Here is a 48,982-nt window from a genome sequence, read left to right as displayed (position 1 = left end):
ACAAACAACATTCTACGCTGTCTCCTAGTGGGCCAGTCTTTTTATTTGATGTTCCACTTCAATTGTAAATTCAAGTACAGAAAATACCCCAGTGGAACTGGTCAGTCCTGTGTCGGTCCAACTGCCACCAGTACTGGAATACAATTTGTAAGTTGGCTTAAAGGAAATCGTGCCAAGAGAAATTGCGCTTGTTGCAGCGTTCGTCAGTGCCTGGCCAAACGCCTCAGAAATCGCGGTTGACACTGTCCCAATTAAGATTGCATTCTGCCCAATGGCAACATTCTGGCTGGAAGGTTCCTGATCCCAGCCGGTAGAGATTTGAACGCCTAGGATACTGAGTCCAGCCCCACTCTTGGTGGTGTAGCCGGCCATCGCTTCGGAAACCGCAGCGGTAGCGGCGATACCTTCAACAGTTGGTACCTTGCCAGTGACTTGGCCAATTGCCGAAGCCAAGTTTTTCCCATCTTGTATACTGCTTACTGCCGTGGCGCCATTCAAAATCAGGACACTAACTTTACCGTCCCGACTCGTGATCTGCGCACCAGCGGTAAGAATGACCGTTGTGTTAACAGCGTTAGCTGAAACGTAACGGGCAATGTTAGCTAATACAGGTGCAGTCAAAGAAGCGTCATCAGTAACATTGATGGTTAACTGGCCATCTTTGACTGATGCGGTATCTTTTGCACCCAAACCAAGCTGCGTGCCCAAGGTTTGAGTGGTATCCGCAGTAGTTGCGGCTTTGACGGCAACAGAACTAGCGCTCGTTGCAGAAGTGGAGGTCGCAGTAGACGTTGAGGAGGAAGTTGATGACTGAGTTGATGATGATTCTGACTCAGTCGTTGATCCTGACTGCGAAGCACTTTCTGAAACTAGAGCTGATTCGGATGCCGATTGCGAAATGCTGACCGAGGTGCTCGTCGAAGCTTCGATGGACGCCGAAGCATCCGTCGAGGTCGTCTGAGATCCGGTCTGTGAGGATACTGGAATCGTGGCCGTATCCTGAGTGGCCAAAGTGTCTTGCTGATCAACTGTCTTAGCGACAGTTGGTGTGGTGGTATCCGCATTAACCGCGTGCGGTGCAATGAGTAAACCACCCAGTAAACCACTTAACGTTGCTGTCCCAGCAACAAGCCATCTTTTACCGGCCTTAAACATCTTAAAACGTACTTTACTATTGTTCCTAAAAATATCTCCGGAACTGCCAGTCTTTTTTCCCAACGGCATTACCTCCATATTGCAATATAACGTCTATTATTTATTGTAATCAGGGTGGCTTATATTTTTAGTTCAATAACTGAAAAATGGGTTTTATAATATGGATTAGCCATTTTATCCCTTGGTTGTACAACACCCATACACAATAAAAAAACAGGCCTTAAAAAACACGACCTGTCTTGTGAAATTTAATTTGTAATTTAATTAACTTTTTTGAATTTATTTTTGAATTATTTGAGAAGTTTTAATTTGTCACTTGGCAGGTCTGTTTTCTGTAATTCTTGATAAGCGATGACCGGCACTTGGACCTCTTGGACCGTCTTGATGTCATTTTTGAGAATGGCCTGTAAGTTGCCCCGAACTTCGTGATGCTCATCGAATGGATCTTCGACCATGGCCAGGATGTTGTGCGAGTTGGTTTGGCCCAGGGCATCCAGTTCAATCCCCATGTAGCTGATGGTGACGGTGTCATTCGGCTTGACGATGTTCGGCATTTCAGCTGTCACGAATTCACGCACACTGTTGTACTTGGCGGTGACTTCACGGGTCACGGGGTTTTCAATGGTGACAAAGTTGATGACGCCTTCGTACAAGTAATAACGTAGCACAGGCCGCTCTTGCATGTCGAGAAAGTCGATTTCCTGCATCTCGTTGTTGTAGTAGTAGATGTTGGTGTAATGCGAGCCATCCGTGGCGTATTCCTCAATGTAGTCCAAGGTGCCATCAGGGTTGAGGTATCGCACATCTTGAACAGCGCGCCGAGTATTCGGATACAGCGACACGTTGGCAATTTTATCGCCGTCGTACAAGACATTGAGATTGCCGTCTTCGTTCATCTCAATTTTGGCTCCGGTTGGGACAGGAATGCGGTCGAAGAACATGTAGTCGTCCTTCTTGTAGGTGCGGTTGCAAACCCGATCGATGAGGCTGACCCCTTTTAGCCCGGCTTGGTTCAAGATACCAGCAAAATTAGGCATGGCAGCCAACACAATGATCCGTTCATGATTTTTTTTGGCGCGGGCCACAACCTGATCCCAGGCCTCGGTCCCTGGCGTGATGGTATTCAGCAATTCATACTTCATTAGCGCAGACCCTCCATTAACTTCTGCCACTTACCGGCAATCACATGGTCTTGGAACTGATCCAGCGAAGCCGTGGTGTTTGCCACCAGCTTGCCGTAGTTTGCGGCTTGCAGGCGTTTGAAGCCTTCATGCAGCGTATCGACATCGTAGTCCATGTCATCGCGCTTGAAATCAGCTAAGAACCCATTTTCGCCATCATGCACCAGTTCAGTGGCGCCGAAGCGGGCCCGGTAAGTGACGATTGGTAGCGAAGCGTTCAAGGCTTCAATGTAGGTCAAGCCAAAACCTTCAGAGAACGAAGCAGACACGAAGATGTCGTATTGAGGATAGATTTCAGCCAAATTATCGGACAAGCCCTTCAGCTTGATGTAGTCGCCAGAGTTGGTTTCTTTAATGGCATCTTCCAGCTTCTTTTGTTCTTCGCCGCGCCCATAAATATCGAATTCAACGTTGACGCCGTCTTCATCATGCCACTTCGCCACGGCTTTAATGGCCAAATCCACATGTTTTTCTGCCGCCAATCGTGATGCGGTAATGACACGAATTGGATCCTGCATCTTGGCGCGCTCACGCGGCTTGATGCCGTCACGCACCCCACCGACGGGAATCGCCACCACTTTGTCGGCCACGTCAGGAAAATCGACTAGGATATCTTGGCGTTGCAATTCGGTGGCCACGACAATCCGATCACTACTTTGAATGTGGTCGAACATGTACTGATAATGGTTGTTCCACAGTGGATAGCGCTTGTCGTTGCGATCGCCCAAGGTATCGGCGTGAACCACGTAAACCAGTTTAGCTTCAGGGATTGGCTGATTCATCAAAGCTTCATCCACTTCTTCACCCCGGTCAATCAAGAAGGTTGACGGTGCACCATAGAGGTCATTCAGCCGGTTGAAGAAGAACCGGTACATCAACACCCGATTAGGGAAGAACAGGTGCTTGCCGTTGTAATCAAAAATGTGAATGTTGCGCACCAAGCGATTACGGTGCGGATCATCGACATATTCATACATGATGGCCCGTTTGCCCGTGGCTTCATTGAAGATTTCAGTACGCCCAGCGGAAACCATCAGGAGCTTGTTTTCTGGTTTGTGAATATCCGGATACTTCACCAGATGGTTGACGACGCGCAGCCCGGAGTCGAGCACTTCTTCCGACTTGCGGTGCGTGTCGGTGCCATCAATCACAATGTCCGCTTTTTTGGCGGTGATACGCTGCTTCAGCCCTGTCAGCGCATAGTCATCCCCCAAGGTGAAAAACTCCCAGATGTTAATAACCTGATCGTCCCGCAGTTCCCAGCGGTCCATCGCCTTGTGCAGCTCTGGAATCAAATCCAGAAAAATATAGCGGTACGGCAATTTCGCCTGATCAAACCGCTTTGCCCGGTAAAATTGCGCGTGTTCCACGCCGGAATTACCCATCCCCATTGCATCGTTAACAAAGAAATTCATTTATATGCCACCTTTTTCCGTACTTAGCCATTATCGGAGTGATTTGTTCGCCAGACCGGCTTGGAGCTGCTGCAGCCAACTCGCTGCTTGCGCTGTGCCGCGGCCGCTGGTGCGAATGCTAGCGCGACTGACGCGTGCTTGCCCATAGTGAGCCACAATCGGTTTCACTAGCGCTTGCAGGGCCGATTGACCCAGTTCAGGTGTCGCCAGCTCAGTCGGACTCAGCTTTAAATACACCTGATGTCGCGCCTGCGGCATGGGCAGTGCCTCAACGCCGATGCGCTGTCGCATCAAGACGATATCAAGTATACCGTCTTGATTGGATTTATCGCAGTCAATATTTGTAATTCTATCTGTCCTGGGCCAGCCGACCTGGGCGTTTTTTAACGCTGCAGCGGGCCCAATCAGCAGCGAGCGGAAGGTCAAATGCTCATTATTCAACGTAATTAAACTGAGCTGATAAGTCGCCGTCTGCTTCGGCAGGGTGAACTGGCCGTGCAACGCATCATGCAGATCATCGTCGATGCGTTGGCCTTGCCGATCATAATAATCAATGGCCAGCCCCACTGAGTTGGCCGGCGTTTGCTCCGCATCAATGAAAAATTGATACGTGGTGCCTGGAATAAGCAGCGGCAGCGGTACCGCTGGCGTGGCCTGTTGCTGCCACTGGCTGTCATGCCAAGCATGAATAATGCGGCTCGGCGACAACAGCGGGTTGCGGTACTGCACCACCCGCTGGGGCTGATAATCAATTAAGGAACCATAATCGAAGGTTTCGCCAGTGCCAGGTTCCCAGAATAAACTGTACAGGGCTGTCATTAGCTTCCTCCTTCCAGTTCAGGGCGGTCAAACTCATGGGCTAGAAAATGCCGCAGTTGCAACGTATACCACGCCACGATGGCCGGCGTGTCATCATTATGGCGCCCGCTGATGCCTTTATACAGGAAATGACCGTCAGGGAAGCGTTCTTTGATGCGATCATAGACATTTTTGAAGGCCCCGGTGTCAAAACCATCCTCGCGCATATAGGCAATGGCAAAGGTGGTTTGGCTGAAGTTGGCATGGTCGAATGGTTGCCACAGCCGCTGATTTAAGTGCTCACTGCTGGCGGTGCTTAAGTCGCCTTCATAGTAAAGTTGCACATCAAAGCTTGCCTCAAAATCGCCAGGTCTTAGAATTTTCCCCGCTTTGGCAATCGCGCCGAGGTTGGTCAGCGGCTTACCGGCGAATATCGCCCGCGGCGGCAACTGCGCACCGTAATAAAAGGCCGCGTAGGTGCCCATTGACATGCCGCCCATGGTCAACTGATCTGGGGTGAAATGCAGCCGCTTCAGGGTTTGCTTGATCAGATCCAGCACGGCTTGTTCAAAAGCAGGACTGCCAATATAAAAGCCGCCCCCCATTAACCGGGTATCGGTGATCAGCAGATGCGGTGCGCCTAGGCGACTCATCATTCCCCGCCCTTCAAAGCCATCATCCGAGCGGAACCCTGAGAAGAAGACATTCAGCGGCGGCTTCAAGTCGCCGGCGTCGAAGTAAGCAATGATGCCACCATAGCCACTAGCCGGATCAAGGAGCCGCACCGAGTTCAACAGCACTTCCCCATACCGCCCACGCGACCGGCGCACATGGAACTTGCCCAGTTTGACTTCACCGGTGCCGCGAATGTAGAAGCTCACGTTAAACCCCGTGGGCGCCTCTGCGAGCAGGTGATAGCCTTCATGGAGATGGTCGCCGGTGAGCTTAATGCGCTGGGTCGGCGCCCCTTCTGCCAGCAGGTCAATGGCCATCATCAGCTCGGCTTGTCCGGGCTGCTCGACGTATTCCAAGGTGAGATGGTCATCAAAATTGGCTGGCACGTACTGCGGATTCGGCAGCGCCGCCACCCGCACCCAATCAGGACTGGCGGCAGTAAAGACGCGATACGCCCCGCCTTCTTGCCGCAGCGGGCCGCGATAAGTCGGATCGAGCCGCAGGAACTGCGGCCCCATCCCGAAAGTGTGTTGGCCGTCGAAAAAGTCAACATTGAGATCATGGGCCAAGCCTTTGACGTCAGTGAAGTCGAAGAAAAACACATTTTTCAGGTTCAAAATCTCCAGTGCCGCATCTGGCAAGGCCACATGCACATCGCAGATGATTTGATTGGCCGGCAGCGCCCGCAGCCGTTCAGGCTGATCAAGCCAAGGTGAGGTCGCATCGAGCAAAATAATTGCCCGAAAATATCGCGGGTTAAACTGCCCGCTGGCCAAAAATAGTGGCTGGCCTGCTAGTGGTTGCCCGGTGTCATCTGGCAACCAATCATATTCAAAATCATCACTTAACGCGTCCCATAGCGGCAACGAACGGGCCGCCACATGTAAAACGTTGATGGTTGCCATTTAAATCACCTTTTTCCACTCGTTCATAATGTGGGTGGCTGTGTTGGCCTCCAGCAAAGCCGCATTGCCCACTTGCGCCGTATTCCAATGATGCAGCGTATCCAAGAAATAACTCAGCCCCGGCACGATTTGATCCGGCGTTGCTACCACAATGCCGGTTTGATGGTCCTCGATAAAATCGTTGGCGCGCCGCACCAGTTGCGGAATGGCATTGCTGATCGCCAGCATTTGCAAGCGCAGGTTGGTTAGCTTGCTGGTATCCAAGTACACACGCGCGGCACTCATCGCGGCCTCTTGATCCTCAGGCGGCAGCGGTGGGTTTAACACCACGCGCTGCTGCAAATTGTAAGCCGCACTGGCAGTCCCCCAACCGGCACTTTCCCGCAGACTCTTGCCAGCCTTGCGCTCAGCCGGGGTCAGTTCATTGGCCTGCTTTTTCTTGAGATAGGCCATCACGTTTTGATAATCCTCAGACTGTAGATCCACGCCTAGTTTGGTCTCGAGCCAATGGGCCACGACGCGCTGGCCGGCTTCCACCCGCGCGTCGTCATCAGCTTCAATCATCACCGTTTTGGCGCGGTTTTTCTGCAGCATGGTCAGCATCTGCTCCAACGTTTGCCGGAACTCGGCTTCATCGGCATCACCAACGAACCAGTAGGTCATCATCGTCGGTACCTCATTACTATGTCCAAGGCTCAACGTCGTCGGATAAGGCAAAATTGCCTGGGTTTGGTCTTGCCAGTCAGCGGCGTTTTGGAATTGCTGCAAAAACAGCCGCCGGTCTTCCTGGGTCGGTAGCACCACTTGGTCGGCGGCTTGAACGCCGAGGCGATCCACCACTTTCAGTTCAGTGTTGGCCGCCGCAAGGAAAATCACCTGCGGGAACAGCGTCAGCTGCCGGCGCAACGCCAGATTGGCTGGCGTCATCGTCGCCACCAGCGTCGGCTGGCGGCTAGCGGCCATCACCCAGCGGTCCATCACTTCCGCCAGCACCGCACTACGATCTGGATAGTGACTGAAGGCAAAACGACTCGCGACTTGCGGTGCCATGGTCACTGCGCCTTGACGGTCTTCGGTCATCACAAGCTGATCTTGAGCATCGAACCACTCACGCTTGACCAGCCCATTACCTTGTTCACGGTAGTCAACATACAGGCGATTGCCGCGGTCATCGTATTGCGCCACCCGGCGTGTGCCGGTCGGCTCATAATCCGTGATTTGCCAGACAAAGCCAAGCGGATGCAGCGAGACGGTTTTGGCCAGTCTCTCCCCATCAAAGTAATTCACGTTCGGCCAAGCATACACGGGGAGCAAATCTGCCGGCAGCGGCACTTCGGCCAACTGCAATGGCGTCCCGATTGGCTCGGGGATGCCTAGCAACTGGTCATATAAGCGCACCAGTGGCACGGTATCCAGTCCCACTTGGTGCAGCATGAACTGCAAATCCGGCGCGGCCTTGGCCGTCATCAGGGTAAAGGGCTGCTGATTAGCTTTGAACACTTGCGCCAGCTCCACCACCCGATTAAGGTCCGGATGCGCATCCGCGGCGTCTAAATCAACCATTAATGTCAGCATGCTGAACCTCCTTAGGGTTATTCATCGAAGAGTTGGTACTGGTTTTTGAGCCGCAGTGCTTGGAACTGCTGCACCACCGTCGAAATAATGGTGATCATGATAAACAGATTCCCAATCAGCAAGGTGTAATTGGAGACGCCTTTGACGTAAAGCCCGATGACCAATGGGATCAAGGCAATGACAAAGATGATGCTGTTGCCGATCACCGTCAGCCAGAGGAAGTGATGGGTCAAGAAGGCTTCCGTGTCATCGCCAGGCATCACGCCGGCAATGTAGTCGCCGCTTTCCTTCAAAGTTTTGGCTTGCTTGCTGGGTTGGAAGTTCACGAAGCCGAACACAAAGCCCAGCAGCACCAAAATCACCCCATACGTGATAATCCCCCGCCAGTTCAGGTAATCGGTCCAGGCGAGAATGCCTTGGCCAATCTTGGAGAAACGCAGGTTGGTGGCTTGCACCACCGTTTGCGGAATGGTGAAGACCATGGTCGAAAACATGAACGGCATCGAACCCGCCGTCAAAAACGGCAATGGTAAGTAAGGTTTAGAGAAGGCACTTTCGAGCATCGGCTTTTGCAGTTCAAAGCGAATTTCGCCGTAGTTCAGCGGCACGGCCACCAGCAGCACAATCACGCCCACGACGCAGGCCGTGGCAATGTGCTCCGGCGTCAGCGGATAAGGCGAGTGGCCCCAGCCGTTTTGGAGCATGTTCGGAATGTTTAAAATTAGCCCCGGCAAAATCAGCATCACCGTACTGCCGATTCCGTGATCGGCGTTGTACAGCGCCAGATAGACCACTAGCATCGCCCCAGCGGTCAAAATGAGCAGCGCCACTAGGAAGGAAAAATCATAGCTGCCGCCTGGTAGATAGAGCGGCGTCAGCGCCGAGCGACTCAGCCACAACATTTCAAAACCCTGCACCAGCGCTAACACTGCGGTGATGCCGTTTTGAATGAAGCCGGCGGTGCGCATGGACAGCTTATCCACAGCGGGAATGCCCAAGGAAGACAACGCCTGCCATAAGATCAGCGCCGTCATGTAAGGGCCGAGGCCCAGCGACATCAAGGTCGGGGCACCCAACGCGCCGCCAGTGGCATAGCTGAAGACCTTCAGAAACTGGAATTTGGCCAAAGCATCGGAAGCGGCCGTGAGATCATAACCGGGAATCGGAATTTGCTGACCCAGGGCCAAAATGGCCACCAGCATCATCGTGGTGAGGCAGCGTTTCAGTAAATCATGATTGGTTTTCATTGCTGCCTCCTTAAGGGAAATTAACCTTCACGGTACCATCGGCCTTAGCCACGAGCTCCGAACACAGCAGATTGGCCAGCACGCCTTGATACAAGGCGCGCTTCATCACCTTAAAACTGCGCCGGCTTTCTTTTTGGTACTCATACATGGGATTGCTACCTTGCGTGCTGCGATTCATGGTGACACTTTGGAGGGTCTGCAAGTTGTCCACTTGCTCGATCCATTCCCAGTCGATGGCCTTCAGTAGGGCCAGCCGTTCAAAATAGGCCCATTGATCCTCGGCGGGTAACTTTTCATGCACTGCGGCCAGCCGCTGCATGATTAAGTCAGTCAAGTAATCAACGTCGGCGGCGAGCTTTGGGTTTTCGCGCACCGGGGCGGGATTGTAATCGCGGTCGACATGCTGATAAACAAAATCCAAAAACGCCGCCACATCCGGCTGGCGATGGTCTTCAACAAAGTCTTGTGCCGCTTGCTTGACGGCAAACTCGACTTTGCCTTGCACATCCTCACCGGCAATGATGGCATCACGTTGCTCGTAGATTTTATCGCGCTGCACTCGGAATACTTCACCGTACTGCAAGGTGGAAAACCGCTCAGAACGCTCCCCGGCAGCGATGACGCGCTGGGCATTATCGATCACATGGCGAAACCGGCCGTGGTTGCTCAAACGTTGTTTTTGGGCGGTCGCATGTTTGTCGGTCCACTTGCGCACATGCCGTGGGGCGTTTTGCAAAACAATGCGGTCCTCCAACGAGGCATAAAACAAACTTTCACCGGGATCGCCTTGGCGGCCGGCACGGCCCCGAAGTTGGTTGTCCACCCGCGGATTATCCATCCGCTCGGTGCCCAGCACCAGCAGCCCACCTTGCGCCTTAACCCCATCACCAAGGTGAATATCGGTGCCGCGGCCGGCCATAGACGTCGCGACGGTCACGGCGCCTGGCCGCCCAGCTTCGGCGACAATGTTCGCTTCCTTGGCAGCAGAGCGGGCATTCAGCAGGCTGTGCGGAATGCCTTCGCGCAGCAAAAGCCGTGAATACAAATTCGACAACGCCAGCGACCCTGTCTCAATCAGCACTGGCCGCTGATCCTCATAGGCCTGGCGAATTACCTTGAGTGAGGCCAACAATTTGGCTTCATTGCTGATGAACAGCCGGTCCGGTCGGTCCTTGCGGATATTTGGCTTATGCGTCGGCACCTTAAAAACAGCCAAGTGATAGATTTCCATGAACTCCGATGCATCCGTGGCGGCAGTACCGGTCATGCCGGCCAGCTGATGGAACATGCGAAACAAGTTCTGGAACGTGACCTGCGCCATTGCCCGCATTTCTTGGGTGATATTGACGCCTTCTTTGGCCTCCAGCGCCTGGTGCATCCCCGCCTCCAGCTTCATCCCGGTCAGCTCGCGGCCGTTGGTTATATCAATCAAACTGACTTCACCATGTGCCACGATGTAATCGCGATCAGGCTTTAGCAAGTAATTCGCCCGTAAGGCCAACACTAGATGCCGGTACAAATCGGCCCAGTCTTTGCTGAGCAAATCGTCCACGCCAAAGTACGCCTGCATTCGTATAATCCCGGCCGGCGTGAACCAGACCTGCTTTTCGTCTTCGCTGCGTTCAAAGTCTTCATCTTCCACCAGCATCTTGATCAGCCGGTCTGAAGATACGTAAAAATTCGATTGTGGCCTAGGCGCCCCAGAAATAATCAGCGGTGTCGAGGCTGAATCGAGCAGCACCGCATCCGCCTCATCCAGCAAAGCAAAATTGAAGCCTTGCATGTAGCGGTCATCAGCGGTCGAAGCCAGGTTGTCGGTGAGATAGTCGAAGCCCAAAGCGCTGTTAGTGGTGTACACAATATCCGCGCTGTACACTTGATGGCGATCTAGTTCTTCCTCATCGCTGCCTTCTTCAGCCACCCCAGGCATCACCGTCAGACCCAGCCACTGGTAAACGACACCCATTTCTTTGGCATCACGGTTGGCCAAGTATTCATTGGCGGTGATCAAGAAGTTGCCTGGCCCGGTCAGACCATGCAGGTACATGGGCATGATGGCGGTCAGCGTTTTGCCTTCACCGGTTTTCATTTCGATGATGTTGCGGTCTTCCATCGCGACGGCGCCCAAAATCTGAACGTCATACGGCACCATGCCCAGCACCCGCCGCGCCGCCTCACAGACTGTCGCGTAGGCTTCCACCAGCAGCTTATCTAGCGGTTTGCCTTGGGCGAGCTGCGCGCGCAGTTCGCCTGTCTTCGCCTTCAGCTGCTCATCGCCGAGCGCCTGATACTGCTTGATCAAGGCTTGGATTTGCCGGGTTTGCCGGATGTATTTATGTCTACGCAGGGAAAAATTCATCTCGGGATCATCGTTCCTTTGGCTTCAGTGAGTTCACGTTGCAGTTTCACGCCGGCATCCATATAATGTGGGTATGAAAACAGAGAAAAAAAAGATTAATCAAGCCGATAGCTTGCTCGATCAAGATATCGAAGGCCGATTCGCCAAAGAAAAAAATGAAATCGTCAAACCCACCAAGAAAAAGCCTGGGGGTAAAGGTTCACAAATTTTCATGGCGTTTCTGTTGGCCGGATTGATGCTGATCGGCATCTTGGTGCCGCTTTTGACCATGTTTTAAGCGGCAGGGGCTCATTTTTCAGAAAAAATGTTATTTAAAGTATAGCACAGGCCAATTATTTCCACGCTCATATATGACAACTCTCGTTTCGAAAAATGGTACACATAGGGAACAATTTTGGCCACCCACCCTGATTGGGGTCGGCTGCTGCCTCTAGTGAACCAAAGTCGGCGGGCGAAAAGCAAGCGTGGCCCCTTCGCCTAATAAGCAACTGGTAGTGCCACAATTAAGCGGCTTCATTCCTCATCTTTCGGGAATGAAGCCGCTCCTTTTTGTCGTTGGTGCTGGTGGCAGTTATTGAAACCAGGCCAAGCGGTGCTTCAAGTACCACTTACTCACTGGTAATGTCATGCGCCGCTAAAACGGCTTTTAAGGCGGCTAACTGCGTGTGACGGCCAGCGCGAATCAAGGCCGTCAGTGCTTTGACCTGGTCAACCAGTGGGCCATAAGTGGCTTCGGTTTGCGCGGCCGTCACATCAGGCAGCTGGTTCAGGTGATCGACCACCAGCCCGACCTGGTTTTGCTCGATGTATGCCCCAATCGCGCTTTCCCGGTTGGCAATCACCGGCAAGCCTAGCGCCAAGTACAGGCTGAATTTGTGCGCCTGGTTGATGCGCGCATAGGCGGCGTAGTGGCCCTGGTCATCTTCATCCCAAATCAAGCCAAAGCCGTGGGTCAACTTCAAACCCAACTGCGCCTGCGACATGGTGCCGTGGTAGGTGACACCAGGGCCAAGCGGATAGCTTAAGTTGGTTTGGCCATTTTCCGAGCCATACACCTGCACATCCAAACTCGCAGGCACATGCCGCAGAAAGCCACTCTTCCACTTCATCAAATTACCAGCATAATGTAAGCTGCGGCTGAAGCTTGGTTGGTGGTACGTCATCGGTTCCACGTATCCCCACGGACCGCTGATAATAATCGGTCGCTTCACCCCGTCGGCCTTAATCGCCGCCGCCATGGGGGTGGTTGAAACCATCACCACATCGAAACTATTGAGATAATCCAGCCATTCTACTTTCGGGTACAGCTCCGGATAGCGCAGGTACTCCACATCATGAACAAAGGCCACGATTTTTGCGTGGCGCTGGTGCACGGCCTCAATGATGTACTTTTCAATCGTGATATCTGCATAGGTCGGGGTCTGGTAGATGACCACGTCGCCAGCTTGCACCGGCCCCAGCATCCCCTCGATGCGCCCGGCCCAATCACCATCACCTTCAAACTTGATGAAGCGATTGTACCAAAGCGGCTGAAACCCGATTTGCTGAAGATAATGCGCCACGTCTTCTTTCGGCTTAACCACCGCCTGGTCGGACGCAGCTTGAAGCGGACTGATAATGTAATTCATGTTGACCTCCTAGGACAAAGGGAAAGCCGTCTGCCAATGCGGCAGGCGGCGAGATGAGAAGCAGTGACTGACGGTTTAATATTCCGAAATGCCGTTCACCGCCATGATGGCCTTGAGTGCCGCCAGCTGGAGATGACGCCCGGAGCGAATCAAAGCTTCCATCGGTTTGACCGCCGCCAGTAGTTGATTGTACTGGCCTTCATCCATCGCCGCCATCACAGGCACCAAGGCTTCCATGTCATCCACCACAATGCCCACGTGATTAGCCGCCACGAAATTGCCGACCTGGCTGCCTTTTTTGGCAATCACTGGCAGGCCCAGTGACAAGTACAGGCTCAATTTATGCGGCATGTTGATCATCGCGTAGTCGTTGTAGTGATGGGTCGAATTCTCGTCCCAAACCAACCCAAAGCCGTTGTCCAGCGCCAAGGCCAATGCTTCTTGCGAGTAGGAGCCCATGCGCTCCACCGAATCGGCAATGCGATAGCCTAAATCGCTGTTGCCATCGCTGGAGCCGTACAGCTTGACTTTCAGCTCGGCTGGGATGTTGGCCATGAAGCCGCCTTTCCATTCCACCAGATTACCGGCATAGTGAATCGTCTTGGAGAAATGCGGCTGGCGCGAGCCGATGGGCTGAATGTAGCCCCAAGGCCCGGTGACGACAATGGGCAGGTTCACCCCACTAGCCAGCACTTGGCGCTTTTCTTCTGGGGTATTCACCAGCAAAGCGTCGTAGGAGCCGAGGTATTCGACCCAGGTCTTGCGGTCGTAACTCTTGGGATAACGCAAATATTCCGCGTCGTGGACCAAGGCAATGACCTTCCCGCCGCGATCATGGGTGCCATGAACGAAGGCATCCTCCACTGTCAGCGGCGCATACCCTGGTACTTGCGGGATGACAATATCGCCGGCTTGCACTGGGGCTAAAATTCCGCCTTTGATTTCAGTCTCCCAGTGGTCTTCATTATTGATGTAACGGGAATAGCGCAGAGGCAAAAACCCGATGTTACCAAGAAAAACAGCGGTGTCTTCTTTGGGCTTGATCACCGCTTGGTCGGTGGGGCCTTGAATTGGTGTCACAGTATAAAGCATATTTACTCTCCTCTATGCGGGTAGTGACCATTAATAATGGTTCAACCCTCTGCGCTTGGTTTCTGTTGTGAAAAATTCCCGAGTTTGGCTGAAGTACTGCCAAAAAGCAGCTTCGAATTCATCCATCACTGCCAAATGGCCCCACGGCCGGTAGCCATAGAGATTACTCAGGAAATGGCGAATCACCACGTGCTGGCGCTCTGCGGTCATGTCAGCGGCCACTGCCGGGTCGGTTTGCTCCGCCCAGTGGGTCAGCCAGTCGTCGTCTTTTTGGAAGTTGTATCGGAACGGGAGCAAGGTCACCTTGCCTGCCGTCAGCAGATTCAGCAGCGTTTGATCCGGATATTGGTAATTCGCCTGATCCGCCCGCTCAACCAGCATTTCCGGTTTGAACAGCTCGTTATACAGCGCCACATTGATGACCAGCACCCCGGAGTTGAAGTACGCCTTCATGCTTGAAAAATCTGGTAAGACATTTTGATCAACTGGCGGGTTTAACGTGTAATAGTAGAAATCTGGCACTGCCGCCATCACGTTGCCTGGCCGATTCAGGCTAAACAGTGGCGAAATATCGGCCATGATGATGGTGTCGTTATCGATCATCAAAAGCTGTTCGTAATTGGGAAAATACGCCGGCACGAACAACCGCCACAAGGTCACCTGCCCAAAGCGGGCATTATCGTAGTGCTTGAGTTCAGAGGTGATGGGTGGCTTTTGCCAGACAAACAGGTGCACTTGCGGTTTCTGATAGAAGTCAGGCAACTCACGCAGTAGCGCGACATCGGCGTCAAGCTCACCTTCCGTGACCACCAGGATATCAAGCGACGCTTCGCTTTGATAATGGTCGATCAAAGAAGCAATCGACGTGGCACAAAGTAAAATGTGCGGGCCACTGACCGTATACACCACTGCATTTTTTGCCATGAACAAACTCCCTCCAAGCATCGTTTTCATCGCCATGAAGTCAAGGCGCAACGATGGTCAAGCCTGATTTCGGTCCGCGCCGAAGGTCACCAGCGAGCCACATTGGCTTGGCCGGTCGTTCGGCGTTCAGTTCCTTATGATAGGAATCCTAGTTAACCATAACATTCCCGGTCTTGTCGGAACAGTCAATTTTTGCAAGATTCCTTTGCCGGATAGCATTGATCACACTGGCTTGGATGATACCATAACGCTAGCCGGCCACTAACCTCAGTCTATGCCGACGCGGCTACCACCGTCAATCACCACTCTCTGCGCTTGCGTTTACAACCACCAAAATTCGCCGGCAAGGCTTTTGCCAGCTTATTTTCATTTTGGGGGCGACATTGCTTGCGCTTTTTCAGTCGGCGTGGGTTCCTTCCCCTGCGGCTTTATGCTAAACTGAGAAAGTCTGAGAATGTATCATTATTTTCTAATTAAAGGAGTGAACGGAACATGTCAAAGGCAGTTACTGCTGAAGATCTTGCTAAGTACCAAGCTGACCTGGAAAATACCCCAGGCAGCGCGGCCATCCAAAAAGCCGTCATGAACAATGGGGTGCTGAAGTCCAGCGAGGACGTGCACAGCCAAACCACGATGGAGAAAACCTTCTCCATCGATTTGAGCACCGGCACTGTGGCCGACCAGAAGCAATCCGGCCGCTGCTGGATGTTCGCCGCATTGAACACGATGCGTCATGACATTCAACAACAATTCAAAATCAAAGGCTTCGAACTCTCCCAGAACTTTACTTTCTTCTGGGACAAATTCGAAAAGTCCAACTACTTCTACGAAAACGTTTTGAAGACTGCCGGCGAAGACATTGACAGTCGCAAAGTGGCTTGGCTGATGGCCAACCCTCAGGGCGATGGTGGTCAGTGGGATATGCTGACAGCCATCATCGACAAGTACGGGATCGTGCCGAAGTCAGTGATGCCTGAAACCTTCAGCTCCTCTGCTTCCGGTCAGATGAACAAAGTCTTGAACTTGAAGTTGCGCAAAGACGCGGTGACCTTGCGCAAGCTCGTCGCCGATAACGCCAGCGATGAAGACATTCAAGCGGCCAAGGACAAGATGCTCTCCGAAGACTACCGGATTTTGGCTTACACGCTGGGCGTGCCACCAACCAAGTTCGACTTCGAATATCGCGATGATGACAAGAACTACCACATCGACCGCGACTTGACCCCGCGCACTTTCTACGAAAAGTACATCGGCTGGGACACCAACGCGTTCCAGAGCTTGATCAACGCCCCAACGGCAGACAAGCCTTACAACCACCTGTACACCGTTGAAATGCTGGGTAACGTCATTGGCGGCCGCGAAGTGCGCCACTTGAACCTGACCGTCGACAACCTCAAGCAACTGGCCATCAAGCAGCTGGAAAATGGCGAAACTGTTTGGTTCGGTTCTGATGTTGGTCAGTCCTCTGACAGCAAGCTGGGCATCATGGATCCAGCCTTATTCGACAAGAACGGTCTGTTCAACGCCAACTTCGACATGACCAAGGCTGATCGCCTGGACTACGGCGAAAGCCTGATGACCCATGCCATGGTGATCACCGGCGTGGACATCGTTGACGGCCAGCCAACCAAGTGGAAGGTTGAAAACTCTTGGGGTGAAAAAGCCGGCGACAAAGGTTACTTCGTCGCTAGTGATGCTTGGTTCGACGAATTCGTTTACCAAGTGGTCATCAACAAGAAGTACCTGAGCCAAGACCTGCAAGATGTCATCAAGAATGAATACGATCACCCCACTGTTTTGAAGCCATGGGATCCAATGGGTGCCTTAGCTTAATGGGATTCAAAAAAACCGCAGCAATGCGGTTTTTTTCGTGGCTTCATTTGGTAATGACAGTTTTATCCACAATGTGCAGGCGGTCGTCTAAGGTGTAGACAATCGGCTGGGCATTGGCCACTTCCACCTGGTCGATTTGATCATCAGGAATGGCTTCCAGGTATTTGATGAGGGCGCGCAGCGTTGAGCCATGTGCGACCACCAACTGATTCTCCTGACGCAGCAGGCGTGGGGCCAATTCATCGCTCCAGTAAGCGATCAGGCGCGTTTCGGCATCCTGCAGACTTTCGCCGCGGGGGATGATGCTGGCTGGGAAGCGATGATAGCGCCGGCTGCGGCTGGGATTGACCAGTAGCGGCGGCCGGCTGGTGTAACTGCGCCGCCACAAAGCCACCTGCTGGGCGCCAAAGAGTTGGCGCGTTTCGTCCTTGTTGATGCCGCGCAAGGCGCCATAGTGGCGTTCATTCAAGCGCCAAGACTTGGTGATAGGCAACCAGTTTTGACCAATCGCGTCTTGCACCAGGTAGGCCGTTTCAATGGCGCGTTTGAGCACCGAAGTATGCACATGCCCAAACAAAATTTGCTGTGCCGCCAGCGCCTGCCCTGCCGCCTGCGCCTGGGCGACGCCATGCGCCGTCAGCGGGACATCGGACCAGCCGGTGTAGGTATTAGAAAAATTCGCGGCACTTTCGCCGTGCCTGAGTAAGACCAGTTTGACCATCCGTCAACCTCCCTATCACCAGAGTATACCATTTTCACCGAAAATCCGAAAAAGGACTGGAAAATGAGAATATAATTAGATATACTTATTCTTATCTCATGATATGGAGGACTTAGGATGGCGATATGGGTGCCTGGCACGATTACATCACGAATTCAACCTGATTTGGCGCTGGCCATTGACCGTGGCGTCACCTTAAGCATCGGCGAGGAGAGCTTCGAGTGGCAGATCACCGCCAATGATCAGACGCTGCCTACGGATCAAACTAACCTGATTATTGATGTGGCGTTGGCGCTGGATCCCATGCTGGTGCCGCATGAGCTGAACTTGAACACCACGGTCACGCCCAGCGTTGGCTTAGGGGCTTCTCTGGCGGCGACAATTTTGGGCATTGAGCTGGCGGAAACGCTGAGCCAGCAGCCTATCACCTTGACCCGCAAGCTGAACATGGCCGCGTTTTTTGAACCCAATCAAGCGGCCATTCAGGCCAGCTTGTTCGGTGGCTGTCTGGTCTATGCGCGGCCGAACAACATCATCAACTTCGGCACTGAGTTGGTGCAAGGCGCGATTTACGTGCCAGATCAAGTGGTAGAAACCCCAGTTGACCCTACCCCTTGCACGCAAGGGGTCTCGGCCCGCAGCGTGATGAACGCGATGATGAATGCCGATGGCTCTTGGCTGCAGCAGCATTTTCCGTTGCGCTCCCAAGTCACTGCTGGCTACTATCCCCATGCCGAAATGGTCTCGCGCGCAGTGCTAGCGGCAGGCGGCTTTACGACTTTCGTTTCGGCCAATGGCCCCGCGCTGGTGTGCCTCGCGCTCACTGAGCACGAAGACTTTTTCCCGCGGCTGCAGCAACAGCTCACTGCCGGCACCGTCGCCCCATTTCACTTGTCGCGGCGCGGCGTGACGCGTGTTTAACCGAAGGGGCCGCGACATTCGTCGCGGCCCCTTTGATTCTATTCAGACTGTTATAGCAGCGTTACGCGCCAAAAGGCCGGAGCCGAGTAGATAGCTACACCAACCACCGAGTCCAGAGCCCGGACTTGGTGGTTGGTTAGGCTACCTATCGGCTCCAAAAGCGCCTTTTGTCACAGCCCTGGATGATTAGTCGTCGTGCTGCACGTGATCCACAGCATCGTTGAATTTTTCCGCTGCTTTCTCCGTGACGTCATCCGCTTTTGCAGCGGCGTCCTTCTTGGCGGCATCCAGCTTTGCTTCGGCCTGACCTTTCAGGTTTTGGGCTTTGCCTTTGGCCTCCAACTTTTCGTTGTTGGTGGCCTTACCGGCAGCTTCCTTCACCTTGCCAGCGACCTTGTCTTTCATGGCATCAAAATCTGGCATATCATCCCTCCTTTACCTCTCCAGCATATCCAAAAGTCCTTATAAAAAGCGAATATAATGCTTACAAAAAAAGCGTAAAAAAATAGACCCAAAGGCCTACTTCTTCGCGTCATCAGTGACGGGCGGTTGGACCGCTTCACCGTCTTTGGTGATGTCTTTATAATTGACCACGGTTTTGTGTTTAAGATCCTCAACCGTTTCGTGGTCTTTTTTTGCGAACTGATCGATCGTCAGTAACGCGGCGTTGGCATATAACTTTTCCACCGTCCCGGTAAAGCTCAACGGGACCTGCTTGCTCTTCGTGACGTCGACGGTTTCGCCGACATTGATTTCTTGGGCCAAAAAAGTTCCCCCTTGTCGTTAACGACATGCAACGTCGTCTATTATACCATAATTGGCCCAGTAGCGTCTTAACTGGCGGCTTCGTCCTCTTCAAGCTGCTGCTGTTCGGAAATCCCTGGCGTCAGCACCTCCATTTGGCGCTTTGAAATCACGGCTTGATAAAGCAAGTCGCGAGCATTCATCCGGTCTGCCGGATCGAATTGCTCGATCATGACCAGCGCAGAATTCTCGTAGCATTTTTTGATGGTGCCGATAAAATCGTGTTCCATGTTGCCGTTGGCGTGGCAACGAACGATGGCTTGTCTGGTGATGGCTGTCATGATAGCGCCTCCATTTCTTTTTATAAATCGAGTATACCACCCGTATTCTTATGGTCAATATAATTTAATGATTATATTTAAAAAGACACACGTTATTTTGTGATTTTCTGAACTATCATGAATACTGCATTAAAAAAGGCCAAGTAACACCAGAAGTGTACTTAACCTCATTTTTCACATATGATTGGTGCGACCGTTAACTACCATACACAATGGTTTGGATTTTCTCGGCATAGGTCTTAATCGCCGAGAAATTCTGGTAACTGCCATTATCGGTCATAATCACCAGCAAGTAACGTTGGCCTTCTGGCGTGGTGACGATGGCGGCATCATTGTCCGTGGTGCCAAGCCAGCCCACTTTATCTTGAACTGTACTGCCAGGGTCAGCCGCACTGGCGGCGGCAGGAATGCCATCACGGTAGACCTGTTTACCCATGGCCGTCAGCAATTTGTTCCGGTAGGTGGCATTGGCAAACGGCCCTTGCCCTTTCACCAACAACTTGAGCATCGTCAGCAGGTTGTCACTGCTGGTGGTGGCTGCGCCGGAATAGTGGAATGGGCTGGTGATGCCAAATTGACTCAGGTAGGTGTTGATCGGCGTACCGCCAGAGCTTTTCAGCACCGCTTCGGCATAGTCATTTTGACTGTTGACGATCATCGCCTGAAACCCGCTTTCGTCGCTACTGGTCCAGGTCTTGGCGCCAGTGGCCACTTCATGGAACAACCAAGCCGTGATATAGAGCTTATAGGTGGACGCCGCCACCATTTGAGTCTGGGCATTGGCGCTGGTGGCCAGCGCCCCTTCGGCGTAGACGGACGCGTCTTTGGCCTTAGCAGCCGTGCTGCCGGCCACTGGCGCTAAGTTGTAGAAGCTGACCGCGACGTGGCCACTTTTAATAATTTGCGCCAGATACGTGTTCAGCGCCTGCTTGATGCTTTGCTGTTTGGCTGCCACCTGGGTTTTACTTAGCGTCGTGACGGCGGTACTGCTGGCACTGGTGCTGCTAGCGCTGGCGCTACTACTGGCCGCCACTGGTGCGTCTGCCGCATCGGTGGCGTCATCTGCCGTCGCTTCATGCACAATGGCGGCAATTGCCAGCCACAGCACGCTGATGACCAGTAAAGTGAATGGAATGATGCGATGCCAAATTGGCCGTTTTTTTCTGCGCATGCCTTTTGCTCCCTGTTTATTAGCTTAATAATAAACCAGGCATGTGAATTTTATAAGAAGAAAATTAAATGTTTATCATTTCTCGCGATGCGCGAGCTACTCGCGCACCTGGCCATTGCCCCGAATCTGATATTTGGTGGTGGTCAAGGCGGCCAAGCCCATGGGTCCCCGAGCATGCAGCTTCTGCGTGCTGATGCCGATTTCGGCACCAAACCCAAATTGCTCGCCATCGGTAAACCGCGTGGAAGCATTCACATAGACACAAGCGGCGTCGACCTGATTCAAAAAACGTTCGCTGCTGGCATAATCATTGGTAATGATGCTTTCAGAATGTTTCGTGTTGTGCCGGTTAATATGGGCAATCGCTTCGTCCTCATCAGCGATCACCTTAACGGCCATGATCAAGTCATTATATTCGGTATCCCAATCGGCCGCGGTTACTGCCGCCATATTGGGCACAATCGCCCTGGCCGCCTCATCCCCGCGCAAAGCCACCCCATGCGCCTGCAACGCAGCGGCCAAGGCTGGCAAGTAATCGGCAGCGACCGCTTGATGAATCAACAGCTTCTCGGCAGCATTGCAGACGCTGGGCCGTTGCACCTTGGCGTTAACTACGATGGCCTTGGCCATCTCAAGGTCAGCCGTTTGATCCACGTAAATGTGACAATTTCCCGCCCCAGTTTCGATCACCGGCACGGTGGCGGTGTTGACCACCGCCTGGATCAAGCCAGCGCCGCCGCGAGGAATGAGAACATCGAGATACGCGGTCAGATGCATCATCTCATTGGCTAAGGCGCGGCTTGGATCCGCCACTAGCTGCACGGCCTGCGCCGGCAAGCCCACCTTGGTCAGAGCGGTTTGCAGCACTTGGGTTAAAGCCAAATTCGACTGCAGGGCTTCCTTACCCCCGCGCAACATCACAGCGTTACCACTTTTCAGCGTTAAACCTGCGGCATCAACAGTGACATTCGGACGGGCTTCGTAAATCATCCCGACCACGCCCAGGGGCACGCGCTTTTGAATAATCGACAGCCCCGCCGCATTAGTGAAGCCACCATCGATTCGGGCAGTTGGATCAGGCAAGGCCGCCACGCTCTTGAGGCCATTGGCCATATCGCTGATGCGCGCCGGCGTCAGGCGCAAGCGGTCGGTAAACTTGGCGGGCTGGTCACTGGCCGCCGCTAAATCACGCGCATTGGCGTCTAAAATCTGTTCGGTGTGGGCGGTCAATTCTGCCGCCATCGCCAGCAGCGCCTGATTTTTCGTGGCAGTATCTAACTGCGCCAGCACCTGGGCGGCGGCTTGAGCCTGTTGCCCCATTTGGGTTAAATCAATCATCGTGTTTCCTCCTTCACTTGACCAAAACGCGTGCCCACTTGCTCGCCGGCCAGCACCTGGAGCACCAGGCGCGGATCTTGACCAGAACACAGCACCATTTGCTTACCAGCTTTCATCATTGCTTTGGCGGCGCGCAGCTTCGTCACCATACCGCCAGTACCGAAGCGCGAGCTAGTGCCACCAGCACTCGCCTCGGCCAGCGCAGCCGGATCAGTCACCACTGGCACCAGCCTAGCCTCGGCGAATTGATGCGGGTCCTTGTCATACAACCCGTCAATATCCGACAAGACAATCAGTTGATCGGCCTCAATCTGGGTCGCCACCAGCGCTGAGAGTTGGTCATTATCCCCAAATGTGGTGCGATGCGCCAGTTCATCGGTCGCGACTGAATCATTTTCGTTGATCACCGGAATCACCTGCTGAACCAGCAGAGTCTGAATGGTATCCAGCACATGCTGCTTGGTGAGCGGATAATCAAAGACGTCATGCGTGAGCAGCAGCTGGGCAATCGTCGTGCCGTAATCGCTAAAGCGCTCGCTGTACAGCCGCATCAGCTCGGACTGGCCAATCGCGGCTAGCGCCTGCTGAGCGGCGATGGCTTTAGGCCGCGCAGTCATCCGGCGGCTGGCCAAGCCGACCCCGATGGCCCCTGAGGTCACCAGCACCACTTCACAGCCGCTATTTTTCACCGCTGATAAGGTATACGCCAGGCGATCAATCGTTTGTAAATTCACCTGACCATTGGGATAAATCAAACTACTGGTGCCAATTTTTACCACCACTCGTGAAACCATCGTCAACATCCTTTCAAAAACAAAAAGCGCCGCTTCGTCGAGGCACCCATTCCTGGGCGGTACCATCCTCGTTCGAAGCAACGCTTCACACTTTGTCAGTTCACTAAATTGGTCGTTCATCTGCAAGTCGGGTTCGAACACCAGGCGCAATTCACAGTCAAGATTGCGCTTCCTGAACGGTTCTACTTACATTGCAGGGATTGATAGGTAGTATAGCCGGCCAGGCTAGGCTTGTCAACTACCTCTGGTTTGCAGCTTTATAGTGGCGCCTTTAATTCGCGCTCATAATTGGCGAGCCACGCTTCAGACACCGGTTCAATCTTCGTTTGGCCTTCCGCTGCCGGATGGGCAATCAAGATTTGCGCCGGTTGATCTGCGGTGGCCACGCTAAAGGTAAACTCAACGTTGGTCGCAACGCCCCATTCGCCATTGTGATTCATGGCAATCAGGGAAAATTCACCAACCTTGCCATACCGGGCTTTGAGCTTAGCCACAAAGGGATACACGGCCTGGTCGCAAGCGGCTTGCGGGGTTGCCCCTGCCGCCATGCGCCGCACGATTTCATAGGACATGCAACCTTTCATAATATCCTCGCCAAGCCCGGTTGCCGCCGCGGCGCCGATTTCACTGTCGGCATAATAGCCTGAGCCAGACAGCGGCGAATCGCCCACCCGGCCGGCCTTTTTCATAAACAACCCAGAGGTAGAGGTGCCCACCGCCATCGAGCCGGTTTGATCCAGTGCAATGGCCCCGACGGTATCGTGGCCGTCGTAAGCGGTCATCGGCTGCTGGCGCAATACCTGCAGGCGTTTTTGCCATTCGGCTTTGGCCCGCGGCGTGAGCATGTTCGTCATTTCAAAACCGTGCAACAGCGCAAACTTGGTGGCGCCTTCGCCGACCCGAAAGCTGTTGTAATGGTACTTGGCTAAGGCCCGGGCCACCGAAATCGCATGTTTGACATTCTGGATGCCCCCGACCGCGCCTTGTGCTAAGGTGTCGCCATCCATGAAGGCGGCGTCCATTTCGACCACGCCTTCTTCATTCGGCAAACCGCCATAACCCACGCTTTTATAATATGGGTAAGCCTCGACGGTTTTGATCAGCGCCTCCACAGCATCCCCAGCCTGAGCTTGTTGCGCCAACAAATCACTGGCCTTAACCACGCCATCGTGCGCCATCCGCCAAGTCGCAATTGTCCCCCACTTCATCTGCCTCATCCTCTCGTTTGTCTGATGGGTCTTAGTATACCCGTCTCACAGCCAAAATGGACCCGGCGCCGCCGATTTTTCAACCTACAAGGCAGGACTAAAGACCGAAGCAACCAGGCCTGTAAATCAGGCGAAAGTTGCATGTCCCCTGAATGGTTCACTGCTACACTTTAGGTGTCATTAGGGAGCCGGGCACTACCACCAAGGAGGAAATGAAAATGTCAATTTGGGGTGTATTATTGGGGATCGTGCTGGTAGTGGTCGGACTGTGGCAGTTCCACGCCACCACGCATGCCTTCAAGGAAATGAAACGAAACGGCAACAAAAACACGTCACCGTTCATCATGTACGCCTTGTACAGCGGGTATCTGTTCGGCGGTCTGTTCATCATCGGCGGGGTGATGGTAGCCTTTAACCTGTTCTAACGCCGATTGACGCGGTCTGGTAAAATAAAGAACAAACATAGGAAAGAAGGCTTTTCATGCCTAGCAAACCTTTAGCCGCTTACGAACCAATGATTCCTGAAGTGGCGGCCTTACTCGCCGCTCAGCCGGACTTGCAGGCCTTTTTCAACGCCTTAACGCTAGGCTATCAGCGCGAATGGGCGCGCTTCATTTTTGGCACCGCCAGCGAAGCCACCAAGCTAAAACACCTCACGAAGATGAGTGAGGTGTTAGCTGCCGGTTATAAATCTAAGCGTGCTTATGATCAGCGTGCCAAATAATACCATGACCAAGCTAGCTGCTTGGTCATTTTTGATTCAAACCCACGCCTGCATGCAAGGCATCACGAGCTTGCGCGACAAAATGAAACTTGGCCACCTGGCGAAGGAAGACGCCCAGCGCAAGCGTCACCAATGCTATTTGAGCCGTTAGCCCATAAATGAGTCAAAAATAAGTCTAAAGTGGGGAACTAAAGCTCCTTATTTGCAGTTTTAAGCTATTTTTGCCCTTAATCAGCGTTTTGAGTGTGGTCTCACTGCTCATTGCGGCGACTGTTCCGCCCCCGGCGCTGCTGCGCAAACCACGCTGCCATTTGCTGGCGCTGCTCTGGGGTCGCATTTTGGAACTTTGCTTTCACCGCTTTTTGATAGCGTGGATCCAAGCTGCGATTCAACCACTCACTCCAACGCGATGAGCCTTGCTCAGGACGATTTCTGGCCGCCGGCGTCGAACCTTGCCCTGGCGCTTCGGCGCGCTGATCATAAAGCTGGTCGGCCAGTTTACGCCAATCCACATAGGCCGAAGCCGGCAATTCGGCGAGATCCTTTTGCTGCTCTGCGGGCAAGGCCTCAGCATCGTACATCTGCTGGCGGGCGTCGGCGTTCAAAAAGAAGCTGAGAATCGGGTAAGCCAAGTAGAACAACAGCGCCACCTGGGGTAAAAAGTAAGCCACAATAATGGCGGCTAATGACAAGCCGTCCAGCCAGTGATTGGCATTGCCGTAGATTTTTTGATACACCTGCTGCATCTCAGCTTTGGTGGTGAACTGCAAATGGACGATGGACTTCGCCAGCCCCCGAAACAAGAAGCTGATCACCGCTTGGGTCACCCCATACAGCATCACCGTCACCCGGGTGGTATTTTCCGCCATCATGTCGGTAAACAACGGCATTAAGGACAGCACCGCCAAAAAGACGACTTCCCAAATCAAAATCTGGTAGGTCATCGTCTCAATTTCGGCAAAGGCGGTACTGTGCTGATACCACATGTTAAACACGAAGACAAAGGTAATCATGTAAATACCAATGTGTTGCCCCATCGCCAGGTAATTGGCCCAACTGTCATGTAGCACTGGCGCAATGGCCAGCACCATGATGGTAATGATGACCGCCATGACACCATCGGAAAAGGCATCAAGGCGACTTTTGAGTTTTTCCATAATGTGCTCCTTTGGTTAACTGCTCGTATTCTACTGGTTAACCCGAGGCGGTGCAAGCACCGCCCTCATTGACCTTTACCAGAGGTGGAGAATTGGCCCCACCATGTACAGGCCAAACATCATCACCAGCAGACACAAGCTAGTCGCGGCGAACCGGTACCACCCGTGCATCCGATACCGGTCTGGTAAGGCCTTGGCCTCTAGTAAGAGCAAAAAGCCGAGGACAATGGGCACCAGCAGCGCGTTGATGACTTCGACGGTCACCGCCAGATCCACCAGCTGGATGTTGGCCAACACCAACACGGCCCCAATCACATGGGCCCCGATGTAGATCAGATAAAAGCCCGCGCTTTTCCGATTAAAGGGTTCATTGAGGCTGTGCGGCCAGCCTAGCACCTCGGTCAGACCCCAAGTCCCAGCCAAAGCCACCACCAGCGCCGCCACCATCGAGCCACCAAACAGACTCATGCCGATGAGCAGATTAGCCGGCAGTCGGCCCAAAAACGGCGCCAGGGCATTGGCCATCTGCCCCACTGTCGCGAAGGCCTCACTGCCGCCGTGTTGGCCCACCGTTGCGGCAAAGGTCACAATAAAGACAATCATGATGCCTTGGGTCACCAGCGTGCCAACCGCGGTATCGCGGCGCTCTTGTGGGATATCTGCCGGGGTCAGGTGCTTATCAATCACCGCCCCTTGCTGATAGAACAGCATCCAAGGCATGATCACCGCCCCGACATTCGCCGCCACCAAGTACACATAGCTGCGATTGTGCCAAGGAATCGTCACCAACCCCTGCAGCAGGTCTGACAACTGCGGCCGCGCCATAAACATCGCGATGATGAAAACGAACTCGGCCAAGCCCACCAACACCCCGATTTTTTCCACCCGCCGATACTCGCCCAAAAAGGCCAGACTAACCAGAAAAATCGTGGCAATGGGTATCGTGATCCACTTAGACACGCCAAACAGTTCCCCGACGCCAGCAATGCCGATGAATTCTGTCAGCAGCGCTCCAACCGCGGAAATCCCCAGCGTAATCGCAGCCAGCCAGGCCCAGCCACGGCCAAAGTACTGGCGAATCAGGGCCCCATGCCCTTCCTGAGTGATAATCCCCAACCGCACCGTCATTTCTTGGGCCATAAACAAAACAGGTATCAGCACCAGCTGCGGCAGCACCATGGTGTAGCCCCACTGTGCGCCAGACTGCGCCGCGGTAATTAAGCACCCAGCATCGGTATCGGCCAGCATCACCAATAGCCCTGGTCCCCACACCGCCAAAAAGCGATGACGCTGCCAAAAAGCACGGCGTATTATTTTCTCTCGTGCGATTATGCCTCACTCCTTTAACTTTCACAGTTTAGCGCAAAGCACCCCAGTCGCCTAGTCACTTTGGCCCAAAATGCGCAGTCGTCCAATCGTCAAAATCGCTTTGTTGTCCCATTAAATACGTTAGCTTCGGAGCAAGATGGTGAATGAATCCCATTACTGTGAGATATATCAGCAACTTGTGGTACTTGATGCCAAATACCACCAATGATAACGAACCTTTCAAGCACAACGACACCCTTTCACCTCTGCGAACGCAAAAAAATAAGCCTGCCACCAGGGCAAGCTTACTTTTAAATGCATTGAGCGCAAGATTAACGCTTGGAGAATTGACTCGCCTTGCGGGCCTTCTTCAAACCGTACTTTAAGTATCTCGCTTTCACACAGTTTTCAAGGCTTTAAAATCCTTGATATTACTGACTTTCTCTTTCACCAAGTTTCACTAAATTTCATACAAAAGGAAATGGAGCGACACATTTCGTACATTTTGAGCATTTCGTAAGGCTACGATTAACGTAAAGCAGAAGACGTACATCTTCTGCTTTTTGTGTGCTCAAGTAAAAATTGCAGCTCTATTTTCAGAAAACTCAGGAGGAAAAATCATTGATGAAAACAGCTCGGCGAACCTCAATATTCGCCGCATTAGTTGTTATATTTATCCAGCTCTTTATCCCCGCTTCACTGGCAATTGCCGCCAGCATGACCAACACCAAGGTCGCAGATTGGCGCAACACTTGGCACCTACATCTATTCAATGGTCTACATTGGACGGACACCGGCATGTGGATGAAGAAACTGAACGGCAAGGTGGCGTTTTGTGTGGAGCACGGAGTCGATCTCGATATGAGCGGCTCCGGCTACAACCCCAGCAATTACGCCGACAGTAAGAAAGATCAACTAGCCAAGATTGCTTACTACGGCTACTACCAGAACCCAACCAACCGTAACTACGCCGTGACCCAGATGGTCATCTGGGAGACTCTCGGAGACACGTTACTCACCACGCCGAACAAGACCTACCAAACCGAGAAGAAAGCGATTCTCGATAAGGTCGCGGCGCATGATCGCAAGCCATCGTTCAACGGCAAACAGATCACACTCGCAGTTGGCGATTCAATAACCTTGACGGACACCAACGGGCGGCTTGCGGCTTTTGCCCAACAAACAGCGAATACCGCAAACCTCAAGATTACGAAGTCCGGCAACAAGCTCACATTAACTGCTACCGCCCAGTCTAAGGCTTCCGGTAAGGTCGCCTATGCAATCGCCAAAGCTGCTGACGTTGGTACCTCATTCGTTTATACAAAGGGTTCCCAACAAAAGCTGGTCAACTTCAAGTTATCCAGCAACGGCGAGTTCAGTCTACCAATCAAGGTCAACCTGAACGGGAACCTGAAAGCCAAGAAGGTCGATGCCGACACCAACAAAGCCTTGCCGGGGGCGAAGCTCAAGTTCGCATACAATGGTACTTCCAAAGAAGTCACGACTGGCGCTGACGGGTATGCCGCCTTGAATGATTTGAAGGCTGGCACCAAGGTCACCGTCTCGGAAGTCACTGCTCCTAACGGGTATGTGAACAAGGGCGAACTCAAGGAAGCCACCATTGAACCCAACAAGACCGTCGAAGTTGTCCTCGGCAACAAGGAACAGCTCGGCAACGTGACCCTTGCCAAGATTGGTAAAGAGTTCGGTAGCGATATGTTCAATGCCTACTACTCCCTGAACGGCGCGGTGTATGGGATCTACACCAGCACCGGTACGCGAGTTGGTGCAATCACGACCGATGGCAACGGTAAAGGCACCTTGCAGAACCTCAAGCTCGGTAGCTACTACGCGCTTGAAGAAAAAGCCCCTGCTGGATATGTTCTGAACACGACCAAGCTGCCATTTGAATTGAAGTACGCTGGTCAGACCGTCGCGGTCACAACTGCTCATGTCGATACGACTGATCAAGAACAACGCGGCACTGCCACCATCATCAAGGAAGATGCGGCTACTGGTAAGCAGCCACAAGGTGCTGCCAGCCTTAACGGTGCTGTCTACGAACTCCACCGTGCAACCGATGACAAGCTCGTGAAGTCAGTGACGATCGCCAACAATACCGCATCCGTTTCTAACTTGGAGCTGGACGATTACTACTGGCAAGAAGTGAAGGCCCCACCCGGTTACGTTCTTGATCCGCAAAAGCACGCCTTCAAGCTGGCTTACGCTGGTCAGAACGTCACGACTGCAACTGCTACCACGACGGTTAAGGAACAAGTCATCACTGGTGATCTCGACCTGCTCAAGTACGGGAACTACGACTGGACAACCCAAGGCAAAGGCACTAAGCCAGTCATGCTCAAGGACACCCAGTTCACTGTGACCAGCAAGACTACCGGTAAGGTTGTCCGTACCGGCCTCACCGATGCCCAAGGCTACGTGAAATTCGCGGATTTACCTTACGACACCTACACCGTCACCGAAACCAAAACCCCAACAGGCTACAAAGGGATCAAGCCGTTCACAGTTGTTGTTGACGGCACCCAGAAGTCCCAACATTATAGCATTGAAAACAAGGTTATCGAAGAAAAGCTACGGGTGGTCAAGGTTGATACCGAAACCGGGAAGACCGTGCTACGCGCTGGCGCAATCTTCCGTGTTAAGAACCTGCAAACCAACAAGTACGAAGTCCAGCCAACTGCTGATAAGTCCGGCACAACTGATAAGTTTGTGACTGACAATTCCGGCAAGTTGATCACCGCCGAAGCGCTTGGCTACGGCAAGTACCTGCTCGAAGAAGTCCAAGCCCCAGAAGGCTATGTACTAGCTAAGGAACCGGCCAAGTTCACCATCGACGGTAGTCACAAGGACGGCATCGTGGTCATCAAGTTTGCTGACCTCTCCCAAAAGGGTGTCGCTACCTTGACCAAGACCGGGGCTACCCCAGTCGCCGTCGAAAAGGTTGAAACTGAATATGGCGATCAGTACAAGTTCAAGTACGACTACACCGCTCTGGCTGGTGCGAAGTTCGAGTTCAAAGCTGCCGAAGACATTACGACTGCTGACGGCACCGTTCGTGCCCACAAGGGTGACGTGGTTGCCACTGGCACCACTGATGCTCAAGGACAGATTCAAACCCCAGAACTCTACCTCGGCAAGTACACTGCAACCGAAGTGTCTGCACCAAACGGGTTCATTCTGAACACCGATCCAATTGCCTTTGAACTCAAGTATGCTGGACAAGAAGTGACGGTGACCTCTACCTCACTTGAAGCTAAGAACGACTTCCAGCAGCTCGACATCACGCTCAACAAGCAGGAGGAGAGCCTCACAGGGTGGAAGAACAACCTCCCAGAAATCAAGAACGTCGCCGGTAATGGACAGGTCTTTGGCCTGTTCTCCATGGCCGCCACTAAGATCGGTGACACCGAGGTTCCAGCACAATCGTTGCTCGCAACAACCACGGTCAAGGATGGGAAAGCTGCGTTCGATGCGATTCAGCTACCGGTTGGCTACTACTACGTCAAAGAACTTGATGCTGGCCATAGCCATGATTTGAGCACGACGATGTACGGCTTCCACTTCAACACCACTGACAACGAGAAGATCAAGCATATCAAGATCAACGACGGTAAGCAGATTGAGAACAAGCTCCACGAAAACGAACTGTCATTCAAGAAGATCAACGAAGTTGCCACGCTGGTTTCGGGCAAGGGTTACTCCTACGCCATGACCGGTAATGCTGCCGGTGCGGTCTTTGAACTGCTTGATGCTGACAAGAAGGTCATTCAGACCATCACCGTCGGCAGGGATTCCACTGGCTCTATCAAGCACCTACCAGTTGGAACCTTTTATCTCCGTGAATCCACGCCTTCTGCTACAAACCTTGTACTGTCCAAGGAAACTCTCAAGCTCGTCTCCACCAAGGACGGCGTGACGGTCTTTCATGGCAAGGACAAGCAGATTGGTGAGGCCAAGGCTGACGCCAAGGAACCAACCATCGCCTTTGAACTGAACAACAACTTGATCAAGGGTACGGGTGAACTGACCAAGACCGACGTTTCAACCGGCAAGCGACTGCCAAACACGGGTATCCGCATTCTGGACGAAGACGGCAAGACAGTCGTATCTGGTCGCACCGACAAGAACGGGGTCTTCTCCTTTGGTAACCTGCCTGCTGGCAAGTACAGATTCCAAGAATACGACGCACCAAAGGGCTACGAAATCAGCGAAGCCCTTGTACCATTCGAGATCACGAAGGACGGTGAAATCGTGAAGGCTATCATGAAAGACAAGCAAACGCCGAAGCCTGGTCTACCACAAACTGGTAACGCCAAGGCTGGTTGGCTCATGGTCATCGGTGTAGTACTGCTTCTCGGCATACTCGCTGCAATGGTTGTGATTGGTGGCACCAAGAAGAAAGACGGTAAGTAACATGCGCATTTCTTCTATTAATATGTACCCTGACCCCGGCGGCGATGTGTTGCTCCAAGGCGACATCGTACTGGATCATGTACTCATCTTGAAAAACGTGAAGCTCATCGAAGGTCAGCATCGCTTGTATATCCAGTTCCCACGATACGCTGATGGTCGCACGGTTCACCCAATCTCCAAATCATTTTACAACTACCTACTTCAACAACTAACCGAATACTATCACCAAGCCACAGCCGAGTAGCCCACCTACCCGGCTTTTTGAATACGAAAGGAAGACTACAACATGGAACTCAAATTTGTTGCACCAAACATTGAAAAGACGTTCGGCCACTTGTTCTTCGGCTCGCTCAAGCGGGAGCTGCAAGATGGCGACCGTGACAATCGCAAAGTCGTGTCGCGCACTTACGAGTTGTTCTCGGACTTACAACGCACTGACAACATTGAGATCACCATTCCCGCCAAAAAAGGTGAGAAAGGCGAAACCATCGAAGTTGATTCGCCGGTGATGATCGTCAACCCACGGATTGCAACAGTCGGTTACCGCATCGGCGATCAGGGCTTTGTCCGCTACATCTGCCATGCCGACGACATTATCCCAGTTTAAACAAAGAAAAGAGGAAAACACATGCGATTAGCAGAAGGTATCATAATCGACTTAGAAAAGACTTTTGGCGTTTTGAAGTTCTCCGGCCAGCGTCGTGAACGCTTCGTGCAAGACGAAGACGGCAACCGCACCGACGACGTGAAGGAACGCACCTATGACCTGAAATCCATGAAGCAAGGAATGATGATTCAAGTTTCGATTCCGGCAGAGGCTGGCGTCAAGGACTTCAAGTACAACCAGATCGTGACCTTGGTTGATCCAGAAATCAATGCGTTAGCCAATGCCGAGTTTAACCGTGTCGAGACTTCTTGGTTCATGAAAGCTAAGGATCTCGTGATTGCCACCGCACCGGTAAAGCCACAGGAGAAGCTAAACAACAATGACAAGAAATAACTCACTGTCCCACTCCTCCCGCGCACCGCCCGCTGCGGCGGTTACTTGTGACTAACGAAAGGAGTTGATTATTGATGATGACTTCCGCCATGACCGTAGTTGGTCGTGAAGTATTCATCGACGACTATAACGAAGAAATCGACATTGACTACCGCCTTGATCCAGACGAGATTCTGCAAGACATGGTGGAACTCATGGAAGAAAGCCCTGAATCCTACCAGCACCTGCATATCGACAGCGAACAGACTAACGACGGTATGAATAAGCTATTCTCATTCACTTCATATGAGGGTGAAGATGGCTTGCGGCCTTCGTATCTGGGCGTCAGCGATGAATAGAAAGGACTGATAACATGGCACTGACACTTAGAATTGAAGGCTTCTTTGAAGATTATCCAGCTTTGGTTGATCCTGATTACCACGACCCTAGCCCGGATGCCTTGATCGACATGGTATTGATGGCCGCCGAACAGTCCAATCCTGACGAACCGTTTTCCATCTGGGTAGACGGTGAGTGTACCCGCGACCACGAATCCAAAGAGTTCAGCTTCAATATCGACACTGAAGACCGACAACCCGCTATCAAATATATTGGCGTCAAGTAACGCTCAAAGGAGAATTTCTATGAATGATCAAACAACCCTCATCAACTTGGATGACTTTATGCTTCACTACGAACACATTTCTGACTTTGACAACGGCGCATCACCCACTGGTGACGTCATCATCAACTTAATCGACGCAGCTAATCACGCGGTTCAAGCTGGCATGAATGCCTGTGATTTGATTTTAGCCAGTGAGCAGTGTGCGAAACCTGAAGCCTACCTTCACGGAGCGCGCTTTAGTTTCAACGTTTCAAGTAGTCCGCTGGGCCTCGTAATTGGCTACGACGGCGTAAATATTGACGAATGAAGCTAACCTATCGCGGTACACGGGTCTATCCGCGTCAACGCAACCTGCTCTACAACACCGCTATGACCGTTGTGGTTTCCTTGTGGGTAACTGGCGTAACTATCGCCTATTGGCCGCTGCTAAAACAAATTAACTGGAAATTCTTTAGTTGGTCGGACGTGGCGGCGCTGCCCTGGTCATGGTTGCCGCTGATTATCAACAGTTTATGCACAGCACTACTCTTTGGTGCTGGCTTGTGGACATACCGAACTTGGTTTGCGGATTCCTACAAGCAGATGGAACACCGTCAAAAGCTCGCCCGCATGATTATGGAGAACAATTGGTACCAAACTGACCAGTCCAACAGCGAGAGTTTCTTCAAGGACTTAGGTTCAACGCGCACCAAAGAGAAGATCTCGCACTTCCCCAAGATTTACTACCGGCTCAAGGACGGGCTGATCCATGTTTCCGTTGAAATCGTCATGTCTTCCTATCAAGACCAGCTCCTGCACTTAGAAAAGAAGCTAGAGGCTGGTCTTTACTGTGAGTTGATCGACAAGATCCTGCACGACTCTTATGTCGAGTACACCTTGCTTTACGACACCATTGGCAAGCGCATTACCATCGCTGATGTGACCTGTGAACATGGCGCCATGCAGCTCATGGAAACCGTGGCTTGGCACTATGACGCACTACCGCACATGCTGATTGCCGGTGGGACTGGTGGTGGGAAGACCTACTTCATTTTGACGCTGATCGAAGCGTTACTGAAAGACGGTGCCCAGCTCACCATTCTTGACCCGAAAAACGCTGACCTTGCTGATCTGGCTGACGTGATGCCGGGGGTCTACTCGAAGAAGGAGGCCATGCTTGGCGCACTTGAAACTTTCTATCAGGATATGATGGTGCGCAACAACAAGATGAAACAAATGGACGGATACAAGACCGGCGAGAACTACGCCTATCTTGGACTGCCCGCCCACTTTCTGATTTTTGATGAATATGTGGCTTTCATGGATATGCTTGGCCGCGATGCCATGCAGGTGATGTCCAAACTCAAGCAGATCGTCATGCTAGGCCGTCAAGCCGGATTCTTTCTCGTGTTGGCTTGCCAACGGCCTGATGCCAAGTATCTCGGTGATGGGATTCGCGACCAGTTCATGTTCCGGGTTGCGCTTGGGCGCATGAGTGAGCTTGGCTATTCCATGATGTTCGGCGAAACCAACAAAGACTTTTTCCAGAAACCAATCAAGGGACGCGGCTATGTGGACACTGGCGGCAGCGTCATCTCTGAATTTTACACGCCGCTAGTCCCACGTGGCTATGACTTTCTCACCAAAATCGGCGCCGCAGCCAATACCGTTCCCGCAACCCCCACAAAACAGGAGGTGCCAAATGAGCACTGATGTTAAAATCAAAAACCGCACGCAATTCCTCAACGATTTTCACGAGAACGTGCCTTTCCAGTCTGACGAAGACGCGGAAGACCAGCTGCAATGGATGGCGATGCACGCCCACGAATACCCAGATTCACGAATCTGGATGGGCGCTCCCGGCGGACTGACCGCTGATCGTTTTCCGAAGCGCTTTTGGTTCAATGTCACCACTGGCGACAACGGTGGCTTGATCACGACTTACACCAACGTCGCAGATGAAGGCGATGAGGAGTAGGTCTATGGTAATCCGATCTCGTTCACCAAATCTAACGCAGCATCGCAGGTAGCTTCATAAGTGACGTTCTCACTGTATACGTAGGCCACTCGGTACTTTTCCCAGCGCTGTTTCAAAAGCCCAGACCCACGCAATGAAGTGATGATCTCTGCATATCGCGGCAATAGAGCTTCCGAACCACGAAGCTCTGCTGTCGCCCGCAATGCATCCTTTAAGACTTTGAAATCAATATTCTGCCGCTGCACCTTATCAAACAGATACAAGTCGTAGAAGTCTTTCATTCGTGAATTAAGCTCCTGACGCACGACCATGGATTCGAGTTTCTCGGCAAGAATGGTTTCCATATTGTAGGCCATGACCAGAATATCTTGGTCATTAAAAATCGTGCGATGATGCCATGAAATTTCACGAGGCGTGATTGTGTCCCCGGTTGAAACGTCAATCTTCGTATCTACAACGCTGTTATAAATTTTGCTTCGATATGAATGCGAAACCCGGCATACTCTGCGGCAACGCGAATATCATCAATCTTAGCAATCCTGATTGTCACGTCGCTATCTGGCTCATTCATATTGGCGATGTCCGTAAACACTTTGAGAATTTCCTCTTTTGTTACCGGCAAACCCTTGACCGAGGTATCGACGTCACGCGTTGCTCGCGTATCAACGCCTAGCATTGACGCAATTAGAAACCCGCCTTTGAGAATCAAATTATCTCGATAGGGTGAGCGAGAAATTCGATCCACAATCTCGTCTAACGCTACCTCCTGCATCAAGATTTGAGGATCAATCTGTTTTTCTTTGGCAAGGTTACGCACCTTGGCCCTGAACTGTTGCCCATTTGAAAAACCGAGTTTCATAGTAGCACCTCCATGTAGTTGTTGATTTTTTCTCTCACTTTGAACAAATCTGCATAGCGTACCAATCGCCCAATATCTTTTTGCTTTAGTTGCGAATAGCTGATCATCGCTTGACGGATAGTTTCCGAATCCGATGAATCGCGCGTTCGCAATATATCACAAAGGGTTCGTTCGATGTTATAGACCCGTACCTTGTGTTGCCCCGACGAGAGCACTTCCTCAACCCCTAGATCGTGCCATTCGGATTTTTGATGATACATCCGAACTGGAAATTCACCGATTGAGCTTGGGTAGTAGCCGCGGGGAAAATTCATTTGGTAGCGATCCGGCGTCCGGTCGATCATACGATGCAAAAACAACGCAGTGTCTTTGTAATAGACACCCTTACTAAACCGATATTGAAGGATATACATGTCGTCTTCAAATATTGCCGGATCAATGTACACTCCGCGTCCCACACGCTCCAGCTTCCCGCGGTTAGCAAGATCAATGAGCAGATGTGGATTGACCCCAAGCTTTTTGGCATCTGCGGTCGTCACTTGGCCATTATTTTGTTTCATAAATGATTCGATTAAATCTGACATTAAACTCACCTCACGTTTCAAACGTCATTATACCATATGATGACGTTTGAAACGTGAATTCACGAATACGAAAGGAGATCCCATGAGAATTCCGATAATCAACAACCAAAGTCGCTTTCAGGAAGATTACGCTGACACAATCATAGCTGGAACACCAGAGGACGCCGAAGACGCCTTACTGGAAATGTGTGATTACATTGAGCCTTACGAAGACGGTGATCACTGGCTCGAACTCGTCGGCGACCGCACCATCTCAGGTAAGCCCATCTACTTCTGGTTCACGGCTACCATGACGCAAACTGGCATGCAGCTCACTTACCATAGCTGGGCCCACCATTATTAATCAGCTTCACGCCGTCATCAAAACAAACCCGTTTGAAAGGAGCAAGACTATGACTATCCAATCTGTTCAGCAAGGCTGCCCCCTGCTGCCGCCACGCGCGGCGTGCAACGCGAAAGCCGCAAGCGTGAATGGCAGCGGTCGGCGCCAGCCGACCGCTTACCCCCAGTACTCTAACAGGGGGGTATTAAATACAACGTCTGTGCCTGAACACGGGGTAGAAAGGTTGCTATGACGGCATTTGAATAGAAAAAGTCAAAATGATGGATGGCACCCCCATCCATCATTTTTTGAAAGGAGCGTTGCCATGTGCTCATGGCATGAAAAGATTAAAACTAAACGCAAGCAACTCAAGCTGACCCAAGTTCAAGTCGCACGGCGCCTAGGTGTCACACGGATGCACTACGTCCAAGTGGAAAACGGCAAGACGAACCCCAGTCCCGCGCTTCAAGCCGAAATCGACCGGCTGCTCAAGAACTGGAACGACGAACCTGAACTGACGCTGATGTTTGACTACATGCGCGTGCGGTTCCCGACAACTGACGCCAAGGCTGTGATCACCAAGATTCTCGGTCTGACCCCAGAACACCTGATATTTGAAGAACATGGATTCTACGGCTATTCGGCCATGTATATCTTCTCCAACATTCAAGTCATGGTCGCGCCGATCGACTCAAACCTCGGCACGCTGGTCGAAATGAAAGGCCAAGGCTGCCGTGAGTTTGAAGGCATTCTGCTAAGCCACGGTGAAACTTGGTACGACTACTTCCTCCGTGTCGATGAAGCTGGCGGAATCTTCAAACGGGTTGATATTGCAATCAACGACATGGTTGGTCTACTGAATATCCCCGAACTGGTCGATAAGTGTCTGAACAACGAGTGCATCTCCGTCATGCGGTCATTCCAAGGATTGCAATCAGGTAAGCTCGTGGATCTCGACGAGGCTGGCCGGGGCAACACGCTATACGTCGGCACGATGAAAAGCGATGTGTACTTCTGCATCTACGAAAAGGCCGCCGAACAAGCTGCCAAGCGCGGCATCGCCATTGCCGACACACCGATCATCAACCGCTTTGAGATTCGCTTGAAGAACGAACGGGCAATCAAGGCAATTGAGAGCATGCTGATTACCCGTGACGCCGAAAAAGTCGCGTTCGGTATCATCACGCGCTACATGCGATTCGTTGATGAAGTCCCGGACAAAAGCCGCTTGAAGTGGCCGCTCAACGACCGCTGGGCATACTTCCTCGGCAAAGGTCGTCAACCGATACGCCTGACTACCGCACCCCAGCCCTTTGATATGAACAAGACCAAGGCGTGGCTCCAAAAGCAAGTCATGCCTACCCTCAAAGTCATCAAGGAAATCGACAACTACTTCGGCACTACTGACTTGCAGCTCATGATCAAGGACGCCGAACTAAACGACAAGCACCTCAAGCTGATTGAGCAACAGACTGTCGGTAGCGAGGAACTGGGAGGTGACATGTTTGGTCAATGATGTGCTTACTTCCCACCAACTGCGCGGCAAGGCATTCAAAGACTGTGTGCTGAATGTTTACGTCTACAAGGCCGCGCTAGTCGGCGTGGTCGAACACAAGCAGTACCGTCGCATCTGCGATATGAACAGTTTCGGCTTCACAGCTCAGGACTACATCGCTTGGCGCCACCAACAACAAGAACATCCTGCGGCACTGATTGGCCGCGATGGTCGCGCCCTCAATTACAGTGAGCTGCGTCGACTGCTTTACCAAACTGCCGAAGAATCCGGGTGGCCGGTTTTCAGGTCACCGGTAGAAGCATTGTTTCTTTATTAGTCATAGGTCGCCGCTGACCACGACAAAATAGCGGCATTCTTGAAAGGAGCATTGGTCACAAAACTTAAAAACAAAAAGGATGGTTATTATTATGAATTTCGGACAAAACTTGTTTAACTGGTTCACTTCCAACGCCCAGAGCTTGGTGCTGATGGCGATTGCCATTATCGGGGTCTACCTCGGCTTCAAGCGTGAGTTTTCCAAGCTGATCGGCTTCTTGGTCATTGCGATCATCGCCGTGGGGCTGGTGTTCAACACCGCTGGGGTTAAAGACGTGTTGTTGAACTTATTCAATCGCGTCATGGGAGCTTAATATGGCAACAGAAATGCGAGTATGGATTGCCAATCTAGGCAAATACAATGAAGGCGAATCCGTCGGCGCGTGGTTTGAACCGCCGATTGCTTGGGACGATGTGGCCGAACAAATCGGCCTGAACGAAGAGTATGAAGAATATGCGATTCACGATTACGAAGCGCCGTTTCCCATCTCCGAACATGAAACCATCGCACACCTCAATGAAATGTGGGCGGCTCTGGAAAAGCTCAATAACTCCGATTTGGCTGACGCAGTGGAAGAATTGGTGGAGAAACGCTTTGATGACGTGATCGAGCTGGCCGCACACATCGACGATTTCGTACACTATGACGTTGAGACAATGGAAGATCTCGCTATCAAACTGGTTCAAGATGGCGACTTTTGTGGCGAAGTGCCTGAACAGATTCAGTCATATATCAACTACGAACGGTTAGCCAGCGATCTTGAAGCCGATGGTGACTACATCACCACCTGCGACGGCATTTACGAATATCTGAACTAGTCACTGGGGCTGGCGCTGCAAAAGGCGTCAACCCTTTTATCTCACAATGAAAGGAGATCACATGAAGAAAGTCCGTTCCTACACCAGCATCTGGTCAGTGGAAAAGGTGCTGTACGCCATCAATGACCTGCAACTGCCGTTTCCCATCACATTTACGCAAATGACGTGGTTCATCGTCAGCTTGTTCGCGATCATGCTGCTTGGCGACTTGCCGCCACTGTCATTCATCGACGGCGCGTTTCTCAAATACGTTGGCATTCCTGCCGGGCTAACTTGGTTCATGAGCCAAAAGACCTTCGACAACAAGAAGCCAATGGGGTTCTTGCGGTCGGTGATCAACTACGCCATTGCCCCGAAGTTCACCTATGCTGGTAAGCCTGTGAAGTCGCAGAAAGAGAAACAAACCGCTGCTGTGACCTACGTCTGGAGGTATCACAATGAAATTTCCAATTAAGTATATCGAAGACAATCTCGTTTGGAACACTGACGGCGAGTGCTTTGCCTATTTTGAACTGATCCCGTACAACTACTCGTTCCTTAGTCCAGAACAGAAGCAACAAGTCCATGAGAACTTCCGTCAACTGATCTCCCAGAACCGTGACGGTAAGCTCCACTTGTTGCAGCTCGCCACCGAAGCCAGTGTCCGCGATACCCTCGACCGCTCGAAGAAGCTGGTCAAAGGCACGCTGAAAGACATCGCCTTCCAGCACATCGACGGTCAAGCCGAATCGCTGACCGAAAACGTTGGTGACAACCAAGTGGACTATCGCTTCTTAATCGGCTTTAAGCTGCTTCTGAACGACGCAGAGGTAACTGCCAAGTCCATCTTCAAGGATATGGCTTTAGGCATTCGGGACTTCTTTGCCGAGTTCAACACAACGTTCGCTGGCGACTTCTTCACCATGAACAACGCCGAGGTGGAACGCTATGCCAAGTCTGCCAAGTTCCTCGCCGAAAAAATTGGCCGTCGCTTCAAAGTCCGTCCGCTCGATAAGAACGACTTCGGCTACCTACTCGAACACCTCTATGGCATGACGGGTCAGGACTACGACGACTATGAGTATCACTTACCCCGCAAGAAGCCCAAGCGCGACACGATCATCAAGCGCTACGACTTGATCAAGCCAACCCGGTCACTGATTGAGCAGCACCAACGCTCAATCAAAATCACTCACGGACTGGATGCCAGCTATGTGACGTACCTGACCCTTTCCGATATTGTTGGCGAACTAGAATTTCCGGGCAGTGAAATCTTCTACTTCCAGCAAAGCCAGTTCGACTTTCCCATCGACACCAGCTTGAACGTGGAGATCGTGACGAACAAGAAGGCTCTGACCAAGGTACGAAACAAGAAAAAAGAACTCAAGGACTTAGACGAACACGCCTACCGGTCCGGCAACGAAACCACACGCGGCGTCAGCGATGCACTGGATTCCGTCGATGAGCTTGAAAGCAACCTCGACCAGACTAAGGACGCGATGTACAAGATCAGCTACGTCATTCGCGTGGCTGGGCGTAGTGAAGACGAAATGAAACGCCGCGCCGATCAGCTACTCGATTTCTACGACAGCCTCAACATCAAACTCGTGCGACCATTCGGCGACATGCTGGGACTGCACAGCGAGTTTATCCCGGCTTCCAAGCGCTACATCAACGACTATATCCAATATGTGACCAGCGACTTCATCGCCTCACTAGGCTTTGGTGCGACCCAATCCTTGGGTGAAAAAGAAGGTATCTACATCGGGTACAACGTGGACACTGGACGTAACGTCTACTTGCAACCAGACATTGCCGCACAAGGTATCAAGGGCACTGTCACCAACGCTTTATCCGCCGCCTTCCTCGGCTCACTGGGTGGTGGTAAGTCCTTCTCCAACAATCTGCTCGTCTATTACGCTGTACTTTACGGGGCACAGGCTCTGATTCTTGACCCGAAGTCAGAACGTACCGGCTGGGCGGAGAACCTCGATTTTATGGGTGACGAAATCAATATCGTCAACCTGACCAGTGAAGAACAGAACCGTGGACTACTCGATCCGTATATCATTCTGTCTAATCTCAAAGATTCTGAATCACTAGCTGTTGATACCCTGACCTTCCTCACGGGGATTTCAAGCCGTGACGCCGACCGCTTTCCAACGCTGCGAAAGGCGATCCGGGCGGTAACCCAAGCACCCGAACCGGGACTGTTGAAAGTCATTGATGAACTCCGCCGTGAAGACACGCCAATCGCACGCAACATTGCCGATCACATCGAATCCTTTACGGACTACGACTTTGCGGCACTGCTGTTTTCTGACGGAACAGCACGGCGGACAATCGCGCTTGACCGCAAAATCAACATCGTGCAAATCGCAGACTTGGTACTGCCAGACGCCGACAAGACGCAGGAGGAGTACATCACTGCGGAAATGCTGTCGGTGGCAATGCTCATGATAATCAGTACATTCGCGATCGACTTCATTCACCAAGATCGCGCCCAGTTCAAAATCGTGGACTTGGACGAAGCCTGGGCGTTCTTGAATGTTGCACAAGGCAAAGCTCTGTCGATGAAGCTAATTCGTGAAGGTCGCTCCATGAACGCCGGGGTCTACCTTGTCACTCAAAATGCGGACGACTTGCTCGATGAAAAGATGAAGAACAACATCGCCCAGAAATTCGCGTTCCGCAGCACCGACATCACTGAAATCAAAAACACGCTCAACTTCTTTGGACTAGACGCCGAAGACGAAGGCAACCAAAACCGGCTCCGGTCACTGGATAATGGGGAGTGCTTGTTCCAAGACATCTGGGGGCACGTCGGCGTGCTGCACTTTGACTATATCTTTGAACACCTACACCACGCCTTTGACACTCGGCCACCGAAACCCGTGGAGGTGATTGCTGATGACGAAAGCTAACCGTCGGCGGCTACTGCTGTTCCTCGGTGTTGTCGCAGCATTCATGTTGGTGCTGGTGCTTGCTGGCGGCCAGTCGGTACACGCAGCGGGACTGGTAGACGATCAGTCTGGCGGAGCTAACGAGTATTCCAAGTACCCGTTATCGCACTACCAGCTCGACTACTTCGTGGATACGAGTTGGGACTGGCTCCCGTGGAACTGGGGCGATGGTATCGGCAAAAGCGTTTCTTATGGCCTGTATGCCATCACCAACTTTTTGTGGACGCTCTCGGTCTACCTCTCGAACGCTGCGGGCTACCTGATTCAGCAAGCCTACTCGCTGGACTTCATCAAAGATACGTCTGACGCGATTGGGAAGAACATGCAGCTCTTGGCCGGCGTGTCAAAAGATGGCTTCACCACTGACGGCTTTTACCCCGGATTACTTTTGATGATTACGCTGGTTGTCGGCATCTATGTCGCCTACACAGGCATCATCAAGCGTGAAACCTCCAAAGCAATCTCGGCGATCGTCAACTTCGTAGTGATTTTCATCACGTCAGCCAGCTTTATCGCCTACGCACCAGATTACATCGGCAAAATCAACGAGTTCAGCTCTGACATCAGTACCAGTGCGCTCAACACTGGCTCCAAGATGATTATGCGGACTGATACCGCCACCGATAAATCAGGCGTCGATGCGATCCGTGACACCCTTTTTGAAATTCAGGTGAAGCAGCCGTGGACGCTTTTGCAGTTTGGTGACAGCGACGCTGACAATGTTGGCAAAGACCGTGTGAATACGTTGATGAAAACCGATCCATTTGGCGACAAGGGCAAGACCCGCACTGATGTAGTGAAGGCCGAAATTGAAGACAACGACAACGAGAACCTCTCACCAACCATGACCATCAATCGGTTGGGCACCACCACCTTCGTTGTCCTGTTCAATATCGCGATCACCTTGTTTGTCTTCTTCCTGACGGCAATGATGCTGTTCAGCCAGATACTCTTTATCATCTACGCGACGTTCTTACCGGTGTCGTTCTTACTCGCCATGTTGCCATCGTTTAACGGCTTGATGAAGCAAAATATCATGAAACTGTTCAACACAATCATGACCCGAGTTGGCGTGACGCTGGTGATCACGATGGCATTCTCACTATCGGCAATGGTTTATGGCTTGTCGGCCACCTCACCGTTCTTCCTCGTGGCCTTCCTGCAAGTCACTATCTTCGCCGGAATCTGGATGAAGCTCGGTGATTTGATGGGCATGATGCAGCTCCATAGCTCTGACGCCCAGCAAGGCGCCCAACGCTTCTCGCGTCGTGGGAACCGAATGCTTCGGCAATTTGTTGGCAGTGCTATGGGCGGCGCAATGGCAGGACGTTTCCTGTCGCGGGGCTATGGTAAAGGACGCGGAATGCCGCAAACACCACAGCTCCCCGCTGGGACGCAACGCGAACAAACCGCGGATGCTACCAAACCGCAACAGCCGAAGAAGCCACGCAGCCAACGTCTGGGTGAAAAACTCGCCGATGTGTCTGATATCAGTAACAAGATCAAAGACAAGACCAAGCGCGGCATTGATCAGGTGAAAGATGCGCCGACTAACATTTTATATGGCTTGCACCGTGGTAAGCAACTGTCCAAGGAGGCTGCCGAAACCGCGAAGAATAGCTTCAAAGGACAGCGTGAAGCTATTCAGCAAGAACGAGACAAGCAGCTTGAACAACGACGTAAGCAGATGCAAGAACGCAGGCTCGCAATCAAGCCGAAGTCTGATTCTGAAAAGCCCGAGCCAACTGCCGCGAAGCCTCCAGTTGAACCAAAACGCAAACCAACGGCTACCAAACCACCTGTTGAACCGACCCGTAAACCAACGACTGTCACGTCTGCCAAGCCAAAGTCCGAACAGACTGCCGCTAGTGGTAAGCCTAAACGCACCCCGACGCAACCGACTTCAACTCGGCCGCCACGTCCGGCAACCAAACCACAAGCAGACCCCGCAATCAAGACGCACCAAGAACCCGCAACACCACCGGCGACAAAGCCCAAAAAGCCACTGAACCTCGTGTCCGAAAAACCAGCCAAGCCACGCAACCCCAAGCCGCAGCGGATTAAAAAGGCTAAGAGGCGTAAGAAGCGATGAAACTCTGGCGCTGGTTAGCTCTCGCCGCACTCCCAATACTCCTGATTGGCGGTCTGTTCTTTACAGTCATCGCCTCTGATGATGACGAAGACCAGCCTGCCTCTGCGATCACAGCCGACGCAATGAACTTATCCGCTGAAGTCTACAAGCACAAGCTGACGGTCGAAAAATATTGTAAGGAGTTCGGCATTTTAGACCAGGTGATGGTAATACTCGCCATCATGCAAGTCGAATCTGGCGGTAAGGGTGGCGATGTGATGCAGGCTAGTGAATCATTGGGACTGCCGGTCAACACGCTAGATACCGAAGCGTCCATCAAGCAAGGTGTGAGGTATTTCGCATCGCTGCTGAAAAGCATGAAGGCTGCCGGGGTGGATCTCAACACCGCCATTCAAAGCTACAACTACGGTGGCGGCTTCATCGACTACGTTGCTAAGCACGGCAAAAAATACACGCTTGCGATGGCGATGGCGTTTGCCAAAGAGAAGTCTGGTGGTAAGAAAGTCACCTACACCAACGCAGTTGCTAAGGACGGTTGGCGCTATGCCTACGGGAACATGTATTACGTGCCGGTCATCTCGCAATACCTTGTCACTGGTGGTGCGAAGTTCGATGACAAAACAGTGCAAGCCATCATGGACGAGGCACTCAAGTATCAAGGCACGCGGTATGTGTTTGGAGGCTCAACGCCCGCAACCGGCTTCGACTGTTCGGGACTGACCAGTTGGTGCTACGGCAAGGCCGGAATCAAGCTTCCTCGCACCGCACAAGCACAATATGACGCCACGGCACACTTGAACATCAAGGACGCCAAACCCGGCGACCTCGTATTCTTCCACTCGACCTATAATACCGCCGATTACGTGACCCACGTTGGGATCTACGTCGGCGGCATGAAGATGTATAACGCTGGCGACCCGCTGGGCTATGCTGACTTGAACTCAAGTTATTGGCAAGCCCATCTGATCGGCGCCGGACGTGTCCGAAAGTAGGTGCTGATATGGACGAAACCGGATATGGCTACTCTGACTGGATGGAACTCCTCACCAACACCTTCGATGATGCGACACGTTGATCTCAAATTTGGTGACAACCGCGCGCTACAAAACAAAGAACTCGACTTTGCGTCCAGCAAATGGGAGCGAATCAAGTTCTTGAAACAAAGAAAACCCAACACTGATGACCTGTGCAACCTGATCGATCGCTTCGTGGATCGTATGCCAGAAATGGAGTCCGGCCACCGCCGCGAATACCGACTGGCCGTGGCCCACGAAGTCGCAGTTGAGCATTGGCTAGTTGGCAAGGTGTTTGCCCCAGAGGATCGCAAGTATATTCTCGACCGCGAGCGTTTCTTGGCCGAAGAATATTTCGACAATGACCGTGAACTCGGTCAGTATATCGAAACCGACTACGAGAGCTACAAGCGAATCTCCCTACAACGTCTGTTCGTGCATTTTCTCGATATTTACGATGACTTTTACCGCTGCTACGAAATTAGAAAGGACAAGGTGAACGAACCTTGAGTAAAGACAAAACCCAAAAGAACGGCTGGTTCAAAAAGAAGCCAGCCGCGCCAAAGCCACCTAAAATTATGCACCGCGGTTTGCGCCGTCCGGTCACACTGCTTTGCTGGGCAGTCTTGATCGGTAGCACCAGCTTCGGCGTTTACAAGAACATGACCGCCATCGACACCCACACGGTGCATGAAGTCCAAGTGATCAAGACTAAGGTGATCGACACGCACGCTTTGGCGACCTTCGCCACCGACTTCGCCAAGCTCTACTACTCGTGGCAACCTAGCCACGAAGCCCTCGATCAACGCCAGAAAGCCTTGCAGCCGTACCTCGTGGAGCAACTACAATCACTGAACGCTGACACCGTGCGGAGTGATATTCCAACCACAGCCACGGTTAGTGAAGTTAAGGTCTGGGACGTGAGCGAGACGGCCAAAAACACGTTCCGCGTACTATTCACGGTGACGCAAGAACTCGCCAAGGGCAAAGACAAGAAGGCTGTGACCAGCACTTACACCATTAACGTCATGCAAAATGACAATGGCGATATGGTGGTCACTAAGAACCCAACCATCGCGGCGGAACCTGCGACAGCACGGATCAATCTGCCAGATACGCAATCTGATAATTCGGTAGACAGCAGCACCGCAGACAACGTAACCAAGTTCCTCAAGACGTTCTTCGCCTTGTACCCACAAAGCGATCGCAATGAACTCAAGTATTACGTCAAGGACGGCACGCGGCCTATCGAACGGAACCTCAAGTTCGTGGAACTGCTCGATCCTGTCTTCAAGCAGACTAAGCGCGGCCTGACCGTCACCTTATCTGTGAAGTATCTCGATACTGACAACGATATGAGCCAAGTCTCGCAATACACCCTGACCCTCTCCAAGCAAAGCAACAACTGGATTATCACTGACGGAATCTAAAAAAGAAGACCCGGCACGACCTCACGCTGAAACTAGCGCAGCAGATTGTGCCGGGTCTTGTTGCCGTCCTACTTTTGCAACACAACGGTAAGGCACTGGTATTGTTGAAACAGGGACGCCTCAACAGTATGTACGTTGATGGTTCATTACTTCAAGCAATGCTCTCTGCATACGTTACTACTCCTGAATGGTCATTAGCTATCGTAAGTGCAATCCTAGGAGTAAATTTGATTGTTAGACTATAGCAAGTAGACACTTCCTTGTTGAGATTTACAACTCAAAAGCTGCAAGACCGCTTATCAACGTTTTGGTAGGTAGTGGCTGTTCAACTAGGCCACCATATTCTCGATGCTAGTAGTAAATTTGTACCGGAAACGATAGGTTTGCCCTTCGTTCGTGGTTAAAATTAAAATTGGTATAGCAAACACTCTCAAGAATGTCAGCGCATTGCTTAATACCATTGCCTGATCGATTTTAACGGCCAATGACTCAGCTGTTCGGGTATTGACTAAGTCCAAGCCTACTGACCCTTTGAGAAAGGCGAATCGGCGTTCAATGGCCCCGCGTCGATTCTCTGCGTCCGTATCCTGGCGGCGTTTCTTGGCATCAATGTGTTTGGGCTTTGCGCCAAGTTTAGGTCCGCACAGGGTGATGCCTAGGTCCTTACACAACTTTCGATTGTCGCGGTTGCGATAAAGCGTGTCTGCCAACACCTCATCTGAGTAATGGCCATGCAAGTCGAAGTAATGATCCAAGGTCGCTTCAAAGTCTTTACTCTCATTGAAAGCTCTGAATTCGAAACGCTCAATATCAACGATGCCCTCACTTAACGATGCGTCAATCTTGGCCCCAAACTCAACTTTGGCTTTCGCCTTATCACGCTGGATCGGTCGAATATAAGGCTGTTGGAGACTAACAATCGGGTCTGCGACATGGTGAATCTTGTGTTCAAACATATACCATTGTTGGTCAAACAAGATTCGGATGACACCCAAGCGTACTGCTTGTTTGGCGGTTAAGATTGCCCCTGCATCAATGAATTCATTGATGTAGCGCAAGTCGCGACGGACGTATTGAAGTTGCGCTTTAACTTGCTTGTGAACGGATTGCTTTTGGCTCTTTGGATGGCGTGAGAAAGCCGTCCAAACTTGTTTGGCTTCACGCTTATACATGCGTGGATTAGGGACATTCAGTTGATGCGCCATGTCAATGGCCATGTCTTCAAGATTCTTGCGGGCTTGATTGAGCAGCGAGGTATCTTGGGGATAGCGGATCTTCACCGGAATCGCTGTGGCATCCGTGATCATCACGTCAACCTTGAATGGCACCAAGGCTTCGATCTTGGCACGAAGCCAATCATTGATAATGTTTCTGACCAGTTCAGAGATATCCGCAATCCGTTTACGGAAGGTACACAAGCTGGTGTATGCGAAGGGCTTCTCTGCACGATATTCCGAAAGCCCGATGAAATACTGATAAGCCGGCGTATCTCGAATTGCGTCGACCACACCGCGATCGGTTAGTTTCATTCGATTCTGAATCAGTCCAGCGCCATAAAGCATCCGAAATGGCTTGGCCGCTCGCCCAGTACTTTTCTTGGAAAACTCCAATTGGTATGCCTCATCCAGTTCTTTCCACGGGAAAATATCGGCCAAGCGCACCCACTCGTTATCTGGACTGAGCGGTGTGCTCAGGCCGCAACCAAAGGATTCAAAAGAGAGTTGGTGGGGACTTTGACGATAAACCATGGATAAAACCTCCGAGTGAATTTCGTAAATGCACGGGAAATGTCTGAAAACCGGGACCCCAGTTTACAATTCAAGTGCAACACCCTGACGACTAGACCAAAAAGGCCATGAAGACCTATTCTTGTTAGTACTA

The 48,982-nt window shown here is 52.0% G+C and carries 48 protein-coding genes and 1 pseudogene; 25 read left to right on the top strand and 24 right to left on the bottom strand.

Features of this window, described 5'->3' with window-relative positions; genetic code table 11:
* Nucleotides 1–24: 24 nt before the first annotated feature.
* From JUF11_RS10445 to secA2, 8 genes are all read right to left on the bottom strand, one after another.
* Complete coding sequence (locus JUF11_RS10445; RefSeq protein WP_204119558.1) at nucleotides 25–1,218, bottom strand: KxYKxGKxW signal peptide domain-containing protein; 1,194 nt, start codon at nucleotides 1,216–1,218, stop codon at nucleotides 25–27.
* Nucleotides 1,219–1,445: 227 nt separating this feature from the next.
* Nucleotides 1,446–2,297, bottom strand: a complete 852-nt coding sequence (locus tag JUF11_RS10440) for a hypothetical protein (protein WP_204119557.1) — start codon at nucleotides 2,295–2,297, stop codon at nucleotides 1,446–1,448.
* Nucleotides 2,297–3,751, bottom strand: a complete 1,455-nt coding sequence (locus JUF11_RS10435) for a glycosyltransferase (protein ID WP_204119556.1) — start codon at nucleotides 3,749–3,751, stop codon at nucleotides 2,297–2,299. The genes JUF11_RS10440 and JUF11_RS10435 overlap by 1 nt, the downstream gene beginning before the upstream one ends.
* A gap of 30 nt (nucleotides 3,752–3,781) precedes the next feature.
* Nucleotides 3,782–4,570, bottom strand: coding sequence for an accessory Sec system protein Asp3 (asp3, locus tag JUF11_RS10430; RefSeq protein WP_204119555.1), 789 nt, complete (start codon nucleotides 4,568–4,570; stop codon nucleotides 3,782–3,784).
* Entirely contained in the window at nucleotides 4,570–6,129 is a 1,560-nt protein-coding gene (gene asp2 / locus JUF11_RS10425) for an accessory Sec system protein Asp2 (protein WP_204119554.1), read from the bottom strand. The genes asp3 and asp2 overlap by 1 nt, the downstream gene beginning before the upstream one ends.
* A complete protein-coding gene (gene asp1 / locus JUF11_RS10420; RefSeq protein ID WP_204119553.1) occupies nucleotides 6,130–7,704 on the bottom strand; it encodes an accessory Sec system glycosyltransferase Asp1 in 1,575 nt (524 codons plus the stop codon). It lies immediately after the preceding gene.
* 17 nt (nucleotides 7,705–7,721) lie between these two features.
* Nucleotides 7,722–8,951 carry a preprotein translocase subunit SecY gene (locus JUF11_RS10415; protein ID WP_204119552.1) on the bottom strand — a complete coding sequence of 410 codons (1,230 nt, stop codon included), beginning with the start codon at nucleotides 8,949–8,951 and terminating at the stop codon, nucleotides 7,722–7,724.
* A 10-nt stretch (nucleotides 8,952–8,961) separates the two neighbouring features.
* A complete protein-coding gene (gene secA2 / locus JUF11_RS10410; RefSeq protein WP_204119551.1) occupies nucleotides 8,962–11,310 on the bottom strand; it encodes an accessory Sec system translocase SecA2 in 2,349 nt (782 codons plus the stop codon).
* A 73-nt stretch (nucleotides 11,311–11,383) separates the two neighbouring features.
* Here secA2 and JUF11_RS10405 point away from each other — a divergent pair, with 73 nt between their 5' ends.
* A complete protein-coding gene (locus JUF11_RS10405; RefSeq protein WP_204119550.1) occupies nucleotides 11,384–11,587 on the top strand; it encodes a hypothetical protein in 204 nt (67 codons plus the stop codon).
* Between the two features lie 331 nt (nucleotides 11,588–11,918).
* Here the strand turns inward: JUF11_RS10405 and JUF11_RS10400 are convergent, their stop codons facing one another.
* From JUF11_RS10400 to JUF11_RS10390, 3 genes are all read right to left on the bottom strand, one after another.
* Complete coding sequence (locus JUF11_RS10400; RefSeq protein ID WP_204119549.1) at nucleotides 11,919–12,938, bottom strand: glycosyltransferase; 1,020 nt, start codon at nucleotides 12,936–12,938, stop codon at nucleotides 11,919–11,921.
* A gap of 75 nt (nucleotides 12,939–13,013) precedes the next feature.
* Nucleotides 13,014–14,030, bottom strand: a complete 1,017-nt coding sequence (locus tag JUF11_RS10395; protein ID WP_204119548.1) for a glycosyltransferase — start codon at nucleotides 14,028–14,030, stop codon at nucleotides 13,014–13,016.
* A 30-nt stretch (nucleotides 14,031–14,060) separates the two neighbouring features.
* Nucleotides 14,061–14,954, bottom strand: a complete 894-nt coding sequence (locus tag JUF11_RS10390; RefSeq protein WP_204119547.1) for a glycosyltransferase — start codon at nucleotides 14,952–14,954, stop codon at nucleotides 14,061–14,063.
* Nucleotides 14,955–15,446: 492 nt separating this feature from the next.
* Between JUF11_RS10390 and JUF11_RS10385 the strand changes: the two genes are divergently transcribed.
* The gene (locus tag JUF11_RS10385) at nucleotides 15,447–16,787 is read left to right on the top strand and encodes a C1 family peptidase (RefSeq protein ID WP_204119546.1); all 1,341 of its coding nucleotides are present in this window, start codon (nucleotides 15,447–15,449) and stop codon (nucleotides 16,785–16,787) included.
* A gap of 43 nt (nucleotides 16,788–16,830) precedes the next feature.
* Here the strand turns inward: JUF11_RS10385 and JUF11_RS10380 are convergent, their stop codons facing one another.
* The gene (locus tag JUF11_RS10380; RefSeq protein WP_204119545.1) at nucleotides 16,831–17,508 is read right to left on the bottom strand and encodes a 2,3-bisphosphoglycerate-dependent phosphoglycerate mutase; all 678 of its coding nucleotides are present in this window, start codon (nucleotides 17,506–17,508) and stop codon (nucleotides 16,831–16,833) included.
* Nucleotides 17,509–17,625: 117 nt separating this feature from the next.
* On the opposite strand from JUF11_RS10380, the gene JUF11_RS10375 reads away from it, so the two are divergent.
* Nucleotides 17,626–18,429, top strand: a complete 804-nt coding sequence (locus tag JUF11_RS10375; RefSeq protein WP_204119544.1) for a homoserine kinase — start codon at nucleotides 17,626–17,628, stop codon at nucleotides 18,427–18,429.
* Between the two features lie 186 nt (nucleotides 18,430–18,615).
* On the opposite strand, the gene JUF11_RS10370 is transcribed toward JUF11_RS10375, so the two are convergent.
* The 7 genes from JUF11_RS10370 to JUF11_RS10340 form a co-directional block, all read right to left on the bottom strand.
* A complete protein-coding gene (locus tag JUF11_RS10370; protein ID WP_204119543.1) occupies nucleotides 18,616–18,852 on the bottom strand; it encodes a CsbD family protein in 237 nt (78 codons plus the stop codon).
* Nucleotides 18,853–18,948: 96 nt separating this feature from the next.
* Nucleotides 18,949–19,194 (bottom strand): hypothetical protein, encoded by a 246-nt coding sequence (locus JUF11_RS10365; RefSeq protein WP_204119542.1) that lies wholly within the window; start codon nucleotides 19,192–19,194, stop codon nucleotides 18,949–18,951.
* 68 nt (nucleotides 19,195–19,262) lie between these two features.
* Nucleotides 19,263–19,514: a hypothetical protein gene (locus JUF11_RS10360; protein ID WP_125582155.1), complete on the bottom strand. Its 252-nt coding sequence runs from the start codon at nucleotides 19,512–19,514 to the stop codon at nucleotides 19,263–19,265.
* Nucleotides 19,515–19,710: 196 nt separating this feature from the next.
* Nucleotides 19,711–20,685: a serine hydrolase gene (locus JUF11_RS10355; RefSeq protein WP_204119541.1), complete on the bottom strand. Its 975-nt coding sequence runs from the start codon at nucleotides 20,683–20,685 to the stop codon at nucleotides 19,711–19,713.
* Nucleotides 20,686–20,781: 96 nt separating this feature from the next.
* The gene (locus JUF11_RS10350) at nucleotides 20,782–22,023 is read right to left on the bottom strand and encodes a glutamate-5-semialdehyde dehydrogenase (RefSeq protein WP_204119540.1); all 1,242 of its coding nucleotides are present in this window, start codon (nucleotides 22,021–22,023) and stop codon (nucleotides 20,782–20,784) included.
* Nucleotides 22,020–22,826 (bottom strand): glutamate 5-kinase, encoded by an 807-nt coding sequence (gene proB / locus JUF11_RS10345; protein ID WP_204119539.1) that lies wholly within the window; start codon nucleotides 22,824–22,826, stop codon nucleotides 22,020–22,022. The genes JUF11_RS10350 and proB overlap by 4 nt, the downstream gene beginning before the upstream one ends.
* A gap of 248 nt (nucleotides 22,827–23,074) precedes the next feature.
* Nucleotides 23,075–24,034, bottom strand: coding sequence for a glycosylasparaginase (locus JUF11_RS10340; protein ID WP_373305869.1), 960 nt, complete (start codon nucleotides 24,032–24,034; stop codon nucleotides 23,075–23,077).
* A 209-nt stretch (nucleotides 24,035–24,243) separates the two neighbouring features.
* On the opposite strand from JUF11_RS10340, the gene JUF11_RS10335 reads away from it, so the two are divergent.
* Together JUF11_RS10335 and JUF11_RS10330 are read left to right on the top strand one after the other, a co-directional pair.
* Nucleotides 24,244–24,450, top strand: coding sequence for a hypothetical protein (locus tag JUF11_RS10335; RefSeq protein ID WP_204119537.1), 207 nt, complete (start codon nucleotides 24,244–24,246; stop codon nucleotides 24,448–24,450).
* A 56-nt stretch (nucleotides 24,451–24,506) separates the two neighbouring features.
* A complete protein-coding gene (locus tag JUF11_RS10330; protein ID WP_204119536.1) occupies nucleotides 24,507–24,749 on the top strand; it encodes a YdeI/OmpD-associated family protein in 243 nt (80 codons plus the stop codon).
* Nucleotides 24,750–25,000: 251 nt separating this feature from the next.
* On the opposite strand, the gene JUF11_RS10325 is transcribed toward JUF11_RS10330, so the two are convergent.
* Together JUF11_RS10325 and JUF11_RS10320 are read right to left on the bottom strand one after the other, a co-directional pair.
* Nucleotides 25,001–25,906 carry a TMEM175 family protein gene (locus tag JUF11_RS10325; RefSeq protein ID WP_204119535.1) on the bottom strand — a complete coding sequence of 302 codons (906 nt, stop codon included), beginning with the start codon at nucleotides 25,904–25,906 and terminating at the stop codon, nucleotides 25,001–25,003.
* Between the two features lie 75 nt (nucleotides 25,907–25,981).
* Nucleotides 25,982–27,238 carry an NRAMP family divalent metal transporter gene (locus tag JUF11_RS10320; protein ID WP_308439938.1) on the bottom strand — a complete coding sequence of 419 codons (1,257 nt, stop codon included), beginning with the start codon at nucleotides 27,236–27,238 and terminating at the stop codon, nucleotides 25,982–25,984.
* A 600-nt stretch (nucleotides 27,239–27,838) separates the two neighbouring features.
* On the opposite strand from JUF11_RS10320, the gene JUF11_RS10315 reads away from it, so the two are divergent.
* The 9 genes from JUF11_RS10315 (at nucleotide 27,839) to JUF11_RS10275 (ending at nucleotide 35,209) form a co-directional block, all read left to right on the top strand.
* Nucleotides 27,839–31,648, top strand: coding sequence for a SpaA isopeptide-forming pilin-related protein (locus tag JUF11_RS10315; protein ID WP_204119559.1), 3,810 nt, complete (start codon nucleotides 27,839–27,841; stop codon nucleotides 31,646–31,648).
* A gap of 1 nt (nucleotide 31,649) precedes the next feature.
* Complete coding sequence (locus tag JUF11_RS10310) at nucleotides 31,650–31,892, top strand: septation protein SpoVG family protein (RefSeq protein ID WP_204119533.1); 243 nt, start codon at nucleotides 31,650–31,652, stop codon at nucleotides 31,890–31,892.
* A gap of 42 nt (nucleotides 31,893–31,934) precedes the next feature.
* A complete protein-coding gene (locus JUF11_RS10305) occupies nucleotides 31,935–32,255 on the top strand; it encodes a DUF961 family protein (protein WP_204119532.1) in 321 nt (106 codons plus the stop codon).
* Between the two features lie 21 nt (nucleotides 32,256–32,276).
* Complete coding sequence (locus tag JUF11_RS10300) at nucleotides 32,277–32,648, top strand: YdcP family protein (RefSeq protein WP_016379201.1); 372 nt, start codon at nucleotides 32,277–32,279, stop codon at nucleotides 32,646–32,648.
* Nucleotides 32,649–32,722: 74 nt separating this feature from the next.
* A complete protein-coding gene (locus tag JUF11_RS10295; protein ID WP_070720972.1) occupies nucleotides 32,723–32,986 on the top strand; it encodes a hypothetical protein in 264 nt (87 codons plus the stop codon).
* Nucleotides 32,987–33,000: 14 nt separating this feature from the next.
* Complete coding sequence (locus tag JUF11_RS10290; RefSeq protein WP_016379203.1) at nucleotides 33,001–33,252, top strand: hypothetical protein; 252 nt, start codon at nucleotides 33,001–33,003, stop codon at nucleotides 33,250–33,252.
* Between the two features lie 19 nt (nucleotides 33,253–33,271).
* Nucleotides 33,272–33,559, top strand: coding sequence for a hypothetical protein (locus tag JUF11_RS10285; RefSeq protein WP_016379204.1), 288 nt, complete (start codon nucleotides 33,272–33,274; stop codon nucleotides 33,557–33,559).
* Complete coding sequence (locus JUF11_RS10280) at nucleotides 33,556–34,944, top strand: FtsK/SpoIIIE domain-containing protein (RefSeq protein ID WP_204119531.1); 1,389 nt, start codon at nucleotides 33,556–33,558, stop codon at nucleotides 34,942–34,944. Before JUF11_RS10285 ends, JUF11_RS10280 begins: the two co-directional genes overlap by 4 nt.
* Nucleotides 34,934–35,209, top strand: a complete 276-nt coding sequence (locus JUF11_RS10275; protein WP_123157013.1) for a hypothetical protein — start codon at nucleotides 34,934–34,936, stop codon at nucleotides 35,207–35,209. The genes JUF11_RS10280 and JUF11_RS10275 overlap by 11 nt, the downstream gene beginning before the upstream one ends.
* Nucleotides 35,210–35,211: 2 nt before the next feature.
* Here the strand turns inward: JUF11_RS10275 and JUF11_RS10270 are convergent.
* Both JUF11_RS10270 and JUF11_RS10265 read right to left on the bottom strand, forming a co-directional pair.
* A pseudogene (locus JUF11_RS10270) lies at nucleotides 35,212–35,981 on the bottom strand (nucleotidyl transferase AbiEii/AbiGii toxin family protein).
* A gap of 83 nt (nucleotides 35,982–36,064) precedes the next feature.
* Complete coding sequence (locus JUF11_RS10265) at nucleotides 36,065–36,652, bottom strand: type IV toxin-antitoxin system AbiEi family antitoxin domain-containing protein (RefSeq protein WP_204119530.1); 588 nt, start codon at nucleotides 36,650–36,652, stop codon at nucleotides 36,065–36,067.
* An 82-nt stretch (nucleotides 36,653–36,734) separates the two neighbouring features.
* On the opposite strand from JUF11_RS10265, the gene JUF11_RS10260 reads away from it, so the two are divergent.
* The 11 genes from JUF11_RS10260 to JUF11_RS10210 all read left to right on the top strand — a co-directional run bounded on the left by JUF11_RS10260 (nucleotide 36,735) and on the right by JUF11_RS10210 (nucleotide 47,101).
* A complete protein-coding gene (locus JUF11_RS10260) occupies nucleotides 36,735–36,995 on the top strand; it encodes a hypothetical protein (RefSeq protein ID WP_016379211.1) in 261 nt (86 codons plus the stop codon).
* Nucleotides 36,996–37,299: 304 nt separating this feature from the next.
* A complete protein-coding gene (locus tag JUF11_RS10255; protein WP_204119529.1) occupies nucleotides 37,300–38,490 on the top strand; it encodes an XRE family transcriptional regulator in 1,191 nt (396 codons plus the stop codon).
* Complete coding sequence (locus JUF11_RS10250) at nucleotides 38,480–38,806, top strand: hypothetical protein (RefSeq protein WP_070720958.1); 327 nt, start codon at nucleotides 38,480–38,482, stop codon at nucleotides 38,804–38,806. The genes JUF11_RS10255 and JUF11_RS10250 overlap by 11 nt, the downstream gene beginning before the upstream one ends.
* Before the next feature lie 91 nt (nucleotides 38,807–38,897).
* Nucleotides 38,898–39,119 carry a hypothetical protein gene (locus tag JUF11_RS10245; RefSeq protein ID WP_003606383.1) on the top strand — a complete coding sequence of 74 codons (222 nt, stop codon included), beginning with the start codon at nucleotides 38,898–38,900 and terminating at the stop codon, nucleotides 39,117–39,119.
* A gap of 1 nt (nucleotide 39,120) precedes the next feature.
* Nucleotides 39,121–39,624, top strand: a complete 504-nt coding sequence (locus JUF11_RS10240; protein ID WP_204119528.1) for an antirestriction protein ArdA — start codon at nucleotides 39,121–39,123, stop codon at nucleotides 39,622–39,624.
* A gap of 61 nt (nucleotides 39,625–39,685) precedes the next feature.
* A complete protein-coding gene (locus tag JUF11_RS10235) occupies nucleotides 39,686–40,078 on the top strand; it encodes a conjugal transfer protein (RefSeq protein ID WP_123157018.1) in 393 nt (130 codons plus the stop codon).
* Nucleotides 40,062–42,527 (top strand): conjugal transfer ATPase TcpF, encoded by a 2,466-nt coding sequence (gene tcpF, locus JUF11_RS10230; RefSeq protein WP_204119527.1) that lies wholly within the window; start codon nucleotides 40,062–40,064, stop codon nucleotides 42,525–42,527. Before JUF11_RS10235 ends, tcpF begins: the two co-directional genes overlap by 17 nt.
* Nucleotides 42,514–44,658: a CD3337/EF1877 family mobilome membrane protein gene (locus JUF11_RS10225; RefSeq protein WP_204119526.1), complete on the top strand. Its 2,145-nt coding sequence runs from the start codon at nucleotides 42,514–42,516 to the stop codon at nucleotides 44,656–44,658. Before tcpF ends, JUF11_RS10225 begins: the two co-directional genes overlap by 14 nt.
* Nucleotides 44,655–45,650: a bifunctional lytic transglycosylase/C40 family peptidase gene (locus tag JUF11_RS10220; RefSeq protein ID WP_204119525.1), complete on the top strand. Its 996-nt coding sequence runs from the start codon at nucleotides 44,655–44,657 to the stop codon at nucleotides 45,648–45,650. Before JUF11_RS10225 ends, JUF11_RS10220 begins: the two co-directional genes overlap by 4 nt.
* A 162-nt stretch (nucleotides 45,651–45,812) precedes the next feature.
* Nucleotides 45,813–46,181 carry a hypothetical protein gene (locus JUF11_RS10215; protein WP_236000554.1) on the top strand — a complete coding sequence of 123 codons (369 nt, stop codon included), beginning with the start codon at nucleotides 45,813–45,815 and terminating at the stop codon, nucleotides 46,179–46,181.
* Complete coding sequence (locus JUF11_RS10210) at nucleotides 46,178–47,101, top strand: conjugal transfer protein (RefSeq protein ID WP_204119524.1); 924 nt, start codon at nucleotides 46,178–46,180, stop codon at nucleotides 47,099–47,101. The genes JUF11_RS10215 and JUF11_RS10210 overlap by 4 nt, the downstream gene beginning before the upstream one ends.
* Nucleotides 47,102–47,430: 329 nt before the next feature.
* On the opposite strand, the gene JUF11_RS10205 is transcribed toward JUF11_RS10210, so the two are convergent.
* On the bottom strand, nucleotides 47,431–48,849 hold the full coding sequence (locus JUF11_RS10205; protein ID WP_204119523.1) for an IS5 family transposase: 1,419 nt from the start codon (nucleotides 48,847–48,849) through the stop codon (nucleotides 47,431–47,433).
* Nucleotides 48,850–48,982: the final 133 nt, after the last annotated feature.

Source organism: Lacticaseibacillus suilingensis, from assembly GCF_016861845.1.
Lineage (GTDB): Bacteria > Bacillota > Bacilli > Lactobacillales > Lactobacillaceae > Lacticaseibacillus > Lacticaseibacillus suilingensis.
Note: the sequence above shows the minus strand (reverse complement) of the source record. Positions and strands in the feature narration are given on the sequence as shown.

Bases quoted from the DNA above. Each gene is read 5' to 3' on its own strand.
- JUF11_RS10330 (WP_204119536.1), top strand. From the start codon at position 24,507: ATGCCTAGCAAACCTTTAGCCGCTTACGAACCAATGATTCCTGAAGTG.
- JUF11_RS10370 (WP_204119543.1), bottom strand. From the start codon at position 18,852: ATGCCAGATTTTGATGCCATGAAAGACAAGGTCGCTGGCAAGGTGAAG.
- JUF11_RS10400 (WP_204119549.1), bottom strand. From the start codon at position 12,938: ATGAATTACATTATCAGTCCGCTTCAAGCTGCGTCCGACCAGGCGGTG.
- JUF11_RS10235 (WP_123157018.1), top strand. From the start codon at position 39,686: ATGAAGAAAGTCCGTTCCTACACCAGCATCTGGTCAGTGGAAAAGGTG.
- JUF11_RS10340 (WP_373305869.1), bottom strand. From the start codon at position 24,034: ATGAGGCAGATGAAGTGGGGGACAATTGCGACTTGGCGGATGGCGCAC.
- asp3 (WP_204119555.1), bottom strand. From the start codon at position 4,570: ATGACAGCCCTGTACAGTTTATTCTGGGAACCTGGCACTGGCGAAACC.
- JUF11_RS10405 (WP_204119550.1), top strand. From the start codon at position 11,384: ATGAAAACAGAGAAAAAAAAGATTAATCAAGCCGATAGCTTGCTCGAT.
- JUF11_RS10310 (WP_204119533.1), top strand. From the start codon at position 31,650: ATGCGCATTTCTTCTATTAATATGTACCCTGACCCCGGCGGCGATGTG.
- JUF11_RS10205 (WP_204119523.1), bottom strand. From the start codon at position 48,849: ATGGTTTATCGTCAAAGTCCCCACCAACTCTCTTTTGAATCCTTTGGT.
- JUF11_RS10355 (WP_204119541.1), bottom strand. From the start codon at position 20,685: ATGCGCAGAAAAAAACGGCCAATTTGGCATCGCATCATTCCATTCACT.
- JUF11_RS10350 (WP_204119540.1), bottom strand. From the start codon at position 22,023: ATGATTGATTTAACCCAAATGGGGCAACAGGCTCAAGCCGCCGCCCAG.
- JUF11_RS10280 (WP_204119531.1), top strand. From the start codon at position 33,556: ATGAAGCTAACCTATCGCGGTACACGGGTCTATCCGCGTCAACGCAAC.
- JUF11_RS10375 (WP_204119544.1), top strand. From the start codon at position 17,626: ATGGCGATATGGGTGCCTGGCACGATTACATCACGAATTCAACCTGAT.
- JUF11_RS10295 (WP_070720972.1), top strand. From the start codon at position 32,723: ATGATGACTTCCGCCATGACCGTAGTTGGTCGTGAAGTATTCATCGAC.
- JUF11_RS10300 (WP_016379201.1), top strand. From the start codon at position 32,277: ATGCGATTAGCAGAAGGTATCATAATCGACTTAGAAAAGACTTTTGGC.
- JUF11_RS10260 (WP_016379211.1), top strand. From the start codon at position 36,735: ATGAGAATTCCGATAATCAACAACCAAAGTCGCTTTCAGGAAGATTAC.
- JUF11_RS10290 (WP_016379203.1), top strand. From the start codon at position 33,001: ATGGCACTGACACTTAGAATTGAAGGCTTCTTTGAAGATTATCCAGCT.
- JUF11_RS10255 (WP_204119529.1), top strand. From the start codon at position 37,300: ATGTGCTCATGGCATGAAAAGATTAAAACTAAACGCAAGCAACTCAAG.
- JUF11_RS10240 (WP_204119528.1), top strand. From the start codon at position 39,121: ATGGCAACAGAAATGCGAGTATGGATTGCCAATCTAGGCAAATACAAT.
- JUF11_RS10435 (WP_204119556.1), bottom strand. From the start codon at position 3,751: ATGAATTTCTTTGTTAACGATGCAATGGGGATGGGTAATTCCGGCGTG.
- JUF11_RS10245 (WP_003606383.1), top strand. From the start codon at position 38,898: ATGAATTTCGGACAAAACTTGTTTAACTGGTTCACTTCCAACGCCCAG.
- JUF11_RS10395 (WP_204119548.1), bottom strand. From the start codon at position 14,030: ATGCTTTATACTGTGACACCAATTCAAGGCCCCACCGACCAAGCGGTG.
- JUF11_RS10225 (WP_204119526.1), top strand. From the start codon at position 42,514: ATGACGAAAGCTAACCGTCGGCGGCTACTGCTGTTCCTCGGTGTTGTC.
- JUF11_RS10275 (WP_123157013.1), top strand. From the start codon at position 34,934: ATGAGCACTGATGTTAAAATCAAAAACCGCACGCAATTCCTCAACGAT.
- JUF11_RS10325 (WP_204119535.1), bottom strand. From the start codon at position 25,906: ATGGAAAAACTCAAAAGTCGCCTTGATGCCTTTTCCGATGGTGTCATG.
- JUF11_RS10390 (WP_204119547.1), bottom strand. From the start codon at position 14,954: ATGGCAAAAAATGCAGTGGTGTATACGGTCAGTGGCCCGCACATTTTA.
- JUF11_RS10415 (WP_204119552.1), bottom strand. From the start codon at position 8,951: ATGAAAACCAATCATGATTTACTGAAACGCTGCCTCACCACGATGATG.
- JUF11_RS10265 (WP_204119530.1), bottom strand. From the start codon at position 36,652: ATGTCAGATTTAATCGAATCATTTATGAAACAAAATAATGGCCAAGTG.
- JUF11_RS10440 (WP_204119557.1), bottom strand. From the start codon at position 2,297: ATGAAGTATGAATTGCTGAATACCATCACGCCAGGGACCGAGGCCTGG.
- JUF11_RS10315 (WP_204119559.1), top strand. From the start codon at position 27,839: ATGAAAACAGCTCGGCGAACCTCAATATTCGCCGCATTAGTTGTTATA.
- asp1 (WP_204119553.1), bottom strand. From the start codon at position 7,704: ATGCTGACATTAATGGTTGATTTAGACGCCGCGGATGCGCATCCGGAC.
- JUF11_RS10335 (WP_204119537.1), top strand. From the start codon at position 24,244: ATGTCAATTTGGGGTGTATTATTGGGGATCGTGCTGGTAGTGGTCGGA.
- JUF11_RS10380 (WP_204119545.1), bottom strand. From the start codon at position 17,508: ATGGTCAAACTGGTCTTACTCAGGCACGGCGAAAGTGCCGCGAATTTT.
- tcpF (WP_204119527.1), top strand. From the start codon at position 40,062: ATGAAATTTCCAATTAAGTATATCGAAGACAATCTCGTTTGGAACACT.
- JUF11_RS10305 (WP_204119532.1), top strand. From the start codon at position 31,935: ATGGAACTCAAATTTGTTGCACCAAACATTGAAAAGACGTTCGGCCAC.
- JUF11_RS10385 (WP_204119546.1), top strand. From the start codon at position 15,447: ATGTCAAAGGCAGTTACTGCTGAAGATCTTGCTAAGTACCAAGCTGAC.
- secA2 (WP_204119551.1), bottom strand. From the start codon at position 11,310: ATGAATTTTTCCCTGCGTAGACATAAATACATCCGGCAAACCCGGCAA.
- asp2 (WP_204119554.1), bottom strand. From the start codon at position 6,129: ATGGCAACCATCAACGTTTTACATGTGGCGGCCCGTTCGTTGCCGCTA.
- JUF11_RS10360 (WP_125582155.1), bottom strand. From the start codon at position 19,514: ATGACAGCCATCACCAGACAAGCCATCGTTCGTTGCCACGCCAACGGC.
- JUF11_RS10220 (WP_204119525.1), top strand. From the start codon at position 44,655: ATGAAACTCTGGCGCTGGTTAGCTCTCGCCGCACTCCCAATACTCCTG.
- JUF11_RS10285 (WP_016379204.1), top strand. From the start codon at position 33,272: ATGAATGATCAAACAACCCTCATCAACTTGGATGACTTTATGCTTCAC.
- proB (WP_204119539.1), bottom strand. From the start codon at position 22,826: ATGTTGACGATGGTTTCACGAGTGGTGGTAAAAATTGGCACCAGTAGT.